General features: G+C 69.7%; 56 protein-coding genes and 1 tRNA gene (2 of these 57 cut by a window edge). 35 read left to right on the top strand and 22 right to left on the bottom strand.

All coding sequences use genetic code 11. The features are described 5' to 3' along the window. Positions 1–619 carry the 3' portion of a hypothetical protein gene (locus SK224_RS04270; RefSeq protein WP_320433544.1) on the top strand. The gene continues 203 nt to the left of window position 1, outside the view, so the window shows 619 of its 822 coding nt (coding positions 204–822); its start codon lies beyond the left edge, outside the window; the stop codon is at positions 617–619. 18 nt (positions 620–637) lie between these two features. Here the strand turns inward: SK224_RS04270 and map are convergent, their stop codons facing one another. Further along, on the bottom strand, positions 638–1,408 hold the full coding sequence (gene map, locus SK224_RS04275) for a type I methionyl aminopeptidase (RefSeq protein ID WP_320433545.1): 771 nt from the start codon (positions 1,406–1,408) through the stop codon (positions 638–640). A 155-nt stretch (positions 1,409–1,563) separates the two neighbouring features. On the opposite strand from map, the gene SK224_RS04280 reads away from it, so the two are divergent. Beyond that, positions 1,564–2,376, top strand: a complete 813-nt coding sequence (locus tag SK224_RS04280; protein WP_320433546.1) for a hypothetical protein — start codon at positions 1,564–1,566, stop codon at positions 2,374–2,376. An 83-nt stretch (positions 2,377–2,459) separates the two neighbouring features. Next, positions 2,460–3,092, top strand: coding sequence for a TetR/AcrR family transcriptional regulator (locus SK224_RS04285; protein ID WP_320433547.1), 633 nt, complete (start codon positions 2,460–2,462; stop codon positions 3,090–3,092). A 52-nt stretch (positions 3,093–3,144) separates the two neighbouring features. On the opposite strand, the gene SK224_RS04290 is transcribed toward SK224_RS04285, so the two are convergent. The 3 genes from SK224_RS04290 to SK224_RS04300 form a co-directional block, all read right to left on the bottom strand. Next, positions 3,145–4,050 carry a glycine betaine ABC transporter substrate-binding protein gene (locus SK224_RS04290; RefSeq protein WP_320433548.1) on the bottom strand — a complete coding sequence of 302 codons (906 nt, stop codon included), beginning with the start codon at positions 4,048–4,050 and terminating at the stop codon, positions 3,145–3,147. A gap of 113 nt (positions 4,051–4,163) precedes the next feature. Further along, positions 4,164–5,042 carry an ABC transporter permease gene (locus SK224_RS04295; RefSeq protein WP_320433549.1) on the bottom strand — a complete coding sequence of 293 codons (879 nt, stop codon included), beginning with the start codon at positions 5,040–5,042 and terminating at the stop codon, positions 4,164–4,166. Next, complete coding sequence (locus tag SK224_RS04300) at positions 5,039–6,337, bottom strand: glycine betaine/L-proline ABC transporter ATP-binding protein (RefSeq protein ID WP_320433550.1); 1,299 nt, start codon at positions 6,335–6,337, stop codon at positions 5,039–5,041. The genes SK224_RS04295 and SK224_RS04300 overlap by 4 nt, the downstream gene beginning before the upstream one ends. Before the next feature lie 404 nt (positions 6,338–6,741). On the opposite strand from SK224_RS04300, the gene SK224_RS04305 reads away from it, so the two are divergent. From SK224_RS04305 to SK224_RS04320, 4 genes are all read left to right on the top strand, one after another. Beyond that, complete coding sequence (locus SK224_RS04305) at positions 6,742–7,137, top strand: GntR family transcriptional regulator (RefSeq protein WP_320433551.1); 396 nt, start codon at positions 6,742–6,744, stop codon at positions 7,135–7,137. Beyond that, positions 7,134–8,036, top strand: coding sequence for an ABC transporter ATP-binding protein (locus tag SK224_RS04310; protein ID WP_320433552.1), 903 nt, complete (start codon positions 7,134–7,136; stop codon positions 8,034–8,036). The genes SK224_RS04305 and SK224_RS04310 overlap by 4 nt, the downstream gene beginning before the upstream one ends. Continuing rightward, complete coding sequence (locus SK224_RS04315; protein WP_320433553.1) at positions 8,033–8,728, top strand: hypothetical protein; 696 nt, start codon at positions 8,033–8,035, stop codon at positions 8,726–8,728. Before SK224_RS04310 ends, SK224_RS04315 begins: the two co-directional genes overlap by 4 nt. A gap of 68 nt (positions 8,729–8,796) precedes the next feature. Next, positions 8,797–9,975: a MalY/PatB family protein gene (locus SK224_RS04320; protein ID WP_320433554.1), complete on the top strand. Its 1,179-nt coding sequence runs from the start codon at positions 8,797–8,799 to the stop codon at positions 9,973–9,975. 33 nt (positions 9,976–10,008) lie between these two features. Here SK224_RS04320 and SK224_RS04325 read toward each other — a convergent pair whose 3' ends face one another. Beyond that, positions 10,009–10,311 (bottom strand): chorismate mutase, encoded by a 303-nt coding sequence (locus SK224_RS04325; RefSeq protein WP_320433555.1) that lies wholly within the window; start codon positions 10,309–10,311, stop codon positions 10,009–10,011. A gap of 54 nt (positions 10,312–10,365) precedes the next feature. Between SK224_RS04325 and SK224_RS04330 the strand changes: the two genes are divergently transcribed. Beyond that, a complete protein-coding gene (locus SK224_RS04330) occupies positions 10,366–11,490 on the top strand; it encodes an AI-2E family transporter (RefSeq protein WP_320433556.1) in 1,125 nt (374 codons plus the stop codon). Between the two features lie 17 nt (positions 11,491–11,507). Here SK224_RS04330 and SK224_RS04335 read toward each other — a convergent pair whose 3' ends face one another. Further along, positions 11,508–12,698 carry a lactonase family protein gene (locus SK224_RS04335; RefSeq protein ID WP_320433557.1) on the bottom strand — a complete coding sequence of 397 codons (1,191 nt, stop codon included), beginning with the start codon at positions 12,696–12,698 and terminating at the stop codon, positions 11,508–11,510. A 1-nt stretch (position 12,699) separates the two neighbouring features. Further along, complete coding sequence (locus SK224_RS04340; RefSeq protein ID WP_320433558.1) at positions 12,700–13,986, bottom strand: adenylosuccinate synthase; 1,287 nt, start codon at positions 13,984–13,986, stop codon at positions 12,700–12,702. Positions 13,987–14,187: 201 nt separating this feature from the next. On the opposite strand from SK224_RS04340, the gene SK224_RS04345 reads away from it, so the two are divergent. The 7 genes from SK224_RS04345 to SK224_RS04375 all read left to right on the top strand — a co-directional run bounded on the left by SK224_RS04345 (position 14,188) and on the right by SK224_RS04375 (position 20,658). Next, on the top strand, positions 14,188–14,886 hold the full coding sequence (locus SK224_RS04345; protein ID WP_320433559.1) for a DUF1684 domain-containing protein: 699 nt from the start codon (positions 14,188–14,190) through the stop codon (positions 14,884–14,886). Between the two features lie 54 nt (positions 14,887–14,940). Then, positions 14,941–16,434 (top strand): ABC transporter substrate-binding protein, encoded by a 1,494-nt coding sequence (locus tag SK224_RS04350; protein WP_320433560.1) that lies wholly within the window; start codon positions 14,941–14,943, stop codon positions 16,432–16,434. Between the two features lie 60 nt (positions 16,435–16,494). Beyond that, on the top strand, positions 16,495–17,457 hold the full coding sequence (locus SK224_RS04355; protein WP_320433793.1) for an ABC transporter permease: 963 nt from the start codon (positions 16,495–16,497) through the stop codon (positions 17,455–17,457). Further along, complete coding sequence (locus tag SK224_RS04360) at positions 17,454–18,326, top strand: ABC transporter permease (RefSeq protein WP_320433561.1); 873 nt, start codon at positions 17,454–17,456, stop codon at positions 18,324–18,326. Before SK224_RS04355 ends, SK224_RS04360 begins: the two co-directional genes overlap by 4 nt. Beyond that, entirely contained in the window at positions 18,323–19,132 is an 810-nt protein-coding gene (locus SK224_RS04365) for an ABC transporter ATP-binding protein (protein WP_320433562.1), read from the top strand. The genes SK224_RS04360 and SK224_RS04365 overlap by 4 nt, the downstream gene beginning before the upstream one ends. Beyond that, positions 19,129–19,884, top strand: a complete 756-nt coding sequence (locus SK224_RS04370) for an ABC transporter ATP-binding protein (protein ID WP_320433563.1) — start codon at positions 19,129–19,131, stop codon at positions 19,882–19,884. Before SK224_RS04365 ends, SK224_RS04370 begins: the two co-directional genes overlap by 4 nt. A 93-nt stretch (positions 19,885–19,977) precedes the next feature. Continuing rightward, on the top strand, positions 19,978–20,658 hold the full coding sequence (locus SK224_RS04375; RefSeq protein ID WP_320433564.1) for a peptidylprolyl isomerase: 681 nt from the start codon (positions 19,978–19,980) through the stop codon (positions 20,656–20,658). Between the two features lie 59 nt (positions 20,659–20,717). On the opposite strand, the gene SK224_RS04380 is transcribed toward SK224_RS04375, so the two are convergent. Next, positions 20,718–21,509, bottom strand: coding sequence for a hypothetical protein (locus SK224_RS04380; RefSeq protein WP_320433565.1), 792 nt, complete (start codon positions 21,507–21,509; stop codon positions 20,718–20,720). 112 nt (positions 21,510–21,621) lie between these two features. Between SK224_RS04380 and argG the strand changes: the two genes are divergently transcribed. The 5 genes from argG to SK224_RS04405 all read left to right on the top strand — a co-directional run bounded on the left by argG (position 21,622) and on the right by SK224_RS04405 (position 27,328). Beyond that, positions 21,622–23,064 carry an argininosuccinate synthase gene (argG, locus tag SK224_RS04385; RefSeq protein ID WP_320433566.1) on the top strand — a complete coding sequence of 481 codons (1,443 nt, stop codon included), beginning with the start codon at positions 21,622–21,624 and terminating at the stop codon, positions 23,062–23,064. A 48-nt stretch (positions 23,065–23,112) separates the two neighbouring features. Further along, on the top strand, positions 23,113–23,730 hold the full coding sequence (locus SK224_RS04390) for a TetR/AcrR family transcriptional regulator (RefSeq protein WP_320433567.1): 618 nt from the start codon (positions 23,113–23,115) through the stop codon (positions 23,728–23,730). Beyond that, positions 23,730–24,359, top strand: a complete 630-nt coding sequence (locus tag SK224_RS04395) for a hypothetical protein (RefSeq protein ID WP_320433568.1) — start codon at positions 23,730–23,732, stop codon at positions 24,357–24,359. The genes SK224_RS04390 and SK224_RS04395 overlap by 1 nt, the downstream gene beginning before the upstream one ends. Next, entirely contained in the window at positions 24,356–26,209 is a 1,854-nt protein-coding gene (locus SK224_RS04400) for a YhgE/Pip domain-containing protein (protein ID WP_320433569.1), read from the top strand. The genes SK224_RS04395 and SK224_RS04400 overlap by 4 nt, the downstream gene beginning before the upstream one ends. A gap of 384 nt (positions 26,210–26,593) precedes the next feature. Continuing rightward, the gene (locus tag SK224_RS04405) at positions 26,594–27,328 is read left to right on the top strand and encodes a hypothetical protein (RefSeq protein WP_320433570.1); all 735 of its coding nucleotides are present in this window, start codon (positions 26,594–26,596) and stop codon (positions 27,326–27,328) included. 58 nt (positions 27,329–27,386) lie between these two features. Here the strand turns inward: SK224_RS04405 and SK224_RS04410 are convergent, their stop codons facing one another. Then, positions 27,387–28,241, bottom strand: coding sequence for an SDR family oxidoreductase (locus tag SK224_RS04410; RefSeq protein WP_320433571.1), 855 nt, complete (start codon positions 28,239–28,241; stop codon positions 27,387–27,389). 98 nt (positions 28,242–28,339) lie between these two features. Between SK224_RS04410 and SK224_RS04415 the strand changes: the two genes are divergently transcribed. After that, positions 28,340–28,720 carry a helix-turn-helix domain-containing protein gene (locus SK224_RS04415; RefSeq protein WP_320433572.1) on the top strand — a complete coding sequence of 127 codons (381 nt, stop codon included), beginning with the start codon at positions 28,340–28,342 and terminating at the stop codon, positions 28,718–28,720. Between the two features lie 10 nt (positions 28,721–28,730). Here the strand turns inward: SK224_RS04415 and mnhG are convergent, their stop codons facing one another. The 7 genes from mnhG to SK224_RS04450 all read right to left on the bottom strand — a co-directional run bounded on the left by mnhG (position 28,731) and on the right by SK224_RS04450 (position 36,117). Continuing rightward, on the bottom strand, positions 28,731–29,111 hold the full coding sequence (mnhG, locus tag SK224_RS04420; RefSeq protein WP_320433573.1) for a monovalent cation/H(+) antiporter subunit G: 381 nt from the start codon (positions 29,109–29,111) through the stop codon (positions 28,731–28,733). Continuing rightward, the gene (locus SK224_RS04425) at positions 29,108–29,377 is read right to left on the bottom strand and encodes a monovalent cation/H+ antiporter complex subunit F (RefSeq protein WP_309734260.1); all 270 of its coding nucleotides are present in this window, start codon (positions 29,375–29,377) and stop codon (positions 29,108–29,110) included. Before SK224_RS04425 ends, mnhG begins: the two co-directional genes overlap by 4 nt. After that, positions 29,374–29,967 carry a Na+/H+ antiporter subunit E gene (locus tag SK224_RS04430; RefSeq protein WP_320433574.1) on the bottom strand — a complete coding sequence of 198 codons (594 nt, stop codon included), beginning with the start codon at positions 29,965–29,967 and terminating at the stop codon, positions 29,374–29,376. The genes SK224_RS04425 and SK224_RS04430 overlap by 4 nt, the downstream gene beginning before the upstream one ends. Beyond that, positions 29,964–31,529: a Na+/H+ antiporter subunit D gene (locus SK224_RS04435; protein WP_320433575.1), complete on the bottom strand. Its 1,566-nt coding sequence runs from the start codon at positions 31,527–31,529 to the stop codon at positions 29,964–29,966. Before SK224_RS04435 ends, SK224_RS04430 begins: the two co-directional genes overlap by 4 nt. Next, positions 31,526–32,065, bottom strand: coding sequence for a Na(+)/H(+) antiporter subunit C (locus tag SK224_RS04440; protein WP_320433576.1), 540 nt, complete (start codon positions 32,063–32,065; stop codon positions 31,526–31,528). Before SK224_RS04440 ends, SK224_RS04435 begins: the two co-directional genes overlap by 4 nt. Further along, complete coding sequence (locus SK224_RS04445) at positions 32,062–34,965, bottom strand: Na+/H+ antiporter subunit A (protein WP_320433577.1); 2,904 nt, start codon at positions 34,963–34,965, stop codon at positions 32,062–32,064. The genes SK224_RS04440 and SK224_RS04445 overlap by 4 nt, the downstream gene beginning before the upstream one ends. Positions 34,966–35,040: 75 nt before the next feature. Further along, positions 35,041–36,117 (bottom strand): LacI family DNA-binding transcriptional regulator, encoded by a 1,077-nt coding sequence (locus SK224_RS04450; protein WP_320433578.1) that lies wholly within the window; start codon positions 36,115–36,117, stop codon positions 35,041–35,043. A 63-nt stretch (positions 36,118–36,180) separates the two neighbouring features. Between SK224_RS04450 and SK224_RS04455 the strand changes: the two genes are divergently transcribed. Then, positions 36,181–37,416: an MFS transporter gene (locus tag SK224_RS04455; RefSeq protein WP_320433579.1), complete on the top strand. Its 1,236-nt coding sequence runs from the start codon at positions 36,181–36,183 to the stop codon at positions 37,414–37,416. Positions 37,417–37,455: 39 nt separating this feature from the next. On the opposite strand, the gene SK224_RS04460 is transcribed toward SK224_RS04455, so the two are convergent. The 3 genes from SK224_RS04460 to SK224_RS04470 all read right to left on the bottom strand — a co-directional run bounded on the left by SK224_RS04460 (position 37,456) and on the right by SK224_RS04470 (position 40,394). Continuing rightward, entirely contained in the window at positions 37,456–38,352 is an 897-nt protein-coding gene (locus tag SK224_RS04460) for a hypothetical protein (RefSeq protein ID WP_320433580.1), read from the bottom strand. Positions 38,353–38,571: 219 nt separating this feature from the next. Continuing rightward, the gene (locus SK224_RS04465; RefSeq protein WP_320433581.1) at positions 38,572–39,213 is read right to left on the bottom strand and encodes a response regulator transcription factor; all 642 of its coding nucleotides are present in this window, start codon (positions 39,211–39,213) and stop codon (positions 38,572–38,574) included. Beyond that, a complete protein-coding gene (locus SK224_RS04470; protein ID WP_320433582.1) occupies positions 39,210–40,394 on the bottom strand; it encodes a sensor histidine kinase in 1,185 nt (394 codons plus the stop codon). Before SK224_RS04470 ends, SK224_RS04465 begins: the two co-directional genes overlap by 4 nt. 116 nt (positions 40,395–40,510) lie before the next feature. Here SK224_RS04470 and SK224_RS04475 point away from each other — a divergent pair, with 116 nt between their 5' ends. The 4 genes from SK224_RS04475 to SK224_RS04490 are packed head-to-tail and all read left to right on the top strand — an operon-like array spanning position 40,511 to position 44,864. Continuing rightward, on the top strand, positions 40,511–41,245 hold the full coding sequence (locus SK224_RS04475) for a GAP family protein (RefSeq protein WP_320433583.1): 735 nt from the start codon (positions 40,511–40,513) through the stop codon (positions 41,243–41,245). A 38-nt stretch (positions 41,246–41,283) separates the two neighbouring features. After that, the gene (gene nucS, locus SK224_RS04480; RefSeq protein ID WP_234074123.1) at positions 41,284–42,018 is read left to right on the top strand and encodes an endonuclease NucS; all 735 of its coding nucleotides are present in this window, start codon (positions 41,284–41,286) and stop codon (positions 42,016–42,018) included. Positions 42,019–42,075: 57 nt separating this feature from the next. Further along, positions 42,076–42,756, top strand: coding sequence for an HAD hydrolase-like protein (locus SK224_RS04485; RefSeq protein ID WP_320433584.1), 681 nt, complete (start codon positions 42,076–42,078; stop codon positions 42,754–42,756). A gap of 26 nt (positions 42,757–42,782) precedes the next feature. Further along, complete coding sequence (locus SK224_RS04490; RefSeq protein WP_320433585.1) at positions 42,783–44,864, top strand: DUF2156 domain-containing protein; 2,082 nt, start codon at positions 42,783–42,785, stop codon at positions 44,862–44,864. 57 nt (positions 44,865–44,921) lie between these two features. Here SK224_RS04490 and SK224_RS04495 read toward each other — a convergent pair whose 3' ends face one another. Then, complete coding sequence (locus tag SK224_RS04495) at positions 44,922–45,128, bottom strand: cold-shock protein (protein ID WP_137418469.1); 207 nt, start codon at positions 45,126–45,128, stop codon at positions 44,922–44,924. A 312-nt stretch (positions 45,129–45,440) separates the two neighbouring features. Here SK224_RS04495 and SK224_RS04500 point away from each other — a divergent pair, with 312 nt between their 5' ends. After that, positions 45,441–46,082, top strand: coding sequence for a GntR family transcriptional regulator (locus tag SK224_RS04500; RefSeq protein WP_320433586.1), 642 nt, complete (start codon positions 45,441–45,443; stop codon positions 46,080–46,082). Between the two features lie 157 nt (positions 46,083–46,239). Here the strand turns inward: SK224_RS04500 and SK224_RS04505 are convergent, their stop codons facing one another. Further along, the gene (locus SK224_RS04505) at positions 46,240–47,181 is read right to left on the bottom strand and encodes an aldo/keto reductase (RefSeq protein ID WP_320433587.1); all 942 of its coding nucleotides are present in this window, start codon (positions 47,179–47,181) and stop codon (positions 46,240–46,242) included. 342 nt (positions 47,182–47,523) lie between these two features. Between SK224_RS04505 and SK224_RS04510 the strand changes: the two genes are divergently transcribed. The 3 genes from SK224_RS04510 (at position 47,524) to SK224_RS04520 (ending at position 49,913) form a co-directional block, all read left to right on the top strand. Continuing rightward, a complete protein-coding gene (locus SK224_RS04510) occupies positions 47,524–48,804 on the top strand; it encodes a sensor histidine kinase (RefSeq protein WP_320433588.1) in 1,281 nt (426 codons plus the stop codon). A 1-nt stretch (position 48,805) separates the two neighbouring features. Further along, positions 48,806–49,498, top strand: a complete 693-nt coding sequence (locus tag SK224_RS04515; protein ID WP_320433589.1) for a response regulator transcription factor — start codon at positions 48,806–48,808, stop codon at positions 49,496–49,498. Positions 49,499–49,631: 133 nt separating this feature from the next. Further along, the gene (locus SK224_RS04520) at positions 49,632–49,913 is read left to right on the top strand and encodes a hypothetical protein (protein ID WP_320433590.1); all 282 of its coding nucleotides are present in this window, start codon (positions 49,632–49,634) and stop codon (positions 49,911–49,913) included. Between the two features lie 306 nt (positions 49,914–50,219). Here SK224_RS04520 and SK224_RS04525 read toward each other — a convergent pair. After that, positions 50,220–50,303: transfer RNA gene (locus SK224_RS04525), tRNA-Leu, on the bottom strand. A 161-nt stretch (positions 50,304–50,464) separates the two neighbouring features. Between SK224_RS04525 and SK224_RS04530 the strand changes: the two genes are divergently transcribed. The 5 genes in view from SK224_RS04530 to SK224_RS04550 are tightly spaced (at most 9 nt apart) and all read left to right on the top strand, a layout consistent with a single transcriptional unit that may run on beyond the window. Beyond that, complete coding sequence (locus tag SK224_RS04530) at positions 50,465–51,211, top strand: DUF3662 and FHA domain-containing protein (RefSeq protein WP_320433591.1); 747 nt, start codon at positions 50,465–50,467, stop codon at positions 51,209–51,211. Then, complete coding sequence (locus SK224_RS04535; protein ID WP_320433592.1) at positions 51,211–51,732, top strand: FHA domain-containing protein; 522 nt, start codon at positions 51,211–51,213, stop codon at positions 51,730–51,732. The genes SK224_RS04530 and SK224_RS04535 overlap by 1 nt, the downstream gene beginning before the upstream one ends. Before the next feature lie 9 nt (positions 51,733–51,741). Continuing rightward, entirely contained in the window at positions 51,742–52,974 is a 1,233-nt protein-coding gene (locus SK224_RS04540; protein ID WP_137418484.1) for a PP2C family protein-serine/threonine phosphatase, read from the top strand. Next, on the top strand, positions 52,974–54,356 hold the full coding sequence (locus SK224_RS04545) for an FtsW/RodA/SpoVE family cell cycle protein (RefSeq protein ID WP_320433593.1): 1,383 nt from the start codon (positions 52,974–52,976) through the stop codon (positions 54,354–54,356). The genes SK224_RS04540 and SK224_RS04545 overlap by 1 nt, the downstream gene beginning before the upstream one ends. After that, positions 54,353–55,718 carry the 5' portion of a peptidoglycan D,D-transpeptidase FtsI family protein gene (locus tag SK224_RS04550; protein WP_320433594.1) on the top strand. It continues 95 nt past the right edge of the window, so the window shows 1,366 of its 1,461 coding nt (coding positions 1–1,366); it begins with the start codon at positions 54,353–54,355; its stop codon lies beyond the right edge, outside the window. Before SK224_RS04545 ends, SK224_RS04550 begins: the two co-directional genes overlap by 4 nt.

Below are 55,718 nucleotides of genomic sequence, written 5' to 3' on the forward strand. Positions count from 1 at the left end.
GGTACAGGCGGCTCGTGCCACCCGCAGCGCCTCGCACTCCGAGGCGCGCCGCGCGCTGAACCAGGCGCGCGAGGCGCAGCGCACCGCGACCCTGCTTCTGCGCGCCGCGCGCACGCGGGTGAAGGCGGAACGCGCGCAGCTGGCGGCCCGCGACGCCGAACTGCCGCTCGCGCGGATCGTGCGCGAGCACGACGCGATCGCCGCACGATGGCTCGAGTACGAGACCGACGTCGAGCTGGCGATCGCGGTGCCCCAGATGAGCGACCCCCACCATCCGACGACGGCCGCCTACCTGCAGGCGATGCAGCGGGCGCAATGGCTGCGCCCGCCGAGCGGTGCGACGCGGATGGATCCCGCGGATTTCGTGGCCTACGCCGCGGCGGTCCGCGAGCTGAACGAGGCGTTCGCCGCCGCGGAGGCCGCGGCCCTGCGGGCCTCCGCGGAACGGGGGCGTCGGCGACCGGAGGTTCCCCCGCGCGAGAGCGCGACCCGCGCCGACCCGCCTCGCATCATCCGCACCGAGCCCGCGCCGCCAGCGCCGCAGACATCGGGGCCGGCCGAGCGCGTGGTTCGTGCGGTGTGGCCCGTGCCGCGCCGCTCCAGGCACGACCCCCAGTGAGGGTCAGATCCGGCCTCGTCAGCGCGGAAGCGTCAGGATCTCCGCGCCGGTCTCCGTGATGGCGATCGTGTGCTCGGTGTGGGCCGTGCGGCATCCGGTGGCGCTGCGCAGCGTCCAGCCGTCCTCATCGGTCACCAGCTGATCCGTGTCGACCATGACCCACGGCTCGAGCGCGAGCAGCAGGCCCGGGCGCAGCACGAAGCCGCGCCCCGGGCGCCCGGCGTTGGGAACGTGCGGGTCCTGGTGCATCGTGGTCCCGATGCCGTGGCCGCCGAACTCGACGTTCACGGAGTAGCCGGCCTGCTTGAGCACGGTGCCGATCGCGCGGGACAGATCGCCCACCTTGGCGCCCGGCTTCGCGGCCGCGATACCCGCGGCGAGCGCACGCTCGGTCGCGTCGATCAGCGCGACGCTCTCGGCGGGGCGGGCCTCGCCGACGATGAAGCTCACCGCCGCATCCGCGGAGATGCCGTCGAGCGTGACGGCGAGGTCGAGAGTCAGCAGATCGCCGTCGGCGACGCGCTCGTCATGCGGCATGCCGTGCAGGACGGCGTCGTTGACGGCGGTGCAGATGTAGTGGCCGAACGGCCCACGACCGAAGGAGGGGGCGTAGTCGACGTAGCACGAGACCGCACCGGCGCCGAGGATCATCTCCTTCGCCCAGGCATCGATCTCGAGCAGGTTCGTTCCCGGCACGACGCGCGAACGGATCGTGTCGAGGATCCGGCCGACGAGGGCCCCTGTCCGGCGTGCGCGGTCGACCTCGGCGGGCGTGAAGATCTCGATCATGACAACAACCATTCTCCATGGTCATCGCGTGGCCTCGGTTCTCGCCCTTTCGCGCGACGAGCTCTGGACGGATGCGGCCGGCGCAGCGGCCGGGACACGGTGAACTCCGGCCTCGTGGCCCGCGATCGGCGCGCCGCGGCTCCTAACATGGAGAAGTGGATCAGCTGTTTGCGTTCCTCCAGCACAACTGGTGGCTCGCCTTCCCTCTCATCGGCGTCGCCGGTGGCGCCGCCCGGGCGTGGGAGCGAGGCGCGAAGCGGCGGCACGAGAGGCGACTGGAGCTGATCCGGGCGAAGAGCGGCGTGATCGCACCGGCGCCCGTCGAGCCGCGTCCGCAACCGACGGCATCCGCGCTCGAACGCACCCTCTCCGAACACGACGCGACCACGGCGCGCTGGCTCGAGTACGAGCTCGACGTCGCGAAGATGATCGCCTACCCCGCCATGAGCGACGGGCGCCAGGAGCTCACCGCCGCGTTCCTACGCGCCAAACGTGTCGCGGATCGGATGCGGCCGGCATCGGCGGATGCCAGGGTCACCGCGGCCGAGCTCACGGCGTACCAGAACGCCGTGACGGACTACGAGGTGGCCTTCGACGTCGCCGAACGCGAGGCGCGACGGGTACGGGATGCCGGGTTCACGCCGTCCGAGCGCAAGCGCCTGGACACCGCTCAGCAACTGCTCTCGGTCGCGATCGACGAGGCGGCCACTCCCGCCGAGCGACAGCTCGCGTACCGCCGGGTGCGCGAAGAGCTCGACGGATTGATCTCCCTCTCCGATGCGGCGATCGACGAGCTCGAGCGACGCGTCGCCCTCGAGCTGCCGGCGACCGTTGCCCCGAGCGAGCCAGACGCTTCGGAGGCCGGTCCGACGTCATCCGCGACCGGGTCGGATGAAGCGGGGCACCGACGCGAACCGCCGATGCCCCGGGGCCCCCGCGACGCCCCCCAGCAACATTCACGTCCGTAACGCAGGCCACGTCGTCTCAGGCAGAACGCCTAACGTGGACGCAGTCCAAAGATATACCACGTCCACCTTTCACTTCAGGATCCATGCCCGAGTCACTGCGCGCACGCAAGAAGCGCGATACCGAGAACGCGATCGAGATCGCGGCCGTCCAGCTCGCCCTCGAGCGCGGCCACGCGAATGTCACGGTCGCCGACATCTGTACGCGCGCCGACGTGTCGCGCAGCACGTTCTTCAACTACATGAGCTCCCGCGAGACCGCGCTCTTCGGTCGCTCGCTCCATCTGCTGCCGGCTGAACAGGCCGCGGTCATCATCGAGATGTCGGCGGACGTCCCGCTCACCACCGCGGTCTTCCGTCTCATCATCGCCTCGATCGGCCATGCGCGGATCAACGCGGTGGTGGCGGAGGGGCGCAATCGGATGCTGCTGGAACAGCCCGACACGCAAGCCGCGATCCTCGCGCCCTTCCTCTCGCTGACCACGGAGCTCACGGCTTTCCTCGCGACGTGGCTCGCCGCGCATCCGCAGCGCCGGAGGCTCGCCGACGCAGATACGTCGATCATGCGCGAGGCCTCACTGACGGTGCTCGTCGCCGTCAGTGCATTCCAGTCGCTCATCTCCGACATGACCGGAACGGGCGACGTGGAAGCCACCGAGGCGGCATTCCGCGATTCCGTCCGCAAGCTCGCTCTGCTCGCCGAGGCGAGCGCGCACTGAACGCCAGAACGCGCCGCATCCCGGAGGATGCGGCGCGTTCTGCGAGGGGGCGTCAGGACGTCAGTGCGTCCACCCACGCCTGGTTCTCGGCGATCCAGTCGGCGACCGCCGGCGCGTAGTCGTTGCCGCTGCCGCCGGAGTTGAACATCGCATCCTCGAGCGAGTACAGGGTGTCGTTGTCCATCTTGAACGACGAGAGCCAGTCGTTCACCTCCGGGAAGTCCTCCTTGAAGTTCGACGACGTCACCGTGTGGATGCCCTCGGCGTCGCCGAGCAGACCGTCCGGGTCGTCGAGGTCCTTGAGCGGGAAGGCGTTGTAGGCCCAGTGCGGACGCCACAGGGTCACGGCGATGTCCTTGCCCGCATCCGTCGCCGCCTGAAGCTCCGTGAGCATCGCCGGCGTCGAGGACGTCACGAAGTCGAGTCCTTCCAGGCCGTAGCCGGGGATGACTTCGTCCTGCGTCACGGTCACGAGACCCGATCCCGCCTCGATGCCGACGAGACGGTTGCCGAAGACATCGGCGTTGTCGGCGAGCTCGGTGAGCGAGTCGATGGGAGCGTCCTCGTTGACGGCGATCGTCAGCTTGGCCTCGTCGTTCCAGGCGCCGAGATCGACGAGGTCGTCGCCGTAGGTCTCCATGTACTGGGCGTGGGTCAGCGGCAGCCAGGTGTCCAGCGTCAGGTCGTAGTCGCCGTTCGCGATGCCGGTGTAGACCGCTGCGGGGTCCGCGTACTCCAGCTCGACCTCGTAGCCCTGCTCCTCGAGCACGTTCTTCCACAGCTCGGATGCGGCGATGCCCTCGTCCCAGCCGTTGAACACGGCGATCGTGATGGGCCGGTCGCCAGATCCTTCGCCCGCTTCGCCCGCATCGCCGGCAGCCGAGCAGCCGGTCAGGGCGAGGGCGGCGACGCCCGCGAGGGCGATGCCCACGGTCAGGTTCTTCTTGGTGACAGTCATCTGCAGTCCTCTCCGTCCGCGTGCTGTCGCGGACAAGGTCGGTACGGCACGTCGAGTGTCGACGGCCGCTCGCGAGTGATGAGCTCGCAAGTTTCGGGTGGGCCGGCGCGCGCTCAGGCCGCGCGGGCCAGCTCGCGGCGTCGTCCGAGGAGCGCGCGCTTCGGGCGGGGGCCCGCGAAGCTCGAGGTGACACGGTCGAGGATCATCGCGATGATGACGACGGCGAGACCCGCCTCCACGCCCAGCGCGATGTCGATCCGGCTCAGCGCCTGTACGATCTGTCCGCCGAGGCCGCCTGCTCCGACCATGCCGGCGATGACGACCATCGACAGGCTGAGCATGATGACCTGGTTCACGCCGGCCATGATGCTCGGAAGAGCGAGGGGCAGCTGGATCTGGCGAAGGATGCGGCCGGGCGACGCGCCGAAGGCGTGGCCGGCCTCCACGACCTCGGTGTCCACACCGCGGATGCCGAGCTCCGTCAGTCGCACACCCGGAGACATCGCGAAGACGATGGTGGCGACGATGCCCGGCACGGGTCCCACGCTGAACATGATGAGGGCGGGGATCAGGTAGACGAAGGCGGGCATCGTCTGCAGGAAGTCGAGCACGGGCCGCACGACGGCGGAGACGCGGTCACTGCGAGCGGCCCAGATCCCCAGAGGAAGGGCGATCGCGACCGCGATGACCGCGGCGATGATCACGAGCGCGAGGGTGTCCATGGCCGCATCCCACTGGTCGATCGTGACGATCAGCAGGAGCCCGATCGCCGTGCCCAGGGCGAGCTTCCACCCCTTCGCGAAGAAGGCGAGCGCGACGAAAACGGCGATGATCACCCAGAACGGCGGGCTGGACAGCACCGTGTCGAGCCCGTCGTAGAGGGCACGGAAGGCGACGCTGATCCCGTCGAAGAGCCAGGAGAACGTCTTGATGATCCAGCGGACGGCGCTCTCGACGACGTCGCCGAGGGGGAGGCGGAAGAGATCGTTCATCGGGCACCTCCCGTGCTCGTGGCGGCGGGTTGGTCGACGACGGCCAGCGTCTCGGTGAGCACGCTCGCCGGCACGGATGCGGGCACCTCGATGATCGGGTTCTCCCGCGTGACGGCGGGGACGTTACCGAGCGCGGCGAGGAGGGTGACGCGGGGGATCACCCCGACGAGGCGCTGACGCTCGTCGACCACGGCGACGGGGTAGGGCGACTCGACCGAGTGCTCGACGACGTCCGTCAGCGGGTCGTCGGGTCCGACGACCTGCTGCGCGCGCTGCACGATGCGGCGGAGGTCGGTCTCGCCCGCCTTGACCGCGCGGATCACGGCGCGGTCGGTCACGGCGCCGATGTAACGGCGGTTCTCGACGACCGCCACGGCTCCCGCCTGCAGATCGCGCATGACGCGCAGGGCGCCCCGCATCCCGGCAGACACGGGCGTCGTCGCCTGCGGCGGGGCCATCACGGACGATGCGGTCAGTACGCGGGCCCGGTCGACGTCCTGCACGAACTGGGCGACGTAGTCGTTCGCCGGGTCGGTGAGGATCTCCTCCGGGGTGCCGTTCTGCACGATGCGCCCGTCGCGCATGACGGCGATGCGGTCGCCGAGGAACATGGCCTCGTTGAGGTCGTGGGTGATGAAGACGATCGTGCGGCCGAGCTCCTGCTGCAGTTCGATGAGCTGCTCCTGCATCTCGCGGCGGATGAGGGGGTCGAGGGCCGAGAACGCCTCGTCCATGAGCAGGATGTCGGTGCCGGAAGTGAGGGCGCGGGCGAGGCCGACGCGCTGACGCATTCCGCCGGAGAGCTCCCCGGGCATGGCGTCGACGCGGTCGCCGAGGCCGACCTTGTCGAGGATCTCGCGGGCGCGCTCACGTCGCTCCTGCGTGCCGACGCCCTGGATCTCCAGCGCGTACGCGGCGTTGTCGAGCACCGTGCGGTGCGGCAGGAGCGCGAAGTGCTGGAACACCATCGAGATCGACGAGCGTCGGATGCGGCGCAGCTGCGCGGCCGAGGCTGTCGTCACGTTCTGGCCCTGCACGAGCACCTCGCCGGCGCTCGGGGGCAGCAGACCGTTGAGCATCCGGATGATGGTGGACTTGCCTGAGCCGGAGAGGCCCATGATCACGAAGATCTCGCCCGGGTCGACGGTGAAGCTCGCGTCGATCACCGCGGCCGTACCGCGGTCCGACACCTCGGCACGGGTCTTGCCCGCGCGCAGCTGCTCGATGACGGACTTGGGGTTCTTGCCGAAGACCTTGAACAGGTTCCGCGCCTCAATGGCATGTTCGACACTCACGTGGATTGCACCTCGGCAGTCCGGTGCACAGACTGCATCGGTCACGCCCGGGTGGACGACCACGGGCGGTCGCGTCGGGAGGCGCAACACGCACGGGCTCCGGGCATAGGGCCCGGGCACGGTCGCCGACCGTACGCTCGCCGACGCGCTCCCGAAGGGGCATCAGGCGACCGCGGACTGGTCGTGGGGCCCGGCGACGGGCCTCTTCCAACGTGTCATGCGTTCTCGGGGTTCGCAAGTCGGCCTCGACGGTTGCCGCATCCGGCCGATCGCGCTACCGCGCCCGCGTGATATCAAACGTCGCGCGCGGGCGCACGCGCGGTGCCGGATCTCTCGCTTGACATCACGGTATCCACCGTTGCATGGTTAGTTAGTCAAGTAATGAACCACCGAACGGGGATCCAGTGATCGAAGAGGGCAGACCGCTCTTCCTGCAGATCGCAGAGAGCGTCGAGGACGCGATCGTCGACGGCAGCCTCCGCGAGGAGGACCAGGCGCCGTCGACGAACGAGCTCGCCGCGTTCCACCGCATCAACCCCGCCACCGCGGCAAAAGGAGTCAACATGCTCGTCGACAAGGGAGTGCTCTACAAGCGCCGCGGCGTGGGCATGTTCGTCGCCCCCGGCGCCCGTGAGGTGCTGCTGAGCGAGCGCCGCACAGCGTTCGCCGACCGCTTCGTCGAGCCGCTGCTGGCCGAGGCCCGCAGGCTCGGACTCGCTCCAGAAGACATCACTCATCTCATCGAGGACCGCGCCGCCGCCGACACCGACACCAACACCAACGAAGGAGCGAACAAGTGACCGCCGTGATCGAGGTCAGCGCACTGACCAAGCGATACCGCGACACCGTCGCGATCGACGACGTCAGCTTCCGCATCGAGAAGGACGCCATCTACGGCCTCCTCGGACGCAACGGAGCCGGCAAGACGACGATCATGTCGATCCTCACCGCGCAGAACTTCGCCACCTCCGGACAGGTGCGCGTGTTCGGCGAGGACCCCTACGAGAACGCCCGTGTGCTCTCGCGCGTCTGCTTCGTCCGCGAGAGCCAGCGCTACCCCGACGACGCCCTGCCCGTTCACGCGTTCCGCATCGCCCGGCTCTTCTTCCCGAACTGGGACCAGGATCTCGCCGAACGGCTCATCGCCGACTTCCGCCTGCCGATGAAGACGCGCATCAAGAAGCTCTCCCGCGGACAGCTCTCCGCGGTCGGCGTCATCATCGGCATCGCCTCGCGCGCCGAGATCACCTTCTTCGACGAGCCGTACCTCGGACTGGATGCGGTCGCCCGTCAGATCTTCTACGACCGCCTCCTCGAGGACTACGCCGAGCACCCCCGCACCATCATCCTGTCGAGCCACCTGATCGACGAGGTGTCGAACCTCCTCGAGAAGGTGATCGTCGTCGAGGGCGGACGCGTGCTGCTGGACGAGGACACCGAGGCGCTGCGCGAGCGCGCGACGAGCGTGGTCGGCGACGCCGACGCGGTCGACGCCTTCGTCGTCGGGCGCGAGGTGCTGCACCGCGAGAGCCTCGGCCGCGTCGCATCCGTCACCGTCCTCGGCGCGCTCACCCCCGACGAGCGCGCGCGCATGCGGGATGCGGGCCTGGAACTCGCTCCCGTCTCCCTCCAACAGCTCGTCGTGCGCCTCACGCAGCGCGTCGAATCCCCCGCTCTCGAGAACGGAGTCGTGCGATGAACCGCATCCAGAAGGTCGTGCGCATGCAGCTGACCAACAGGCAGACCTTCCTCTGGGTTCCGCTGATCGTCCTGGGCGGCGCCTTCGGCCTCAGCCTCGCGGTCTACGGCATCCTCTACAGCGCCGGGGTGACCGGTGCCTTCTACGGCGGTGGGGCCCAGGCGCCCCTCTGGTACTTCGCGGTCATCGGCGCCCAGGCATTGACCATGACGTTCCCGTTCTCGCAGGCCATGAGCGTGACGCGACGCGAGTTCTTCCTCGGCACGATGCTCACGGCCGTGCTCACCGCCGCCATGCTCGCCGTGATCTTCGTCATCGGCGGGCTCATCGAGACAGCGACCGGAGGCTGGGGTCTCCACGGCTACTTCTTCGCCGTCGGGGTCATCTGGGAGTCCGGACCGGTGTTGGCGGGACTCTTCTACTTCGTGCTCGCCATGCTGTTCTTCGTCTCCGGCTTCTGGGGCGCGACGATCTTCAAGCGCTTCGGCACGCTGTGGCTGGTCGTCACCCTCGTTGGGATCGCTGCGGTCATCGTGCTCGCCCTGTTCGCCGTCACGCGCATGGACGCCTGGCCGTCGGTCATCGACTGGTTCGCATCGATCGGATTCGGCGGCATCACGCTCCTGGTCGCGGGGATCGCAGCGGTGCTCGCCGCCATCGCCTTCCCGACGCTGCGCCGCACCACCCCCTGACGACGGATGATGGAGGGGGGCGCAATCTCGGACCGATACCGGATCGCGCCGTCGACAAGGAGCACAGCATGAGCGATTTCGCACGACGCATCGATGCCATCACCGTCGATCAGCTGCGATCCACCGGGGCCACCAAGTGGTCGGCGGAGGACGGCACCCTGGGCGCGTTCGTCGCGGAGATGGACTTCGGCATCGACCGGAGGATCACCGAGGCGCTCCACCGCGCCGTCGACGCAGGGGCGTTCGGCTACATGCCCCGGGGGATGGCCGCCGACCTCTCCGCGGCGACGGCGGAGTTCGTCGGTCGCCGCTACGGGTGGCAGGTTGCGGCATCGGATGTCTGGGGCGTCCCAGATGTCATCGTGGGCCTGGAGCTCGCGATGGAGCACTGCTCGGCGCCGGGTTCCAAGATCATCGTGCCGACGCCGTCGTACATGCCGTTCCTCTTCGTCCCGCCGATGCGTGGACGCGAGGTCATCGAAGTGCCGCTCGCCGTGCGTGACGGCCGTTACGAGTTCGACCTCGACGCCCTGCAGCGCGCGTTCGACGACGGCGGCAACCTGTTGCTGTTGTGCAATCCGTACAACCCGGTGGGCCGCGTGTTCAGCCGCGAAGAGCTCGTCGCCGTCTCGGAGGTCGTGCAGCGCAACGGGGGACGCGTGTTCTCCGACGAAATCTGGGCTCCGCTCGTCTTCACCGGGTCGACCCACATCCCGTACGCGTCGATCTCCGACGCGGCCGCTCAGCACACGATCACGGCAATGAGCGCGTCCAAGGCCTGGAACCTGCCCGGACTCAAGTGCGCGCAGCTCGTGCTCACGAGCGACGCCGACCGGGAGAGGTGGGCGAAGATCGGCCCGTTCGCCGGGCACGGCACCAGCAACCTCGGCGCCGTCGCCAACGCGGTGGCCTACCGCGACGGTGACAGCTGGCTCGCCGAGCTCGTGCCCTACCTCGAACACAATCGGGACGTCCTGCGAGACCTCATCGCCGAGGAGATCCCCGGGGCTTGGATGCCGAGACCCGAAGGAACCTACGTCGGGTGGATCGACTTCCGAGACGCCGGCCTCGGAGACACGCCCGCCGAGTTCTTCCACCGGGAGGCGTCTGTCCAGCTCACGGAGGGGACCATGTGCGGTGTCGCCGGCACCGGGTTCGCACGACTCATCTTCGCGACCCCGACACCGGTCCTCGAAGAGGTCGTCCGCCGCCTCGGCGCCTCGCTCCGAACGCTTCCGACGGCGTGAGGGTCGGGGCTGACCGCCCCTCACCGAGCGGGATCAGTCGGTGGCGGATGCGGCGGCCTCGTGGTGACGGATCACCTCGGCCACGACGAAGTTGAACCACTTCTCGGCGAACGCGGGGTCGAGATCCGCCTGCTCGGCGAGACTCCGCAGCCGCGCGAGCTGTCGTTCTTCGCGAGCAGGGTCGGAGGGAGGCAGGCCGTGCTCCGCCTTCAGCGCTCCGACGGCCTTCGTGCAGCGGAAACGCTCCGCCAGCATGAAGGTCAGCGCCGCATCGATGTTGTCGATGCTGGCGCGCAGCCCCTGGAGGGTGGAGATCGGGTCGATGGGCTCGGTCATGGCGTCCTCCTCGCGCTCGACACTACCGCGCGGGCCGCGCCCTAGAGTGTGGTCATGACCGATGAATCGGCTGGGTCCGTCGATCCCGCATCCGCCCCGCCCACCGCTACGGGCCTTCGCTGGCGCGCCGTGCACCACCCGTTCGCCCTCGGGTTCTTCGTGACCCTCGGCGGTCTGCTCGCACTGGTGCTGGGACTCGCGGTCTCGAACCTGTCCACAGTGCTCATCTACGTCGCTTTCGCGCTGTTCGCCGCCCTCGGCCTCGACCCCCTCGTGCGCTTCTTCGAGAAGCGCGGCGTCGCACGCGTCTGGGGCATCGTGATCGTCTTCGTCGGGTTCGCGATCGTGCTCGTCGGGGTGCTGCTGCTGATCATCCCGACGGTGGTCCAGCAGATCGCGGAGTTCTTCAACAGCGTGCCCCAGCTGTTCACGACGTTCCAGCAGAGCGACCTCTATCGCACGCTCCACGACACCTTCGGCAGCGCGCTGCCCGACATCCTCTCGCACGTGCAGGACTTCCTCACCAACCCGACGAACATCGCCTCCATCAGCGGCGGCGTGCTCAAGGTCGGCGTCTCGATCGTCACGGGGATCTCCGGGGGGATCATCATTCTGGTTCTGAGTCTCTACTTCACGGCCTCGCTGCCGACGATGAAGAAGTCGCTCCTCTCGCTCGCTCCGGCGTACGCGCGTACGAAGGTCGCCTCCCTCACCGAGGAGATCGCAGATTCCATCGGCGGATACCTGCGCGGCATGGTCGTGCTGGCCCTGTGCAACGCCGTGTTCGTGCTGATCATGTTCCTCGTGCTCGGACTGCCATTCCCGCAGCTGTTCGCCGTCGTCGCCTTCTGCGTCACCCTCATCCCTCTCGTCGGAACGGTGCTGTTCTGGGTGATCGGCTCCGTCTTCGCCCTGTTCGCGAGCCCGATGGGCGCTCTGGTGTTCGCGATCGCCTATCTCGTCTACATGCAACTCGAGGCATACCTGCTGACGCCTCGCGTCATGAACCGCACGATCTCGATCCCGGGATCACTCGTCGTGATCGGCGCGCTCGTCGGCGGCACGCTGCTCGGGCTGCTGGGAGCGCTCGTCGCGATCCCCGTCACTGCCTCGGTGCTGCTCATCGTGAAGCAGGTCATCATCCCGAAACAGGACGCGAAACTGCATCCCGACGCCTGAGGCCGGCAATTCCGTCGTCAGCGGATGGGCATCAGGCAGGTCGGTGACGGCACGGCCACGCGCGAGCGCACACGCTCCGCGATGCCGGTGCGAAGATCCAGCGACACGGCCGCGACCTCGTCCGATCGCTGACCGGCCACCAGCACCGTGTCGCGGGAGACGACGTGATGGCGGGGCCAGTCCACGCCGCTGTCGGCCAGCGCGACGAACTGCAGTTGCTCCCCCGCGCCCGCGACCCGCACGGTGGCGAGGGTGTTGCTGCCGCGCACGCCGGCAACGAGGAACGAGCCGTCGGAGGATGCCGCGAGCTCCGCCGCGGTATCGCCGTCGAGGGTTCCCGCCAACTGCACGCCGCCGATCAGGCGCCACGCGCCCGACGCGTCCGGCGCCAGCACGAACACCTCACGCGAGAGCTCCGCCACGACATACAGATGACCGCTCGGATGCCATACGCCGTGGCGCGGGCCGCTGCCGCGGGGCAGCACGACCTGGCCCGCCGCGCGCAGCCCGTCGCCGGACGGGCGCCAGAACCGCACGAGATCGAAGCCCATGTCGGTCGTGGCGACGGCGCCGCCGGGAAGAAGGATGCTCTGGTGGGCGTGGGGGGTGCGCTCCAACACGGGGGGCTCGAGCTCCGGAGCGAGAGGCGCCTGGGCGTCCCCCAGGTGCGGGATGAGGTGCGCGTACTCCTCGCCCGCCGCGTCCCGTAGTGCGCGGGCGGCCGCTTCGAGGCTGACGTCGGCCGCCTCGGCGACGGCAGTGGACACCGACATTCCCGAACCGGCATACGGATCGACAGGAGCCGGCGCGAGTGAAGGCCGCGACGGACGCCCGGCGGCGTCCAGCGTCATCCGCACGACGCGGCCGTCTCCCCAGCACGTCGCCATGAGCCAGGCGCCGTCGGGTGCGACGGCGATGTGGCAGACCGCCTCGCCCGCAGGGATCGCCGGGCCGAGGCGCTCGTAGCGTGACTCGCCCGTGCGGCGGAAGGCCTGTACCGCGCCCGCCGACTCGAGAGCCGCGTAGATCACGTCGAGGGTGGGATGGCGCGCGACCCATGAGGGCGAGCCGTCGACGGGGGCGACCACGCCGGAGAAGGCGAGAGCAGATCCCGCGAGCGACTGGTCGGCGGCACCGGCGTGCAGCTCGCCGATGCCCTCGCCGATGCCGTCCATCTCGGCGCCGTAGCCGCCGGTGAGCAGCCGCACGTCAGTCGACGAGGTCGTGGCGCACGATGACGGCGTCGCGGGCGGCGCCCACGCCGATCACCGAGATGCGGGTGCCGCTCAGGCGCTCGAGTGCCAGCACGTAGTCCTGCGCCGTCTGGGGAAGCTCGTCGAACGTACGCGCGGTCGAGATGTCCTCCGACCAGCCCGGCAAGTACTCGAGGATCGGCTTGGCGTGATGGAACTCGGTCTGGTTCACCGGGACCTCGTCGAACCGCACACCGTCGACGTCGTAGGCGACGCACACCGGGATCTGCTCGAGCCCGGTCAGGATGTCGAGCTTGGTGAGCACGAGGTCGGTGATGCCGTTGATGCGCGTGGCGTAGCGGGTGATGGGAGCGTCGTACCAGCCGACGCGGCGCGGACGGCCCGTCGTGGTGCCGAACTCGAATCCGCGCGAACGCAGCCACTCGCCCTGCTCGTCGAACAGCTCGGTCGGGAAGGGCCCGGAGCCGACGCGCGTCGTGTACGCCTTGACGATGCCGACGATCCGGTCGAGGCGGTTGGGGCCGACCCCCGAGCCGGTCGCGGCGCCGCCGGCGGTCGCCGATGAGGAGGTGACGAACGGGTAGGTGCCGTGGTCGACGTCGAGCATCGTGGCCTGGCCGCCCTCGAAGACGACGACATCTCCGGCATCCAGCGCGTCGTTCAGCAGCAGCCCGGTGTCGCAGACCATCGGGCGCAGCCGCTCCGCGTACGAGAGGAGGTCCTCCACGATCTCGTCGACCGTGATGGCGCGGCGGTTGAAGACCTTTACGAGCAGGTGGTTCTTCTGATCGAGGGCGCCCTCGACCTTCTGGCGCAGGATGTTCTCGTCGAACAGGTCCTGGATGCGGATGCCGACGCGGTTGATCTTGTCGGCGTAGGCGGGGCCGATCCCGCGGCCGGTGGTGCCGATCTGACGCTTGCCGAGGAAGCGCTCGGTGACCTTGTCGAGCGTGCGGTGGTACTGCGTGATCACGTGCGCGTTGGCGCTGACCCGCAGGCGCGAGGTGTCGACGCCGCGGGCCTGGAGCGCCTCGAGCTCGTAGAAGAGCACCTCGAGGTCGACGACGACCCCGTTGCCGATGACGGCGTTCACACCGGGCGAGAGGATGCCGGAGGGCAGCAGGTGCAGGGCGTACTTCTCGTCGCCGATCACCACCGTGTGCCCGGCGTTGTTGCCGCCGTTGAACTTGACGACCCAGTCGGTGCGCGAGCCGAGCAGATCGGTGGCCTTGCCCTTGCCCTCGTCGCCCCACTGGACGCCGACGATCACGATGCCTGGCATGGGTGGCTCCCTCGAGTCGGGTGGCTGATGGCGGCGCCTGACGGCACCGGAAGACGTGAACCCGTCGAGCGGGAGGTCTTCGGGCAGTCTATCGAGCCGGTCTCGCGCGAGCGCGCGGGGAATATCCCGATCGCCCGGCGCATTGCCTTCCGTGACGCCCGATTGGGCACCACGCCCCCGAGTTCCGAGAATGGACGCATCATGTCCGCCCGTGAAGACCACGCCCGCTGGCACGCCGCGCGCGAACGCGCCGTCGCCTCCCCCACCGGCAACCTCGCCCTCGTCGAGACGCGCTGGACCGGCGCCCGCGCCGATCTCGGCGCCGCGCAGGCCTCGGCCGCACCCACGGTGCAGGTCACCGAGATCGAGCGCACCGACATCGACTCGGGCGAGCCGCAGCACGGCCTGCGCTTCTGGGATGCGGCCTCGCCCGCGATCGGCGCGTTCGAGCGGATCGATACCTACGACTACGACCCCGCCTGGGTCATCGACGGCACGTTCCGCCCCGTCCAGGCCTCGCGCACCGTGCCGTTCGAGCACATCCGCGACAACGGCGGCACCCGCGATCTCATCGTTCCCGGCGACATCACCGCGACGATCGGCGGGGTGGAGCGCACCCTCGCCGCCTTCGACGACGGCGGGAAGCTGCTGCTCGTGTTCGGCGACACCACCAACGGCGTCGAGACCTACGGGCCCGGCCGGTTCCTTTTCGTGCAGCACGTCGAGGGCGACCCGCACCGGGTCGTGCTCGACTTCAACCGCGCCTTCGTGCCGCCGTGCGCATTCTCCGCACAGTACAACTGCCCGCTTCCTCCCGCATCCAACCGTTTCGAGGTTCCGGTGCGCGCGGGCGAGAAGTCCGTCGTCTTCCGCGACGGCTTCGACATCTACGCCGCCTGACGCGGCGACGCACAGCATCCCGACCCCACCCACAGCACCCTGGAGTATCCCCGCATGAGAAGACCTCTGCTCGCCGTGACGGCCGCCGCTGCCGCAGCCCTGCTGCTGGCCGGCTGCGCCGCCGGCTCCGGCACGGCCCAGAACGCCGACGACGCCACGATCGTGATCGGCTCGCTGTACGAGCCGCAGAACCTGAGCAACACGCAGGGCGGCGGTCAGGGCGTGACCGAGGCCTTCAACGGCAACGTCTACGAGGGCCTCTACAAGCTCACCGATGACGGCGAGGTCGAGCCGCTGCTCGCCCAGTCCGAACAGGTCAGCGACGACGGCCTGACCTACACGATCACGCTGCGCGACGGCGTCGAGTTCCACTCCGGCAAGAAGCTGACCTCCGCCGACGTCAAGGCGAGCGTCGAGGCGGTCCTCGCCGACGATTCGAAGTCGGCCCGCAAGTCGAGCTTCGGCCCGATCGCGGACATCGCGACCCCCGACGAGAACACGGTCGTGTTCACCCTCTCGCAGCGCTCGATCTCGTTCCTCTACAACCTCAGCTACGTGTGGATCGTGAACACCGAGGCGGGCGATCTGACCACGACAGAGGACGGCACCGGCCCGTACACGCTCGACGAGTGGAAGCAGGGCAGCACGCTGACCCTGAAGCGCTTCGACGGCTACTGGGGCAGCCCCGCCAAGAACGCCGAGGTCGTCTTCACGTACTTCACCGACGCGACGGCCGAGAACAACGCGCTGCTGACAGGTGAGATCGACCTCATCACCAGCATCCAGGGCCCCGACCAGCTGGCGCAGTTCGACGGCAACAGCGACTATGTCGTGAGCGAGGGCACCTCGACCACGAAGGAGCTGCTCGCCTTCAACGACCGCGTCGCCCCGTTCGACAACGTCGACGTGCGCAAGGCCGTCTACTCGGCGATCGACACGAAGAAGCTGCTGAGCTCGATCTGGGGCGACTACGGCACCCTCATCGGTTCGATGGTGCCGCCCACCGACCCCTGGTACGAGGACCTCACCGGGGTGAACCCCTACGACCCGGCGCTCTCTATGCAGCTGCTGGCACAGGCCGGCTACGCCGACGGGTTCACGTTCACCCTCGACACCCCGAGCTACGACCCGCATCCCGCCGTGGCGGAGTTCCTGCAGTCGCAGCTGGCCGAGGTCGGGATCACGGTCGAGATCAACACGATCAGCGCGGACGAGTGGTACACGAAGGTCTTCAAGGACCGCGACTTCACCGCCACCCTGCAGGAGCACGTGAACGACCGCGACGTGGTCTGGTACGGCAACCCCGACTTCTACTGGGGCTACAACAACCCGCAGGTGACCCAGTGGGTGTCCGAGGCCGAGCAGGCCACGACCGTCGACGAGCAGACCTCGCTGCTCAAGCAGGTCAACGAGCAGATCGCGGCCGATGCGGCTAGCGTGTGGCTGTACCTCTACCCGCAGATCGTCGTCGCCTCCAGCGACGTCAGCGGGTACCCGGTCAACGGCTTGAACTCGCAGTTCTTCGCCTACGACATCGTCAAGTCCTGATCGACGGATGATGCCGCCGACCGACCGGGTCGGCGGCATCATCCATTCCCGGTGAACCCCATGGTCGTCTATCTGCTGCGTCGGGCCGCGTTCCTCGCGGTCTCCCTCGTCGTCGCCATGGTCGTCATCTTCGTCCTGCTGCGGCTGCTGCCGGGCGATCCCGCCAACGCCCTGCTCTCGGTGGATGCGACGCCGGAGCAGATCGCGGCGGCCCGCGCCCAGGTCGGGTCCGACCAGCCGCTGGTCCAGCAGTTCGCGGCCTGGGCCGCGCAGCTGCTGCGCTTCGACCTCGGAGAGTCATACATCTCCTCCCGGTCGGTCGGCGACGAGGTCGCGGCGCGTCTGGCGATCACGCTTCCGCTCACCCTGCTCGCGTTCGGCCTCGCGCTCGTCGTCTCGCTCATCGTGGGGATCACCGCCGCGGTGAAGGCTGACCGCTGGTACGGCATCCTGCTGTCGGGGTTCGCGCAGCTCGGGGTGGCGGTTCCGGTGTTCTGGGTCGGCGTCATCCTGGTGTGGATCTTCGCGCTCCAACTGGGCCTGCTGCCCTCGGGCGGGTTCCCTCGGCACGACTGGGAGGATCCCGCCGACGCTCTTCGTTCGCTGACCCTGCCCGTCATCACGATCGCGATCGTGATGAGCGCGTCGCTCAGTCGCTATGTGCGCGCCGCGACCCTCGACGTCCTCGGCAGCGACTACCTCCGTACCGCCCGCGCCGGCGGCGCCTCCCGCGCCGAGGCGCTGCTGCGTCACGGGGTGCGAAACGGCGCCGTACCGGTCGTCGCCGTCCTCGGCATCGAGCTGTCGACGACGCTGCTGGGCGCCGTCGTCGTGGAGAGCGTGTTCACGCTGCCGGGGCTCGGCAGCATGCTGCTCACCGGCATCGAGCAGCACGACTTCGCCAACATCCAGGGCGTCCTCGTGGTCAGCACCCTGTTCGTGCTGCTCGTCGGTTTCGCCGCCGACGTGGTGCAGCGTCTGATCGACCCGCGCCTGCGCACGAGCGTCTCGGGCAACCGATGAGCGGCGCGGCGCTGAAGGCGCAGACGGATGCGGTCGCCACCGCATCCGTCGGGCGGCGCCGACCGCACGCCACCCTGATCATCGGGAGCGTGCTGGTGGGACTCGTCGTGCTCACCGCGATCGTCTCGCTCGTCTGGCTGCCGTATCCGCTGAGCGACATCAGCGGCGACCGGCTCGAACCGCCGGGCCCCGCGCACCTGCTCGGCACGGACCGCCTGGGGCGTGACCTGCTGAGTCAGCTCATGGTGGGCGCGCGGATCGCTCTGACGGTCGGGGCGGGCGCGGTGCTGATCGCGGCCGTGATCGGGATCTCGCTGGGGTTGGTGGCCGCCTTCGCACGGCCCTGGCTCGACGACACGCTCTCGGCCGCGCTCGACGTGCTGATCGCCTTCCCCGTGCTCCTGCTGGCGATGCTCGTGGTCGCCGTGCAGGGTCCGTCGCTGTTCTCGGCGATCCTCGCGATCGGGCTGGCGATGTCGGCCGTGGTCGCACGGCTCACCCGCATCCTGGCGCGCCGCGTTCTCGGCGAGCAGTACGTGATCGCCGCGCGCACCAGCGGGACGCGCCTGGGCGGCATCATCCGGCAGCACGTGCTGCCCAACATCGCCCCGACGCTTCTCGTGAGCCTCGCGCTGCAGTTCGGCATCGCGGTGCTCGCGGAGGCGAGCCTGTCGTACCTCGGGCTGGGCGCACCGCCGCCCAACGCGTCGTGGGGGCGCATGCTGCAGGAGGCGCAGGGAACCGTGCTGACCGCACCCGTGGGCGCCATCGCCCCCGGCATCGCGATCGTTGCTCTCGTGCTGGGCATCAACTTCCTCGCCGACGGACTGCGCGAGTGGACAGACCCGACCCGTCGGAGGTCGCGATGAGCCTTCTCTCGGTGACCGGCCTCTCGGTGCGCGCCGGCGGTGCGACGCCCGTACGCGACATCTCGTTCGAGGTCGCGCCCGGCGAGCGCGTCGGGGTGATCGGCGAGTCCGGATCCGGCAAGTCGCTGACCGCCCTCGCGGTGCTGGGTCTGCTGCCGCAGGCGCTGTCCGCATCCGGTTCGATCCGGCTCGACGACCGGGAGGTCGTGGGCACGCGGGATGCGGACCTTCGCGCCCTGCGGGGGCCCGTCGCGCAGATCGTGTTCCAGGAGCCGCTGACGGCCCTCGACCCGCTGATGCGGGTGGGCAATCAGATCGCCGAGCCGCTGCGGCGCTGGCGCGGGCTGCGCGGCACGCCGCTGCGCGAAGCCGTCGCCGCAGCGCTGGCGGAGGTCGCCCTGCCCGACCCCCGGATCGCCCGGGCCTATCCGCACGAGCTGTCCGGCGGACAGCGCCAGCGCATCGCCATCGCCATCGCGCTGGCGGCCCAGCCGCGTCTGCTGATCGCGGACGAGCCGACCACGGCGCTGGACGTCACGGTGCAGGACGGCGTGCTCGCGCTGCTCGAGCGTCTGGTCGCCGAACGCGGGATGGCTCTGCTGTTCATCAGCCACGACCTCGCGGTGATCTCCCGCATGGCCGAGCGCGTGATCGTGCTGCGCCAGGGCTCGATGATCGAGCAGGGCACGGTGGCCTCGGTGCTCACCGCGCCCGCGCACCCGTACACGGCGCAGCTGATCGGCAGCGCACGGATCCTCGACGCTGCCCTCGACGCGGGTGCGCAGGACGGAGGGGGTGCGCGATGAGCGTGCTGGAGCTTCGCGCGGCGGGGTTCGCGTACGGGTCGCAGACGGTTCTCGAGGACGTGTCGCTCACGGTCGGGGCCGGTGAGTCCGTCGGCCTGGTGGGCGAGTCGGGTGCGGGCAAGTCCACGATCCTGCGCCTGCTGCTGGGGCTGTCACGTCCGCGCGACGGCGAGGTGCGCTTCGACGGCGCACCCCTGGCCCTGCGCGATCGCGCGCTCATGCGGCGGTTCCGCGCCAGCGTGCAGCCCGTCTTCCAGGATCCGTACTCCTCGCTCGATCCGCGTCAGCGCATCGATCGCATCGTCAGCGAACCGCTGCGCTCGCTGGGCCTCGCGTCGGGAGCGGATGCGGCGGCCCGCGTCGCCGAGGCGGTCACCGCCGTGGGGCTGGCGCCGGACACCCTCGAGCGGTACCCGCACGAATTCTCGGGCGGTCAGCGCCAGCGCATCGCGATCGCGCGAGCGATCGTGTCGCGCCCGCGCGTGCTCCTCGCCGACGAGCCCGTGAGCGCGCTGGATGTGACCACGCGCGTGCAGGTCATCGAGCTGCTCGCACGCCTGCGCGACGAGACGGGCCTCGCGCTGGTGATGGTCTCGCACGATCTCGGTGCCGTCGCCGCCCTGTGCGAGCGGACGGTGGTGCTGCAGCACGGCCGCGTCGTGGAGGAAGCGCCGACCGCCCGCATCCTCAGCGCCGCCGAGACCCCCTACGCGCGCGAACTGGTCGCCGCGGTGCCCCGCCTCCCCCGCTGACGCGCCCCGAGCCCGCATCCGCTCCGTGCTCTTGCCCGAGTCGCGGAGCCGGAGCCACACCGCGAATCCCATGCACACGGATACGCTGACTGCATGCGTGCCCGACTCCTCGCTCTCCCCCTCGCCGTCGCCGCCCTCGCCCTCCTTGCCGGGTGCGCGAGCGCGGCTCCCGCCCCCGCCCGCACCGCTCAGAGCACGGCCCCGGCCGCTGCGACAGCGACGGCCGGTACCTGCACCTACTCCTCCGGTGGCGCTGCTGCGCGCGACGTGACCGCTCCGCCCACCGAGCCCGCGGTCACCGGCACCGTCGCGGTGACGCTGCAGACCTCGGCCGGCGACATCCCGATCAGCATGGATGCGGACCGCACCCCCTGCACGGTGAACAGCTTCGTCTCCCTCGCCACCCAGGGCTACTACACCGACACGAACTGCCACCGGCTCACGACCTCCGGCATCTTCGTGCTGCAGTGCGGCGACCCCACCGCGACCGGAATGGGCGGACCCGGCTACCGCTATGCGGACGAGCTCGACGGATCCGAGACGTACCCCGCCGGAACCGTCGCGATGGCCAATGCCGGCCCCGGCACGAACGGCTCGCAGTTCTTCCTCGTCTACCAGGACACCCAGCTGAATCCGGACTACACGGTGTTCGGTCACATGGATGCGGCGGGCATCGCCGTCGTGCAGCAGATCGCCGCGGCCGGGACCGACAGCGGCGGTGGCGACGGAAAACCCAAGACGCCGGTCACCATCACGGGCGTGACCGTCGGCTGAGCCCGGCCGCATTCATCACCGGCGGACCGCGCAATCCGTCACCGGAGTGACGCGCGCGATCAGCGCTTCGTGAACGTGTCGGTGATGTCGTGCCAGGCGTACACGGCAGTGGGCTGCTCGCCGTGCGCGAAGTCGATGAGGATGCGGCGGGCGTCATCGACGCCGAGCAGCTCGTTCGCGAGGATCGTCTGGCTCGCCCGGAACCGCGCCAGCTGCACATCGGGTCCCGACATGTCGGGATCCGTCGCCGCCACGCCGTGCCAGAAGCCGCGGATGCGGGCCAGGCCCCGCCGACGACGCCGCCACTCGACCGTCAGCCCGGCGCGGCCGCCGGCCGTCTGCGCGTAGTCGTCGGACGACGACTCGAGGATGACGTAGCCGGGGCCGTTGACGTCGTCGATCCAGCTCACGGCGGCGGCGATGAGCGCGTCCGACGGCTCCTCGTGCGTGCCGAGCGTCTCGGTGCGCAGAGCGAGTCCTGGATGCGGCGCGTCCTCGAAGCTCTCGGTCGGCGGCCACCAGACCCGGTCGGCCGCGGTGCTGTACGCCCAGACGGCCAGCGAGTGGCGTGCCGCACTCGCCCAGACGAGCGGTTCGAACTGATCGGCGGCATCCCAGGCGCAGTGCACGATCGCCGTCTGCCCTGCCGATCCGTAGTCGGCGTAGCGGCCGCCGGGAGGCAGCTCCTCCGGTGCTTCCTCGTAACCGCGGAAGCTCTGTCGCATCTCCCGTTCCCAGGCGGCGATCGATGCGCTGGGGACCGCACCGATCTGCGCGTCGAACCACTCCTGCAACCGGTAGACATCCCGCGGCGCACCCGCCGGATCGAACACGGCGATATCGAACGACATGGGCTCCCCCTCATCCTCGCCGCCCAGTCTTCCCCTCGCCGCAGCGCCGGACGAGTTGTCCACAGCACCGGGCGGCACGGGCCGCATCCGTCGGCTCAGTAGAATCGAGAGCATGTCCAAGGTCCTGCAGTCCCTGCCCGTCGGCGAGCGTGTCGGCATCGCGTTCTCCGGGGGCCTCGACACCTCCGTCGCCGTCGCGTGGATGCGCGACAAGGGCGCCGTGCCCTGCACCTACACGGGAGACCTCGGCCAGCCCGACGAAGACGACATCGCCTCGATCCCCGGCCGTGCGCTGCAGTACGGCGCGGAGGTCTCGCGTCTGGTCGACTGCAAGACCGCGCTGGTCGAAGAGGGCTTCGTCGCCCTCGCCTGCGGTGCCTTCCACATCCGCAGCGGCGGACGCACCTACTTCAACACGACGCCCCTCGGCCGCGCGGTGACGGGGACGCTCCTCGTGCGCGCCATGAAGGAGGACGGCGTCGACATCTGGGGAGACGGCTCCACCTACAAGGGCAACGACATCGAGCGGTTCTACCGCTACGGTCTGCTCGCCAACCCCGCACTGCGCATCTACAAGCCCTGGCTGGATGCGGACTTCGTGACCGAGCTCGGTGGTCGCAAGGAGATGAGCGAGTGGCTCGTCGCGCATGACTTTCCGTACCGCGACAGCGCCGAGAAGGCCTACTCGACCGACGCGAACATCTGGGGCGCGACCCACGAGGCCAAGACGCTCGAGCACCTCGACGTGTCGCTGGAGACCGTGGAGCCCATCATGGGCGTGCGGTTCTGGGACCCGGCTGTCGAGATCGCCACGGAGGACGTGACGGTCACCTTCGAGCGTGGCCGCCCCGTCGCCCTCAACGGCGTCGAGTACACGGACCCGGTCCAGCTCGTGTTCGAGGCGAACCGTATCGGCGGACGTCACGGTCTGGGCATGAGCGACCAGATCGAGAACCGCATCATCGAGGCCAAGTCCCGCGGCATCTACGAGGCGCCCGGCATGGCGCTGCTGTTCATCGCCTACGAGCGCCTCGTCAACGCGATCCTCAACGAGGACACCCTTGCGACCTATCACGAGCAGGGGCGCCGGCTCGGCCGCCTCATGTACGAGGGGCGCTGGCTGGAGCCGCAGTCGCTCATGCTGCGCGAATCGATCCAGAAGTGGGTCGGCTCCTCCATCACGGGCGAGGTGACCCTGCGTCTGCGTCGCGGCGAGGACTACTCGGTGCTCGACACGACCGCTCCCCACATGTCCTACGGCCCGGAGAAGCTGTCGATGGAGCGCGTGGGCGACGCGGCGTTCGGGCCGACCGACCGCATCGGCCAGCTCACGATGCGCAACCTCGACATCCAGGACTCGCGCGCACGTCTCGAGCAGTATGCGGGTCTGGGACTCATCGGCGGCGCGACCGGCGCACTCATGGGCGAGCTGCGACGCGGCGCCTCTGAGGAGATCGTCGAGCACGCCGAGCCGTACGACGCCGAGCGCGAGGATCTCGCCGAGGCGACGGATGCGGTCAACGAGGCCTCGGCTTTCGACTCTGGAACCGACTGAGCGAAAAACTGCACATGAGTGTGCAGTTTTAGGCGTAGACTTCCCGTCATGCCCACCGCTGTTTCGTCGCGCCCTGACGCCCTGCGCAACCGCGCGGCGCTCGTCGAGGCCGCCACTTCTCTGATCGCGCGCGACCCGCACGCATCCATCGCCTCGATCGCCGAGGCCGCGGGCGTCAGCCGCCGCGCGGTGTACGGCCACTTCCCCGACCGGGGCGCCCTGGTTGCCGAACTCGTCCGTTCCGGGGCCGAGCGCTTCAACGCCCTCGCCGCCGAGACGACCACCGACGAGCCGGCACCTCTCGCCCTCGCTCGGCTGACGGCTCGCCTGTGGGATGAGGCCGCGCAGGTGCAGGTCGCCGCATCCCTCGCGCTCGACGACGCGCACATCGAGCAGACCGCCTACATCCTCGCTCCCGTCCGGCGCCGCCTGATGACGATCGTCCGCGAGGGACAGGATGCCGGGACGCTGCGCACCGACCTGACCGCGGCGACGCTCGCGCGACTCATCGAGGAGGCGGCGCGCATGGTGATCACCCGTATCGACGCGGCGAGTTCGCACGCCCGCGGGCTCGCGGTGCGTACCGTGCTCAGTATCGCCGGACTCTCCTGGCGCGAGACGGACGCCCTGCTCGAGGCCCACCCCGAGCTGGCGGAGGAGGACTGATGCGCGTCGAGGCGATCACCGTCAGCAAGGGGCGCGGCGGCCAGGCACTGGCGCCGGTGTCGCTCGCCTACGAGAGCGGGACCGCGAGGCTCGCGACCGCGGAGACCGAACAGCGCCCGACGGTTCTCGGACTCATCGCGAGCGGGCGGATGCGGCCCGACACCGGTGTGGTCCTGATCGGCGGCGCGGAGGACAACTCCGCGGTGCGTCGCAAGGTCGCGCTCGTCGATGCGCCCGACGTGTCCGATCCCGCCCCCAACGTCACGGTGTTCACGGTCGTCTCCGAGGAGCTCATGTTCGCGGGGCGTCCCTCGAACCCGATCGCCACCAAGGCGTGGCTCACCGAGGCGGGCCTGCTGGAGATCTCGCGCACGCCCATCGCCGACGTCGCTCCGGCGGATCGGTTGCGCATCCTGCTCGAGCTCAGCGTGCTGCGTCCGGATGTCGAGGCCCTCGTGCTGGTCTCCCCCGACAGACACGGCGGCGACCCGCACGTGTGGTGGGAGCTGGCGGAGGAGTTCGCCGGCCGCGGGCTCGCGGTGCTGGTGATCGCCGGACAGGCGGCCGGTGCGGTCCTCGCGGGCCGTGCCGAGAGGGCCGAGATGGATGAGGCGGAGGTGGCGCGATGAAGGTTCCCGCGATGATCACGGCGGAGCTGCGCCGACTGACGTCCACGAAGATGTCGGTCATCGCCCTGATCGCCCTCATGTGCGTGCCGGTGCTCTACGGCGGGCTGTACCTGTGGGCCAATCAGGATCCGTACGGCCGCCTCGACCAGGTGCCGGTCGGCCTCGTCGTGCTGGATGCGGGCGTGACCGAGAACGGCGAGACCACGAACTACGGTGACCAGGTCGCCGACAACCTCGTGAAGGACGGCACGTTCGACTGGCAGCGGATGAGTGCCGACGGCGCCCAGGACGCCCTGAAGCACGGCGCAGTGGACTTCACCGTCACGATCCCCGCCGACTTCTCCGACGCCCTTCAGTCGGCTGCCGGGACCTCGCCGCGCCAGGCGGGACTGGAGCTGTCGACCAACGACGCGAACAACTACCTGGCCTCCACGATCGGCTCCCAGGCGATCGAGAAGATCCGCGCCTCGGTGGCCAAGCTGGTCGGCACCCAAGCCGCGAACCGCCTGCTGACGGCGATCAGCGACATCCGTGGCAATCTCGTCACCGCGGCCGACGGCGCCTCCCAGCTCGCCGACGGCGCAGCATCCGCTCTGGCAGGATCCCAGAAGCTCCGCGACGGCGCCTCCCAGCTCGCCGACGGGACGGCCCAGCTCTCCTCCGGCGCCTCCCAGCTCGCCGGCGGCGCGTCGCAGCTCGCCGACGGCGCGAGCCAGGTGGCGGCGGGCACGGCCACGCTCGACGGATACGCCGACCGTGCGGCCACGGCAGCGCAGGGCGTGGTGAACGATCTGCCCGCCATCCGTTCCGCGATCGCCGACGAGCTCGCCGCGCGCGGGCTCACTCCCGACGAGATCAACGCCGTGCTCGCGCGCCTCGACACCCTCGGCGGCGACGTGCGCACTGTGAACGATCGCGTGCAGTCCGCGGTCGGCCAAGTCGACCGGCTCAACGCCGGCGCAGCCCAGGTGTCGCAGGGAGCAGCGAGTCTCGCGAGCGGTTCGGCGCAGCTGGCCGACGGCGCCGCATCCGCGGCCACCGGCGCGGCGGCGCTCCGCGACGGCACCGGCACGCTCACCTCGGGTCTGTCCCAGCTGGACGACGGCGCGAAGCAGCTCTCGAGCGGACTCGCCGACGGCGTGGCGCAGATCCCCGACTCCGACGCGGCGCTGCGGGAGCAGCAGGCCGACACGATCGCCGATCCGGTGGATGTGGAATCGAGCAAGGTCGCCTCCGCGGCGGACTACGGCGCGGGTCTCGCTCCCTTCTTCGCCTCGCTCGCGGGCTGGATCGGCATCTACGCGCTGTTCCTGATCGTGAAGCCCATCTCGCGCCGCGCGATCACGGCGCTGCACTCGCCCGTCCGCATCACCCTGGCGGGGTGGCTGACGCCGGGGCTTCTGGGGGGCATCCAGATGATCGCGTTGTTCGGCGTCCTTTCGCTCGCGCTCGGCTTCACGTTCGCGAATCCGCTCTCGACGCTCGGCATCATGGTGCTCGCGTCGCTGACGTACGCGGCGATCATCCTCGCGCTGAACGTGTGGTTCGGATCGGTCGGTCAGTTCCTGGGTCTCGTGCTCATGGTCCTGCAGCTCGTGACAGCGGGCGGGACGTTCCCGTGGCAGACGCTCCCGGCACCGCTGACGGGGCTGCATCACGTGCTGCCGATGGGCTTCGTCGTCGATGCGATGAGACAGCTCATGTACGGCGGCGATATCGCCCGGATCGGCAGCGACATCACGGTGCTCGTCACCTGGATGCTGGGCGCCCTGGTGCTCGCCGCGCTGGGCGTCACACGGATGACGCACAAGCGCACCCTCCGCGACCTGGCCCCCTCCCTCATCGGCTAGTCCCGCGGCCCCGCCCTCAGGGCCGCGAGACTGCATTTCGATCACGAGATCACTGTCATTACCCGTGATCTCGTGCTCAGAATGCAGTCTCGTGGGATGTGGGATGTGGGATGTCGTGGATGCCGCAGAGCGCCACCACAGCGCGCCCCGCGACGCGGGAGGGATGCGGGTGCATACACCGCACGCCCAGGGTCCTGCCACGGTTCGTCCAGAAAGCCCCCCTACCGTGTGCAGGTCGCCCGCGAGCCCGAACTCGTACGGCGGCAGCCCCGACGACGGGGCCTGTCCACCCTGCTGGCGCAGCGCGTGATCGTCCCCGACGTCCCTCGCGCCCGCGCGTTCTCCGTGCCCCGCGTCAGGCAGGCCGCTTGACCCTGGAGCCCTATGCCCCGCCTTCGTCGCGCCCTGTTGAGCGCTGCCGCCCTCGTGGTGGCCGTCCCCCTCCTCCTTCCCACGGCAGCGTTCGCAGCCTCCGACGACGCGGCTCCCACGCCGACCCCGTCGGTCTCCACGCCTCCCGCCGACCCCGCACCCCGCACGATCGACCTCGACGCGTCGCTGTACCTCACACTGGCGCGATCCGTCTCCGCTTCCGCGGCCGGGAAGGCCGACACCACGACGCTCGACAAGGAGATCGCCCGATTGAGCTCGTCCACCGAGCTCTCGGATGCGGTGGCCGAAGCGTCCATCACCGTGCTGCGCGATGCGACGTCTCGCGTCACCGCCGAGAGGGACGCGTACGACGCCCGCGTGGCCGCGGAGCAGCAGGCGGCGGCCGAAGCGGCAGCAGCCGCGATCGCGCAGGCCAACACGCCCGACGGCGCTCGTGCTGCGGCCCGCACGATGGCAGCCGAGAACTACGGCTGGGGTGACGATCAGTTCTCGTGCCTCGAGTCGCTGTGGCAGCGCGAGTCGAGCTGGAACTACCAGGCGTACAACGACGGCAGTGGTGCGACCGGCATCCCGCAGGCGCTGCCCGGATCGAAGATGGCCTCGGCCGGCGACGACTGGCAGACCAATGCGATCACCCAGATCCGCTGGGGCTTGGACTACATCGACCGCGCCTACGGCACGCCGTGCGCGGCATGGGGGCACTCGCAGGCCACTAGCTGGTACTGAGAACGCTCATGACGAAGGGGCACCCGCATGATGCTGGTGCCCCTTCGTCGTTCCGCCGTCAGAGCGCGGCGCGCAGCGCGTCGATGAGCGACGTGGTCGGACGGCCGATGAGCTGCGACAGCGTGTGGTCCTCGGAATCCAGGGCGCCGGCGGCGATCCCCGCATCCAGCGCGGCGACGAAGCCGGCCGTGCCCTCATCCAGCCCCGCACCCCGCAGGGCCTCGAGCAGGTGCTCCTCGGACAGCGCCACGTACGTCACGTCGCGTCCCTGGATCTCGGCTGCGACAGCGGCGAGATCGGCGTAGCCGAACGCCGCATCACCGGCGAGCTCGAGCACGCGCCCGAGGTACGCATCGTCGGTCGCGACGACCGCGGCCGCCTCGGCGAAGTCCGCGCGGGCGGCAGCCGCGACCTTCCCGTCTGCGACGGCGGCGGCGATCACGCCGGATTCGGCGGCGCGGGCCACATCCTGCGCGTAGTTCTCGATATACCAGTTGTTGCGAAGGATCGTGTGGGGCAGGCCGGATGCGGCGAGCGCCTCCTCCGTCGCGACGTGCTCGGCGGCCAGGGGCAGTGGGCTCGTGGTGGCGTGGTAGAGGCTCGTGTAGACCAGTCCCCCGACGTTCGCGGCCACGGCCGCGTCGATGACCGCCTGGTGCTGGGCCAGACGCTTGCCGACCTCGGAGCCCGAGACGAGCACGACGCGGTCGATCCCGGCGAAGGCGGCGTCGAGGGTTTCGGGCGCGTCGTAGTCGACGACGGCCGTGCGCACGCCACGCTCGGCGAGGTCGGCGACCTTGTCGAGGCTGCGGGCGCCTGCGACGACGTCGGATGCGGCGACGCCGCGGGCGAGCAGGCTTTCGACGATGAGGCGGCCGAGGTGTCCGCTGGCGGCGGTGACGAGAACGGTCATGGGGATGTCCTTTCGATCCGGTACGTGGGGGTAAGCCCACCTTCCGCCTGCGACATTCCCTTTGTCAGGTACCCACTTTGGAGTAAGGTACCCACGTCATGGTGAGTTTTGTGAAATTGCAGGCCCTGCCCGAGGGATTGTTCACCCACGCCTGCCCCACGAGAACGGTTCTCGACCACGTGATGAGTCGCTGGGGTGTTCTCGTGCTCTCGGCGCTCGTGCGCGGAACGCTCCGCTGGAGCGAGCTTCGCCGTGCCGTGGACGGCATCAGCGAGAAGATGCTCGCATCGACGCTGCGGCAGCTCACCGCGGACGGCTTCGTCGAGAGGGAGTCGTTTCCCACGGTGCCGCCCCACGTGGAGTACCGGCTGACCGACCGGGGTCGTGACCTCATGGCGCGCATGCTGCCGCTATTGGAGTGGATCGCGACGAACGCCGACGACATCGTCGCGGGGGAGTCGGGGCCGGCCACGGCGTAGCCCGCAACGATCAACGCGGGTCGGGGTCCTTGTCGCGCAGCTCGTCGACGTACATGGCCTCTTCGTCCAGCGTGCGGTTGCGGTAGGCCTGCCGCCCCACCATGTGCGCCGACAGGGGTGCCGTCGCGAGCTGGATGAGAGCGATCGGGACGAGGAAGGCCACTGCGGCCCAGCTGCGAACCGACAACGCGATCGCCAGGCAGATGAGCAGGAAGCCGAGCACCTGCGGCTTGGTCGCGGCGTGCAGGCGCGTGGGGACGTCGTGGAAGCGCAGGAGGCCGATCGCCGCCGTCAGGCACAGCAGCGCGCCGATGAGGATCAACACGAGAGCCGTGGTGTCGAGGACGGCATCGATCGGGAATCCCGCATCCGCCTGGACGTGAGCGATCATCGCTGGTTCGCGTCCTTCCTCGCGACGAACCGCGCGATCGAGATGGATCCGAAAACGCCGATCGCGGCGATCACGAGCAGCACGGGCAGCGTGCGGGTGTGGTGGTTGATCGCCATCTCGGCGCCCAGCACGCACATGACCTCGGTCAGCAGCACGTCACTCGCGACGGCCCGGTCGAGGATCGAGGGCCCCTTGATGACGCGCCAGAGCGTGAGCAGGGCGGCCACGGCGAAGACGAGGTAGATCGCCACGAGCAGCGGATTCATCGGCTGGCCTCCTTCGCCTGGGCGCCGCGCGTGCGGGTGGGCGCGACCTGCGCAAGCTGCGCGCGCGAGCCGACCGCGCGCACGATCCGCCGCTCCCACCGCTGCACCTGGCGCCGCTGCGCCTCGACGTCCGCGTCCGAGTTCACGCCGATGACGTGCAGGTACAGCACGCTCTCGTCACGGTCGATGTCGATCACGAGCGACCCGGGGATGAGGGATGCGGTGACGGCGGTGTGCGCCAGGATCAGCTCGTCGTTCGTGGCGAGGGGCACGGCGATCACCGCGACACCCGGATAGCGCCGGGGGTTCACGACCTGCCAGGCGACGAGAAGCGAACCCTTGACGAGCGCGCCGAGGAAGGCGAGCACGAAGACGAGGCCGTACCAGAGGTTGACGCGCCCGGAGAGTTCCACCGGCGGCAGTCGGAAGACCCGCGTGACGAGGACCGCCGCCACGAGTCCGGTCAGGAACGCGACGACCGTGAACTGACCCCACAGCAGCATCCACAGGGCGACAAGCCACAGGAAGAACGGCAACTGCCGCCACGTCTGGGCGATGAGTCCTTTGGGGCCGCGGAGGTGTCGGATCACTGATCGACCTCCCCGGACTGCGTCTCCAACTGCACGAGCTGGACCGGCTGCAGCAGCGCGTCACCGATGCGGGTGCACATGTCGTAGAGGGGTCCGGCGAACACGGTGAGGGCCACGGTGATGGCGACCATGCCCGCGGTCGCCGCGGTCATGACGCGGGGGATGACGCGGCGTTCGGTCTGGATACCGGCGGCCGGGGCGTTGCCGAGGTACTCGACGCGTGCCTCGACTTCGGGCTCCTCCGCGTCGTCCTCGCGCCAGAAGCCGAGGTTCCAGGCGCGCATGAGCGCGTAGAGCGTGAGCAACGAGGTGACGATACCGGCCACGATCAGGACCATCATGAGCGGTGTGCCGACCTGGGCTGCGGCGTCGAAGAGCCCGTACTTGCCGATGAAGCCCGAGAACGGGGGCAGGCCGCCGAGATTCACCGCGGGGATGAAGTACAGCACCGCGATCACGGGAGCGGCGCGCATGAGTCCCTTGAGCTTGAGGATCGAGGTGCTGCCGGCGCGACGCTCGATGAGCCCGACGGCGAGGAACAGGGTGGTCTGCACCACGATGTGGTGGACCATGTAGTAGATCGTCGCGCCGATCGCCGCGGGGGTCGCGATCGCGAGCCCGAACACCATGTAGCCCACGTGGCTCACGAGCGTGAACGAGAGGATTCTCTTGAGCTCCGCCTGGGCGACGGCGCCGAGCACGCCGACGATCATCGTGGCGAGGGCGACGATCAGCAGGAGGACGTTGACGTTGCTGTCGGGGAACAGCTGCGTCTCGGTGCGGATGAGCGCGTAGACGCCGACTTTGGTCAGCAACCCCGCGAACACCGCCGTCACCGGTGCGGGGGCGGTGGGGTAGGAGTCGGGCAGCCAGAACGACAGCGGGAAAACGGCAGCCTTGATGCTGAAGGCCAGCAGCAGCATGAGGTGCAGCGTGAGCTGGACGTGTTGCGGCAGCTCCCCCATCCGCTCGGCGATCTGCGCCATGTTCACGGTACCGAGGGCACCGTAGATCATGGCGATCGAGGCGAGGAAGAGGATCGAGGAGACGAGCGAGACGACGATGTAGACGATGCCGGCGCGGATGCGGGACTCGGTGCCGCCGAGGGTGATCAGCACATAGGACGCGACGAGCAGGATCTCGAAACCCACGTACAGGTTGAAGAGGTCGCCCGCGATGAACGCGTTGAAGATGCCCGCCGCGAGGATGAGGTAGGACGGGTGGAAGATCGAGACGGGGGTCTCGTCGTCTCCGTCGGCAGCGCCCTGGCCGACCGAGAAGAGCAGGACCGCGAGCAGCACGACGCTCGAGACCACCACGAGCAGCGCGGCCAGGCGGTCGACGTACAGCACGATCCCGAACGGGATGGGCCAGCCGCCCACCGCGACCGCGAGCGGCTGCCCCGAGTCGACGACCACGAGAAGCACGGCCGCGATGGCGAGCACGGCCGTGAGGGTCGTGATCGAGACCGCGACCTGCACGCGCCGGCGCCGGCCGAACACGAGGGCGACGGCCGCGCCGATGAGCGGCAGGGTGACCAGGAGAGGAACCAATGCGTTCATCGCTCGCCCTCCTCGTTCTCATCGCGCCTGCTGGTCGGTCGGTCGGTCGGCGCATCGTCTCGAATACCGGGCAGGTCGAGGCTGCCGAGCACCGTGATGGGCACGCTCGCCGCATCCACGAAGTCCGTCGTCGCATCGTCGGCGGTGAACTCGTCCTCCATCGCCTCCTCGTCTTCCGCGGCGCGACCGCGAAGGGCGATGTCCTCGATGTCGTCCTCGACCGTGTCGGCCTGGCCCAGCTGCCAGGAGCGGTAGATGAGCGCGAGCAGGAACGCCGAGACCGCGAACGTGATCACGATCGCCGTCAGCGTGAGCGCCTGGGGGAGCGGATCGGAGAACTGGGCCGAGTCGGCCCCTTCCACGAAGAAGGGCGCCGTTCCGGGGAAGCCCATCACGATGAGAAGGAGCAGGTTCGCGGCGTTGCCCAGCAGCAGGAAGCCGATCAGCACCCGCGTGAGACTCCGCTCGAGCATCGCGTAGACGCCGCACGCGAAGAGCACGGCCATCACGGCGATCAGGACGACGGAGACACTCACCGGGCACCCGCCCCCTGCTGCTCCAGCTGGAGCTTCTGGCGATCGACCTCGGCGCCGAGGCTGCGGAGCACGTCGAGGACGAGTCCGATGACGACGAGGTACACACCGATGTCGAAGATCGTCGACGTCACGAACTCCACGTGTCCGAGCACCGGGAGCTCGGCGTTGAACCAGGTGCTCGTGAGGGGGTCGACGCCGAAGAACAGCGGCACCACGGCGGTGCCGACGGCGAGGAGCATGCCCACGCCGAGCAGGCGCCCCGCATCCGTCGGGGCCGCGGCGCCGAGCTCGTAACGGCCGCCGGCGACGTAGCGCATGACGAGCGCCATGCCCGCGATGAGACCGCCCGCGAACCCGCCGCCGGGAAGGTTGTGGCCGGCGAACAGCACGTACAGCGACACGATGATGATCGAGTGGAACAGGATCCGCACGACCACCTCGAGCAGGATCGAGCGGTTCTCCGGCTTGACCTTGGCTCCGCCCACGAGCCAGGCACGACGGCCGCTCTCGCCCGCGCCCTGCGGGCGCAGACCCTCCGACGTCTCGAGCAGCGGACGACGGCGGGGGATGCGGGGAAGCGGCTTGGTGAAGTCGGAGAGCGTGTCGGAGCGGTGGGTGACGAAGACGAGTGAAGCGACACCGGTGGCCGCGAGGATGAGCACCGACAGCTCGCCCATCGTGTCCCAGCCGCGGAGATCGACCAGGGCGACGTTGACGACGTTGCGCCCGTGGCCCTTGTCATAGGCGAGTTCCGGGAAGGCGAGCGAGATGGGCGACTCCACGCGCGCGGAGGTCGCGACGACCGCGACGAAAGCCATCGTGAGACCGACGGCGCCGGCGAGCACCGCGCGCGCGAGCGGTGCGACGGAGGCGTTGTGGTCGCCCATTCGGGCAGGGATCCGTCGCAGCACGAGCGCGAAGGCGACGAGCGTGACGGTCTCGATGAGGATCTGCGTCAGCGCCAGATCGGGGGCGCCGCTCGTGGCGAAGAGCACCACCATGCCCAGTCCCGTGACCGAGACGAGCACGACGCCCGTGTAGCGCTTGCGGGCTCGCACCGCGATGATGCCCGCGACGATCATGATGGGGGCGACGAAGACCTGGGTGGGGGACTGCCAGGCATCCAGCTGCGCGCGCCACTCGGGAGCGGCGAACAGGGTGACGCCCTGAGACACGACGAAGACGACGAAGATCGTGCCGACGTAGACGGGCAGCGAACCGCGCTGGGTGAGCGTCGTCGTCCACACCGAGATGCGTGCGATCAGACGCAGGACGGCGTTGTACGCGTCGGCGGCGGTGAACGGGAGCACACGGCGACGCTCGGACCAGCGCACCTTCAGAGCGAACCAGAACAGGAGAGCGCCCACCGCCAGCGTGCCGAGCGAGAGGAACAGCGCCGGCTCGAACCCGTGCCACAGCGCCAGGTGCGTGGCCTTTTCTCCTGCGGGCGGGGCGAGCTCGGCGTATCTCGCGAACGCGGTGTCGACCCAGGGTGCGGCGAGCCCCGACACGAGCGTGAGGCCGGAGAGGATGACGGGTGCCGCGAGGAAGCCGACCGGCGGGTCGGGCCATTCGGTGCGCTCTCGCGCGGTGCCGTCCGCATCCTTCTTGGTCCAGAAGGCACCCCAGATGAAGCGGATGCCGTACGCGGCCGTCAGCGCCGAACCGATGAGGATGCCGATGAGTGAGACCGTCGCCCACACCGATCCATCGTCGAGGAACGCCGCGAGCGCGGACTCCTTCGCGACGAACCCGATGGTGGGGATCACACCGGCCATGGAGGCGACCGCGATGATCGAGAAGGTCGCGAGTGTCGGCGCCTGCCGGCCCACGCCGGAGAGCTCGTTGATGTCACGGGTGGAAAGCTGGCGGTCGATGACGCCCACGACGAGGAACAGCGAGGACTTGAAGAGAGCGTGGCTCAGCAGGAGCGCGAGGCCCGCGAGGGCTGCCTCCCTCGTGCCGAAGCCGAGGACGACCGTCAGGAACCCGAGCTGGCTCACCGTGCCGAAGGCGAGGATGCGCTTGAGGTCGGACTCGCGCAGGGCCTGCACACCGCCGAGCAGCATCGTGAACACACCGAGGCACACGATGATCGGACGCCACGGATCGGCCTCCGCGTAGACGGGCGCGAAGCGGGCGATCAGATAAATCCCGGCCTTGACCATCGCCGCAGCGTGGAGGTAAGCGCTGACGGGTGTGGGCGCGGCCATGGCGCCGGGGAGCCAGAAGTGGAACGGGAAGATCGCCGATTTGCTGAGCGCTCCGACCAGGAGCAGGACGAGGGCGGCGTTGACGACGGGGCCGGTGGGAGCCTCGGCGAGGATCGTGGAGATGCTGGTCGTTCCGGCCTCCACGACGAACAGGACGACGCCGATCAGCATGACCAGCCCGCCGAGCGTCGTGACGAGCAGCGCCTGCAGTGCTGCACGGCGGCTGACGCCACGCGCGTGGTAGTAGCCGATGAGCAGGTAGGAGAGAACGCTCGTGATCTCCCACAGCATGACCAGCACGACGATGTCGTCGGTGAGAACGAGCCCGTACATGGCTCCGGCGAAGGCGAGGAGCACGGCGGAGAACTGACCGAGGCCCTCTCGTTTGCCCGCGAAGTACCACCGGCAGTAGAGCATCACCAGGGCGCCGACGCCGGTCACAACGAGCGTCAGCACCCAGCTGAGGATGTCCATGCGCATCGAGAGCTGGATACCGAGCGAGGGCATCCATTCGTATGTCTCGAAAGGAATGCTCCCCGTCAGCACCTGCGGCGCGAGCCACAGGGTGTGCCCGAAGGCGATGATCGGCAGGAGGGCCGCAACCACGAACGCACGAGCCCCGAGACGGGAGACCAGCCAGGGCAGCAGCAGAGGGACGAGTGCAAACGCAGCGAGGAGTACCAGCAAACGCGGCCTCCTCGTGGTCGTCGGGGCTCCGTGGCAGGCGGAACCACCCAGGCGATCGGGGTGTCGCTCTCTATTCTACGGGCCGGATGAGGCACCTGGCACCACGGACGCCGAAACAGGGCCCGTCGTATTACCCGGGCGGAACACAGAGGTCAGCAGGATGTCGGGGGGAACGACGCCCTCGAGCATCGCCGAGACGGCGATCCCCGCGGCGCGCCCCTTCTCGGCCGCCGGCTGCACCATCGTGGTCAGGGTGAGGGGCGCGACACCGTCGACCGAGACGCCGTCGAACCCGGTGACGCTCACGTCTTCGGGCACGCGCAGCCCGGCATCGTGGACGGCACGGATGATGCCCGCCGCCAACACGTCGCTCTGGGCGAGGATCGCCGTGGGTCGCTCACCCGGTGCCGTCAGGATGGCGCGGCCGGCGGAGTAACCCTCGTCGATGAGGCTCGCCCCCGCCGCGTACACGCGGGCATCCTGGAACACATCGAGGGCGCCTTCGAGACGCTCGCGGGTGACGTCGACGGCGATCTGCGACACGGATTCCGGATCGAACCATCCCGTGCCGCGCCCCCCGCCGACGGGAAGAGCGACCACCACGACGTGTCGGTGGCCGAGCTCTCGCACGTGGCGGGCGATGACGGCCTGCGCGTCGCGATTGTCCAGGCGGATGCGGGGGATCCCCTCGCCCGCATCCCCTTCCATGACGACGACGGGGACACCGCGCCGCTGCAGCACCTCCAGGTCGGCACGCAACCGCGTGCTGCAGCCGATGAGCACGAAGGCGTCCGCAGGTGCGGCGGGGAGGGCGGCGCCTCCCGACTCGTCATCGCGGAGCAGCAGCAGGCCGCTCCCGCGCTCGGCGACACCCTCGGCGAGGCCGTCGAGCATGATCGTCGTGACGGGGTCGCGGAAGGCCGCGCGCAGCCGGTCGCCGATGACGACGCCCACGACGCCGGAGCGTCCGAGACGGAGCGACGCAGCCCTCGGGTCGGGCCCGGAGTAGCCGAGTTCGGCGGCAGCGGCGAGCACGCGCGAGCGGGTCGCGTCGGAGACCGCGGTCTTGCCGCTGAACACCACCGACGCGGTCGAGGCGGCGACTCCCGCCTGACGGGCGACGTCGGCGATGGTGGCACGGCGTGCGTTCATGGTCCCTCGATGCTAACCCCCCGCGCCGCGACAAGGATCGAATCGATTCGGTAGGGTGAGCGCATGGAAACAGTGCTGTCTCGCTCCCAGGTCGTGCGGTGGCGCACAGCCGTCTTCGCGATCTTCCTCGCGAGCGGTCTGAGCATCGCCACCTGGGCCTCCCGCGTGCCGGCGATCAAGGTGGCGCTGGGCATCGACAACATCCAGGTCGGCATGCTGCTGCTGGGTATGGGAGTCGCCTCCATCCTCGGGCTGACCGCGAGCTCCGCGATCCTGGCGCGCTTCGGTGCGCGAAAGGGCATGCTCGGGGCACTCTTCTTCGTCGTGCTCGGCCTCGTGCTCATCGGCGTCGGCACCGACTACCTGCACACGTACGGCGTCGTGCTCGCGGGGCTCGCGCTCTTCGGCTTCGGCAACGGCTCGCTCGACGTGATGATGAACGTCGAGGGTGCCGCGATCGAGAAGCAGACCGGCAAGACGATCCTGCCGCTGTTCCACGCCTTCTTTAGTTTCGGCACGGTGATCGGCGCGGGCCTCGGTACCGCGGCGGCCGCCATAGCGTTCAGCGTCGTGGGGCACACGGCCATCGTCGCCGTCGTCATCGCCGTGCTGGCCGTCGTGGCGGCCTCCAACGTGCCGGTGCGCGACGTCGCGATGGACGTCGACGCGGAGGATGCCCCGAAGGGATGGGGCGAACGCATCCGTCTCGCGCTGAGCGCGTGGAAGGAGCCCCGCACCTACACGCTGGGCGTCATCATTCTGGGCATGGCCTTCGCCGAGGGCGGCGCGAACGACTGGCTCTCCCTCGCGGTCGTCGACGATCACGGAGCCGACCCGGCGCTCGGACCCGCGGCGCTGACGGTGTTCTCGGTGGCCATGACCGTGGTGCGCGTCTTCGGCGGACCGCTCGTCGATCGTTTCGGCCGCGTCGTCGTGCTGCGCTCGCTCGCCGTGACGGCGGCGGTCGGACTCGTGCTGTTCATCTTCGCGCCGAACATGCCGCTCGTGTTCGTCGGCGCGGCGCTGTGGGGGATGGGTGCATCCCTCGGCTTCCCGCTGGGCATGTCGGCCGCGGCCGACGACCCGCAGCACGCGGCGGCGCGGGTGAGCGCGGCGGCGACGATCGGCTACGTCGCGTTCCTCTGCGGGCCGCCGATCCTCGGCTTCATCAGCGAGCACATCGGCCTGCTGAACACGCTGCTGATCATCGTGGGGCTGATCGTGGCGTCGGGCTTCTTCTCCGGCGCCGCGCGCCCGCTGGTCACCTCCTCCGACGAGAAGGCGCCGCGCGGTCACTGAGCGGATGCGGCGGGCTCATCCGGCCTGCCGTTCTCCGGATCACCGCAGCGAGAACCAGATGATCACGCCGATGACTCCGCCGATCACGGACGCTCCCGCGAGGATCTGGCCCCACACCGTCAGGGGCCGACGGGGATCAACGGGTGTGAGGTGCGCCCACGCGGTGTTGGCGAGAGTGAATGCGAGCGCGCCGAGCGCGATCGACAGCGGCGGGAAGAAGAACACGAGCCCCAGGCCCACGACCGCGCACACGATCGCGATGATGCGACCCGGCCCGACAGCCCAGGGCTGCACGACGGGACGCCCGTCAAGACCGGTGGCAGGCTTCTCTCCCCGCACCGCCCGGGCGATGTCCTGAGCCAACGTCAGGGTGTGGGTTCCCTTGTCCGGGTACCGGGCTCCGGATCGAGGCGGGGGTTCGGTAAGGACGAGATTGTGCCCGTCGCCAGCGCTCCCACTGTCGATCACGTGATCCATGTCGAGCGCCACACGTCGGACCTCGGCCGTGATCGCCGCATCAAACTCAGATCGTCGCTCCGGCGCTTCATCCCAGTCGTCGGCGAGCGAAACGAAAGCGCTCAGCCGCGCGGTCAGGAGGGGCACCCTCATCCTGAGATCGCACAGGCGCCGTGCCGCAGCCCGTGGCGCTATCGTCCCAGCGCTGAGGGAATCAGCCGTGGCGCTGACGACGCGGGCCGCTGCTCGGATCTCGGCCAGTTCGGGTAACCCTTCTTGCTCGGCGATCCGTGCGAGATACTCGTCCACATCAGCCGCCGAGGGCGGTGCTAGCTCTGATAGTTCGAACATCGCCGGGGTGAACTCGCCGGTCTCCGTCTGCTCACGTGCCCACTCCACCACCTCCGCCGGTGCGACGAAGTCGAAGTGGCGAAGCGAACGGAATTCGTCGAGCCGGTTGCGCACGTTGTTGTTCGCCATCAGAGCGTGGCGAAAACGGCAACGACGGCCGAACGGCTCAAGCGGATCAACCCTGCTCCGGTTCTGAGGTCGCCAAAGCGATCCCCACATCGATCCAACGCGCGACGGAACCCTGCGCGGGCATCCCGCGCGCCGGAGTCGAACGCACCATTCCCCCAGGTAGGCGGCGTGATCAGAACCTATACCTGTGCATCAGCTGAGAGCAAGTGTCAGCGCGAATCAGCGCCCGGCGTCACCCCGGGCGATCGCCACGGCGTGCGAACGGCTCTCCGCACCCAGCTTCGTCAACACACTCGACACGTGCGTCTTCACCGTCGGCACGGAGATCTCCAGCAGCGCGGCGATCTGATGGTTGGAGCGCCCTTCCGAGAGGGCGGCGAGCACCTCGCGCTCGCGCGGCGTCAGCGCGTCGAGCACCGGGGGAGCGGGGGAGCGCTCCGCAGGCCCCGTGCGTCGCGCCAGCACCCGGCGGGTGACCCGCGGGTCGAGGACCCCGTCGCCGCGGGCGACGCTGTGCACCGCATCCACGAGGGCCGCCGCCGACACCGTCTTCAGAAGGAATCCGACGGCCCCGGCGTCGAGCGCCGCGTCCACCAGCTCGTCCTCGTCGAAGCTCGTCAGCACGAGCACGTCGCTCGTGTCGTCCTCGCGGATGCGACGGGTCGCCTCCACGCCGTCCATGCCCGGCATCCGCAGGTCCATCAGCACGACGTCCGGCCGCAGGGCCCGCGCGTTGCGCACCGCCACCGTGCCGTCCGCGGCCTCGCCGACCACCTCGACGCCGTGGGCGACGAGCAGGATGCGCAGTCCCTCACGGATGGCGGCGTGGTCGTCTGCCAGGAGCACCCGTGGCGCGCTCATGCCGGCACCGCCGCGGGGATGCGAGCCTCGACGCGCCATCCATCGGCACGGGGGCCGGCATCCAGCCGCCCGCCCAGGGCCTTCGCGCGTTCACGGAGCAGCTCGAGGCCCCACCCGTTGCCCACGAGCTGAGCGGGTGGCGCGGATGCTCCGCGGGAGTCCACCCGCACGGACACCTCCCCGGACTCCTCGACGAGCCGGATGCGCACCTCGGCCCCGGGTGCGTGACGGACGCAGTTCGCCAGCGACTCCTGCACGATGCGGGCGACCGCCTGGTCCACGGGCGTGCTGAGGTCGGCGGCGAGGTCGTTCTCCAGCGACACCTCCAGTCCGGAGCGGCGCGCGGCCTCGGCGAGGTCGTCGATCGACGCGACGCCCGCGGGCGCCGCGATCTGCGTGCCGCCGTCGCGGAGCACCGCGATCATCGTGCGCAGCGTGTCGTGCGCCTCTCGCGACGAGTCGCGCACCGCCCGGAGTGCGGCCCGATCGGCATCCGGATCCGGCGGCATCGACAGCACCGCCTCGGAACGGATCGCCATCGCCGCAACGTGACCGGCGACGACGTCGTGCAGCTCTCGCGCCATCGCGTCGCGTTCGCGCTGCACCGCCGCATCCCGCTGCCGCGCACCCTCGTGTCGCGCGTCCTCCGCCTGCTGCCGATGCAGCGCGACGAGCTCCCGCGACTGTGCCACCGCGGTGCCGTACCAGTACCCCAACCCTCCCAAGGCCCCCAGCTGCAGGGCGACGAGGAATGCCGCGCGCGCGTCACCGGTGATCCACCCCGCCGCGATCGCCATGACCGCGACGACGGCGATCATGCCGAGGAGGATGCGGCGGCGGTGCTCGGTCTCGCGGGCGGCCACGTACAACACGTCCACGGCGACGATCAGGGGCACGAGTCCGCCGAAGGCGAAGACGTCGACGGCCATGACCGTCGCCGCGGCGATCAGGGCGGGGATCGGCCACCGGTCGCGCACGAGAACGAGTGCCACGGCGGCGAGCGCGGGGATCAACGCCCACCACGGGGACGCGGCGGCGAACACACTCGGCACGATGGCACCCGACACCGTGAGCCCCAGCGCGCCGGCGGCGAGCGCGATCAGCAGATAGATGAGCGCGTCGGCGGGCCCCCGGTGCCGGCGCACCCAGTCACGCAGCCGGGAGACCTCTGCTTCGCCCATGCGTTCATGCAAGCACAGGCATGCGTCTGCGGCATCCGTCGAAGGACGGAGGCGCCGGGGAGAGGGTGCGTCCTTCGCCCGATGTGCGCAAGCCGTCCGCATCGAAGACTCGGAGCGTGGACCTCATTCCCGGCGCCGCACTGCCGCTCACCCTGTTCGTGCTCGCCCTCGTCGACGGACTGAGCGTCGGCACCCTCGTCATCCCGCTTCTGCTCATGATCGTGCCGGGCAAGGTGCGCGTCGGGCGCCACCTGCTCTACCTCTCGACGATCTCGCTCTTCTACCTCGCGGTCGGCGTGCTGTTCCTGCTCGGGCTCATGAACGTCATCGACGTGGTCGGCGACTTCTTCTCCTCCACCGCCGGGGCCGTCGTGCGCCTGATCGTCGGCGCCGCACTGCTGATCGCCGCCTTCGCGATCCCGACGCACGAGAAACGGATGCGGGAGCGCCCCGACGCCGGCCCAGGGCGCATCGTCCGGTGGCGCGACCGGCTGGTCGCCGACGGCGTGCCGGCGCGCACCGTCATCGCCGTCGCGATCGCGGCGGGGATCGTCGAGCTGGCGACCATGCTCCCGTACCTGATCGGCATGACGCTGCTCGCGGAGTCGCCGCTCACACTCCCGGTGCAGGTGGGGGCACTGGCCGCCTACTGCCTCGTCATGATCCTGCCGACGCTCGTGCTGCTGGGTCTACGGATCGTCGCGGCGCGCCTGATCGAGCGCCCCCTCGAGCGTCTCGCGGGATGGCTCTCGCGCACGGCCGGCGAGACCACGTCGTGGATCCTCGGCATCATCGGCTTCCTGCTCGCGCGTGCGGCGGCGACCGAGCTCGGCCTGTTCGATCTGCTGTGAGCGTCGAAGACGGCCTCCGCGGCAACTAGGCTCTTCGGGTGCGTCTCGTCATCGCCCGCTGCTCCGTGGACTACACCGGCCGCCTCAACGCCCATCTGCCCCTCGCGACCCGCCTCCTCGTCCACAAGGGCGACGGCAGTCTCCTCGTGCACTCCGACGGCGGCTCCTACAAGCCCCTCAACTGGATGAGCCCGCCATGCTCGCTTGCCGTCGAAGAGCCCGACGAGGATGCGGCGAGCGCCGGCGTCATCGAGCAGTGGCGGGTCACTCACGCCAAGACCGGTGACGCGCTGCTCGTGCGCCTCTACGAGGTGATCCACGACTCCAGCCACGAGCTCGGCGTCGACCCCGGTCTGCAGAAGGACGGCGTCGAGGCCGACCTGCAGCGCCTGCTGGCCGAGCAGGTGGGGGTCATCGGCGAGCACCTCACCCTCGTGCGCCGCGAGTTCCCCACTGCCATCGGGCCGGTGGATCTCATGCTGCGCGATCCGGATGCGGCCACGGTCGTCGCCCTGGAAGACGAGACGCCGCGCGCGCTCCACGTGGCCGTCGAGGTGAAGCGCCGAGCGGGGATCGACGCGGTCGAGCAGCTCACGCGCTACCTTGACCTCCTCAACCGGGATTCGCACCTGCGCCCGGTACGCGGGGTGCTGGCCGCCCAGGCGTTTGCGCCGCAGGCACGCACCCTCGCCACCGACCGCGGCATCGATTGCGTCGTGCTCGATTACGAGGCCATGAAGGGCATCGACAGCGGCCTGCCGACACTCTTCTGAGTCGGAGCGCCCGCTGCGGCGACGACCCGCCGCCCGGCGCACGATAGCGTGGGAACCATGTCCGTCGGATCCCCTTTCTCCTGCATCCTCTGGGACGTCGACGGCACGCTCGTCGACGCGTCCGACGGGATCCTGCGCCGCCTGACGATCACCCTCGAGCACTTCGGTCTGCCGGCGCCGACGCGCGCCGAGCTGGTGCACTGGATCGGTCCTCCCCTGTACGAGTCCTTCCAGCACCACGCCGGGATGACGCCGGAGGGCGCCACGGACGCGGTCACCTTCTATCGCGAGCTCGGCAAGGCCGACGGCTACACGACCGACGTGAAGCTGTACCCGGGGGTCAAACAGATCGTCGACGACCTCGCCGCCGCGGGAGTGCCCCAGGGCACGGCCAGCTCCAAGCCCGAGAACCAGGTGCAGGCACTGATGCTGCACTTCGACCTCGCGGAGCACATGACGGCCATCACGGGGGCGACCCCCGACGAGAAGACGCTCGCGACGAAGGCAGACATCGTCGCCGAGGCCCTGCGGCGGATGCGGGCGGCCGGGGTCGACACCTCGCGTCCCGTGCTGATCGGCGACCGGCACCATGACGTGGACGGCGCGACGGCCAACGGCGTACCGGTGATCTTCGTGCGGTGGGGCTTCAGCTGGCCGCACGAGGCCGAGGGCGCCCAAGCCGTCGTCGACAATGCCGCCGAACTCCACGCACTGCTGCTGGTCGACTCCGACGCCTGAGCCCTGCGCGTCGCTATCGTGAGCGCATGACGACGCACGACGCCGCCAGCCGGCCGAGGCCCCGCGCGGCGATGCGGGTCGCGCAGCGCGTGCCCGCGACTCTCGTCCTGGTCGCCGCGCTTCTGGTGACCGGGATCGCCACCGGTGCGCTCTGGCATCCCTTCCACCGCAACCCCGGCATGGAGCTGTGGGCCTACGGCTGGCCCGCCCTCGAGGCCGGCCGCTGGTGGACGCCGGTCACCGGGACGTTCCTCATCGGCCACCCGGGCCTGTACCTGTTCGCGGTGGCAAGCTTCGCGGGGATGGCGTACCTCGAGTTCCGCCGCGGCACCCGCGTGGCGCTCGCCTACTTCACCGTCGGGCAGCTGTTCTCGGTGCTGGCGGCGGCCCTGCTCGTCTGGGCCCTTTCGCTCACCGGCTGGCCCTGGGCCATGACGCAGGCGGGTGCGCTGGATGTCGGACCCTCCGGCGGCGCCTTCGCCGCCATCGCCGCGGCCGTGGGGCTGCTTCGCGCACCGTGGCGTATGCGCATCTGGCTGCTGCTTCTCGGCTACGTCTTCGTCACGATGCTGTTCTGGGGCAATCTCGACGACATCGAGCACCTGCTGGCGGTGGTCCTGGTGCTCTTCGTGGACCGCTCACTGCGCCCGCAGCGCACGACCGTGCGGGAGCAGCGGCTCGTCGCCTTCCTCGCACTGGCCATCCTCGCGGTCCTCGAGATCATCGTCTTCGTGGTTCCGACCAGCGGCCCCTTCGGGTCGACCACGCCCGGGTCCGGGTCGGTCTGGGATGTGGTGGTCGACGTGGCGGTCGTCGCGCTGATCGCCGACGGGCTGCGGCGCGGTCGCCGATGGGCGTGGGTCCTGGGGCTGATCATCACCGCGATCAATCTGCTGCTGTTCGTCGCCCTCGCCCTGCTCATCGCTCTGGCGGGGTGGGCCGAGGCCGCCGACGTCCTCTCGGGCGATCCCTCGCTGTCACTCGCGACCGGCGTGCTCTGGCTGCTCGTTCTCATCTATCTCGTCTGGGTGCGCGGCGCCTTCCGCGCCCGCCGGCGCACCCGCATCGGGCAGCCACCCGCGCCGGACCCGGCAGCGTTGCGCGAGCAGTTGCACCGCTTCGGCGGGGGGACGCTGTCGTGGATGACGACGTGGGAGGGCAACCACTACGCCCGGGTGTCGGAGAGCATCGTCGCATTCCAGAGCCGCGCTTCCGTCGCGCTGGTGCTGGCCGACCCGATCGGCCCGGAGGCCGACACGCGCTCCGCCGTGTCGACCTTCATCGACTCGGCGGAGCGCGCCGGTCTCGTTCCCTGTTTCTTCAGCGCGAGCGAACGAACCCGTGACGCGGTGCCCGAGAGCTGGCGCAGCCTCGTGGTGGCCGACGACACGATCGTGGACCTTCCCGGATTGGAGTTCACCGGCAAGGCCTGGAACGCCGTTCGCACCGCCTTCAACCGCGCCGGGCGCGAGGACATGACGTTCCGACTCACGCGGCTCGCCGACGAACCGTGGGGTATCCGCGCGCAACTGCGAGCGATCTCCGAGAGTTGGGTAGGCGACAAAGGCCTCCCCGAGATGAGCTTCACCCTCGGCACCCTGACCGAGGCCGCCGACCCGGAGGTGCGTCTCGCGCTCGCGATCTCACCCGCGGGCGATGTGGACGGGTTCCTGTCGTGGCTGCCCGTCTACGCTCCGGGCGGCGGTATCCACGGCTGGACGCTGGATCTCATGCGTCGACGCGAGGGAGGCTTCGGCCCCGTCATGGAGTTCCTCATCGGCTCGTCCGCCAAGGCCTTCTCCGAGGAGGGCGCGCAGATCATGTCGCTGTCGGGAGCGCCGCTCGCCCACGACTACCCGCCGGACGCCGGACTGATCGCCGAGTTGAGCGGCAAGCTCGCCGAGGCGCTGGAGCCCGTCTACGGGTTCCAGTCGCTGCACCGCTTCAAGGAGAAGTTCCACCCGCGGTACGAGACCATGTACCTGCTCTATCGCGACGAGAGCGACCTCACCCGCATCGGCCTCGGGCTCACGAGAGCCTTCCTGCCGACGGCGACCCTGCGTCAGTTCGCCGGTGCGGGTCTCGAGCTCGCCCGCGGTACGTCCTGACGCGAACGCAAGAGGGACGGGATGCCTGGCATCCCGTCCCTCTTGTCGATTCGCGCCTCAGAGAGCGCGGATCTTCGCTGCCTGCAGACCCTTGGGGCCCTGCTCGACCTCGAACTCGACCCGCTGGTTCTCCTCGAGCGAGCGGTATCCGTTGCCGTCGATCGCGCTGAAGTGAGCGAAGACGTCCGCGCCCCCCTCATCGGGAGCGATGAACCCGAAACCCTTCTCGGAGTTGAACCACTTGACCGTACCCGTCGTGCTCATGCCTTGCCTTCTTGTGCGTCCGGCACCCTCTGCGCCAGTGACCTCCCACCGTAGCGGCGCGGAGTGGTCAGTGGGGAAGAGTTGCAGATGGTGACGAAATCGTTGCACGGGCGACGCGGGCCGTTAACCATTCGACGCCCGGGCCGAGCTGCGCTCATAGGCCCGGGCGTCGACGGATCCCCCCGGATACGTCGCGCGGAGCGCGACAGCGATCACTCTACTGTGTCGCCGCCGAATCACCACAGAGATTCCCCGGCGACAGGGCAAAACTCCGCGGTCGCTCGGCGGCCCGCGCCGTAGACTGGTCGCGCCATGGCCGACCACCCGACATCGCGGCCGCCGCGCCGTCGCCGGATGCTCGGAGACGAGGTCTTCGAGCTGCTCGGTCGCGCCATCCGCGACGGAAAGCTCGCCCCCGGACAGTCCTTGCGCGACGTGGAGCTGGCCGAACGCTTCGGCATCTCGCGCACACCGGTGCGCGAGGCGCTGCAACGGCTGGAGCGCATCGGTCTCGTGGAGATCTCCGCGAACCGATTCACCCGCGTCACCGTGCCCACCGAGCGCCTCATCGCGGACACCCGCGCCTTCATCGTCGGCTTCACGGCGGAGGCGCTGCGGGCCGCACTGCCGACGTGCTCGGACGAACAGCTGACCCTCCTCGTCGCCGCTTACGACCGCATGCTCGCCACTCCCGCCGGAACAGGCGGGCACACCGAGGCGTCGACGGCCTTCTTCCGGGCGCTCTCGATGGCGACCGGCAACGTCGTGCTGGGCCGTTTCATCCGTGAGACGTCGCTCACACTCGAGCGGAATCTCCAGGGCTGGGCGTTCATCGACGTCGCGTCCGACACGGGTCACCGAGCCGGTGAAGCTCTGCGCGGCGCGCTTGTCACCCGCAATGCCGCGCGTGGCGACGCGATCCTGCGCGCCTACCACCGCGAACGCGGCCAATGAGAAAGGCCCCCTCCTGCTGGGGGGAGCGGAGGGGGCCGTGGAGCCCTTCGATTGGGGGAGGTGAAGGGCTCGTGCAACCAGAGTACCCCTGTCCCCCATATGGGGGACAAATCGGTGTCATCGCATAAGCAACACTCAGCTTCTCCTGCAGGAGCCATCACGCCCAGTCGAGCGCGGACCGCCTGTGCCAGTAGCTCTCCGGATCGACGGCGAACAACGGCATCGGCACGTCGTCGGCGGGCGCACTGCGCTCGGCGCCGCGACGCAGCTGGTCGTCGGTGGCGGCGCCGCTGAGCACGATGTCGGCCCACTCCTGACGACGGGCCACCGCGAATGCGTACTCGTCGACGGTGAGGGATGCGGTGCGCGCCGCATCCCGGACCACTGTCGGCGCGTGGGCGTCGCTCAGCCAGCCGTTGGCCAGCACTTCCTTCAGCACGACGGTCCACCCCGCCTCGTGCGCCCGCGCGAGAGCGGGGCCTGCCGACGCCTCGAACACGTTCCACGTGGACTGCACCACGGAGAAGAGGTCGCCGTGCTCCGCTCTCGCCCGGTCGATGACCTCGGCCTGACGGGGCCCGCTCGTGGAGATCCCCACTCGCACGCCCGCGTCGCGGATCTCGCCGATCCGCTCGAGCAGCGCCGTGTCGGCGAGCGCGGGGGAGTCGGGGGTGACTGAGTGGATGAGGTAGAAGTCCGGTGGTCCGCCGAGGGCGGCGAGCGTCTCGGGCCACTGCCGGTCGAGCATCGCGAGCGTGTGCTCCTTGCGCTCATGGATCGCCGCCGCCGGATCCCAGCCGCCGACGTACTCGTAACCCCACTTGGAGCCGATCGTCAGCGAGGATCGGCGATCGGGGTTCGCGGCGAGCCAGGAGCCGAGGAACTCCTCGGCTCGACCATAGGAGCGCGCCGCATCCAGGTAGCGGACGCCGAGCGCCCAGGCGGTGTCCAGCAGCGCATGGACCCGGCTCTGAAGCGCGGCGACAGAGCGGGCCGCGGGGGATCCGAGATCGTGTTCGCGATCGCTCGTGATGTAGGCGGGTCGCCCCACGGCCGCGAGACCGAAACCGAGTTCCGCCGTGTGCGCTGACTCCTGCATGTGCCCCTCCTCCGCGTCACTGTCTCCAGTATCGGATGCGGCGCGAGAGGTGTGGTGGGCGCCGCCACCCGAGCGGCGCCCACCGAGGCCGCGGGCAGCGGTGTCAGCGATCCCGTCACGACCGCCCGACGCGGCCTGATGACGGGCTCTCCCCCCAAGGGACACCACCGCATACGCGGCAACGATTCCAGACAACCCGATCGGAGGCGGGCCGTCATCATCCGTATGGATGAAATGCCGTCGTCCTGCGGTCGGATCCTGCCGCCGCGTGCCGGCGACGGTCCACCATAGGATCGGCGGCGGAGAAGCCCCATCCCGACGAGACGAGAAGGCCGGCAACGGATGCGACCAGTCCCCCCATCCGCCGCCGCGTCGGTCGCGTCGTCCGGACCATTCGGCCTTCTCGACCGCTGGCGCACGGGAGTGATCTTTGCGGCCATCATGTGCGTCGCGACGCTGGCGCAGGTGCTGGTCACGCCCATCTCCGCTCTCGTCGACGCCGGCATGACCTGGACCCTTCCGCTGAGCCCCGCAGTCATGATCACGGCGCTCACGGCCGGGTGCCTGCTCCAATCGGCCAGCCTCGCGCTCAGCGCTCGGCATCCGGTCCTGGCACTCACGGCGACGATGGCCGCCTACGTGGCACTGCTCTTCGTCACCGATGCCCCGACGTGGCTCGCCGCCATGCAACTGGTGATCGTGCTGGCTCTCTTCCTGGTGACCGCGCGTGCAACGCCGGTCATCGCTCTCGGGTGGGCGGCGCTGGTCACCTCAGCGATCGCGCTCGTCTGGGTCGGATGGACGTCGACACTCGGCGAGAACCCCGGGCACATCGTCGCCTTCCTGATCGCGGAGATCACCCGCTTCGCCCTCCTCGCCTTCTCGGCCGCCGCCCTCGGCATCTGGTGGCACGTCGTCGTCTCACGCGCAGAGCGGGCTCGACGAAGTGCCGAAGCCGTCGAGCGCGAGCACGAGGAGCGCGTCGAGCAGGCGCGGGCGGCCGAACGCGCGCGCATCGCCCAGGAGCTCCACGATGTGGCCGGACAGCACCTCGCGGGACTCATCACCCTCGCCGATGCTGCGCTGAAGATGGCGCCTGCCCATCCTGCCGATGCGCTCGAACTCGTGGAAGAGGTGCGTGCCGAGGGCAGGTTCGCGGCTGCCAGCCTCTCCAGCGCGCTGCAGGATCTGCGGGCGGTGGACTCCGAGCCGGCCGAAGTCACCCGGGACCTGCGCCAGACTGCGGAGCTCGTCGAGTTCTGGCGGGCGCGCGGTGCGGATGTTCGGCTCGTGAGCGCGGCGGCGCCGGACGATCTGCCGGCCGTCGTCTCCACGACGGCGTACCGCGTGATCGCGGAGTCCCTGACGAACGCAGCCAAGTACGCGCCCGGCGCGCGCGTGGACGTGGCGGTGGGGCTTTCCGAGGGTGCACTCGAGGTCAGCGTCGCGAACGCCCCCGGGCAGCACGACGCCGAGCGCCATCCGGGTATCGGGCTCGGATGGGGGCTCACCGCACTGGGCGACCGCGCCGAGCTGCTCGGCGGCTCGCTCACGGCGACGGCGACTCCGGACGGAGGTTGGCGCGTGCACACCCGCCTGCCCGTCGCGATGGCAGAGGCCTGACGTGGACACGCACCGGCACCCCATCCGCGTCCTCATCGCGGACGACAACCGCGCGGTCCGCCGGGGCCTCCGGCTGCAGCTCGAGCAGACCGCCCAGATCCACGTCGTCGGCGAGGTGGCGACGGGAGAGGATGCGGTCGCCCTCGCCCGTTCGGAGCGCGCGGACGTCGTGCTGATGGACCTGCAGATGCCCGCGATGAACGGCTTGGAGGCCACCCGCATCCTGCGCCGCGAAGCGCACGAGGCGACGCCGGCGATCATCGTCATGACGAGCTTCGCGGTCGATCAGCTCGTCCTGGAGGCGCTGGACTCCGGTGCGGTCGGATACCTCCTGAAGAGCCACGACTCGGATCAGCTCGTGCCGGCCATCCTCGCCGCCGCACGCGGCGAGGCGCTCGTGTCCTCGCGCGTGACCGCATCCATCCTCAAGGAGCTCGTGCGCCGCCGTCCCGCCGCCGCGGATGCGGATGCGCTCCAGTCCCTGTCACCCGCCGAAAGGCGGGTCGTCGCGGCTCTGGCGGTGGGTGTCACGGGCAGCGACGCCATCGCCGCGCACCTGCATCTTTCGGTGCACACAGTGCGCTCGCACCTCCAGTCCGCCATGCGCAAGACCGGCACGCAGGATCGTACTCAGCTCGCCCTCTGGGGTGTGCGCAACCGTCTCGACGCCTCGGCGCCGCCGTCGATCCGTTGAACGGACAGAGTGGGATGAGCCGGCACGACATGACCGGACACCCAGCGCACTGCCAGCTACCGCCGCTGCTGCGCGAAACGTCGGCAGTGTAGGAAAGAGGAGCAACGCACTCTCACGACATCAGGGGGACATCGTGGAGGAAACCGGCTACATCCGTGCGCGCCTGAGCGCACCATCTGGCGCGGGAGCCGCCTGGCGGGCGACGCTCCGCTTCATCAACGGCGACGGCGACGCCGTCGCCCGCCGCGAGGTGGAACTCGAGGCGACCCGAGCCGAGGACGTACCCGCCGCACTCCACGCCGCGATCGCCGCGCTGGTCGGCGACGAGATCGAGATGGCCGAAGGCCTCCCGCCGCTGACCGGCGACGTCGTCGAGCTCGAGGTACCGCTGCGCTGCCGCCAGAACGCATCCTGACGGGACGTGGCTGCCTGGCGAAGCGCGGGATGTGCCGCCGCCGGCCCATCGACCCGTCACTCCCGGCGGAGACACTGTTCGAGAGACCTGAGCTTCGGCTTCGAGCCTTCACGGCAGCGATGGGCGTCCCTCGAGCAGCAACGCGCCGCATCCACCCGAATGCGACGCGCGAGATTCCTCGAGCCGCGCCGACGGAATGCGAACGATCCCACAGAACCCACGAACCGGCGGCGTGCGCGGCACGGCGACAGAACGCGCCCGTGAACGCAAGAACCGGCCGGGATGATTCCCGGCCGGTTCTGTCTGTGCGCGAGGGGGGAGTTGAACCCCCACGCCCTTTCGGGCACTGGCACCTGAAGCCAGCGCGTCTGCCTATTCCGCCACTCGCGCGAGTCGCTCATCACAGATGTGCGAACTCAACCTGCCGATCGTATCACGCCCGATGGCGCCCCAAGAAGTCGGCCGCGGAGGCCTCCTGCGGAAGTCCTGCATGGCCTGTTCAGCGGGTACAACTACGATGGTGCCACCCGTCCAGCCGCCTGAGGAGTCGCGTGGGACTACTTGACAGCTTCGAGAGAGGTCTCGAGCGCGCCGTGAACGGCGCGTTCGCCAAGACCTTCCGCAGCGGCGTCCAGCCGGTCGACATCGCCTCGGCCCTGCGCAGCGAGCTCGACACGAAGGCCGCCGTCGTCTCGCGCGAGCGCATCCTGGCACCCAACACCCTCACGGTGCAGCTGGCGCCCGCGGACTACGAGCGGATGCGGGCCCTCGGCGCCTCGCTGACCGACGAGCTCGACGCGCTCGTGAACAAGCACGCCCGCGCTCAGGGCTACACCTTCGCCGGCCCCCTCTCGATCTCGCTGTCGAGCAGCGCGAGCCTGTCGACCGGTCAGGTGCGCGTCGAGTCCTCGACCGCCGCGGGCCGTGTCGCCTGGAGCGCCGTGCTCGACATCGCCGGCAAGCGGCATCCACTCACGGCATCCCGCACCGTCATCGGCCGCGGCAGCGATGCCGACATCACGATCGCCGACTCCGGCACGAGCCGCAAGCACGTCGAGATCCTCTGGGACGGCGAGCGGGCGATGGTGCGCGACCTCGGCTCGACGAACGGCACGAAGCTCAACGGTCGGAAGATCGACGAGGCCCCTCTGCCCCCCGACGCGACCGTCTCCATCGGGCGAACGGACATCGTCTTCCGCATCGTCGCCCAGGCCACGGGGGGCCGCGCGGCGCCCGTCGACGACGACGCGACACGTGCCTTCTCGCTCGACGACATCGACCGCTGGGGGAAGGCCTGATGAACGAGCTTCCGCTTCTGTTGCTGCAGATCGGCTTCCTGCTGCTGCTGTGGTTCTTCGTCTTCGCGGTCGTGTACTCGCTGCGCGCCGACCTCTTCGGCGTGCGCGTGCGCAAGATGCCCGAGCAGGCCGCCGCCGCCGCTGCGGCGCCCGCTGCGGCCGCCACCGCGCCGGCTGCTCCGAAGGCCTCGCCGCGCAAGTCCTCGAAGGGTCAGAAGGCGACGACGGAGGCGGTCTCCCGCATCGTCATCACGAGCGGACCGAAGGCGGGCCTCGAACTCCCGCTCGGCACGGAGCCCCTGACGATCGGCCGCTCGAGCGAGTCGGGTCTCGTCATCCGCGACGACTACACCTCGAGCCACCACGCGCGCCTCATGCTCTGGGGCGATCAGTGGATGATCCAGGACCTCGACTCCACGAACGGCACCTGGCACGACGGCGAACGCGTCGCGAGCCCCGTGCCGGTTCTGGTGGGCGCCCCGATCAAGGTCGGCGCCACGACCTTCGAGCTCCAGGGCTGATCCGTCGAGATGGTCTTCCAGGGCTCGAGCGCCGCACTCTCGCACACCGGAAAGGTGCGCTCGAACAATCAGGACTCCGGGTACTCGGGTTCCAACCTGTTCGTGGTGGCGGACGGCATGGGCGGCCACGCCGGCGGTGACGTCGCCTCCAGCCTGGCCATCGCACGCATCGCCCAGCTCGATCGCCCCTTCGCCTCGACCGTCGACGCCGAGCGCGCCCTGCAGCAGGCCGTGACCGACACCGCCGGCGACATCATCGACACTGTGCGCGTGCGCCCTGCCCTCGCCGGTATGGGCACGACCGTCAGCGCGCTGCTGATGGTCGACGACTACGCCGTCATCGCCCACATCGGCGACTCCCGCATCTACCTGTTCCGTGACGGCGCGATGACGCAGATCACGACGGACCACACGTTCGTCCAGCGCCTCGTCGACTCCGGCCGCATCACGCCGGAAGAGGCCCGTTACCACCCCCGACGCTCGGTGCTCATGCGAGTGCTCGGCGACATGGATCCCGATCCCGAAATCGACACGTTCATCATGCCGACGCGTCCGGGTGACCGGTGGCTGCTGTGCTCGGACGGGCTGTCGGGCGTCGTCGACGACGCGCACACGCAGAAGGCCCTCGCCGCAGGGCAGGCGCCCGCCCGCACCGCGGATCTGCTGCTGAAGCAGGCTCTGGATGCGGGGGCTCCCGACAACGTGACGGTCGTCATCGTCGACATCGGGGGCCACCATCCGGTCTTCTCGGGAACGCCCACCATCGTCGGCTCCGCCTCGAACCCCACCGGCGTCGTCGTGCCGGCCGCCCGCCCGGGCCGCTCGTCGTGGCTGCATCCGGGGCGCCAGGCGGCGAACGAGCCCACCCACTTCGAGCCGGCGCCGGAGTTCCTCGAGGAGCTCATCGAGGAGGACCGCCGCCGCGCACGTCGCCGCCGCATCGGCTGGCTCGTCGGGCTGCTGCTCGTGCTCGCCGCCCTCGCCGGCGCCGCGTTCGCGGGCTACAGCTGGACGCAGACGCGCTACTACGTCGGCGCCGACGACGACTCTGTCGTGATCTACCAGGGCGTGCAGCAGGGCATCGGACCCATCTCGCTGTCCAGCGTCTACGAGGACACCGACATCGCTCTGGCGGATCTCAGCCCATTCGACCGTCAGAGCGTGGAATCCACCATCTCGGCGCGTTCCCTGGCCGACGCCCAGTTGATCGTCGACCGACTCCGACCGGCAGAGGGGCAGTGATGACAGCCGAGGCCCCCGCAACCGACACGTCCGTGATGCGGGCTCTCCGCCGCATCCGGATGCCGCAGAAGCAGCGCAACCGCGAGCTCGGACTGCTGCTGTTCGCGCTGGCGATCAACGGCGGTGCCGTGGCACTCGTGCAGCTGGGGGCGAAGGGGGCGATCGACCCGAGCTTCCTCTACTACTCCGGCGGGCTCGGCGTGCTCGCCCTCGCCCTGCACATCGTGCTGCGCTTCGTCGCTCACGACGCCGATCCGTTCGTGGTCCCCATCGCGACCGTGTTGACGGGGCTCGGTCTCGCGATGATCTACCGCATCGACATCGAGATCGACAGCGAAGGATGGGCCGCCGCCTCCACGCGGCAGATCGTCTGGGCGGCGATCGCGATCGCCGCGGCCATCGCCGTCGTCCTCTTTCTGCGGAACTATCGCGTGCTGTTCCGCTACACCTACGTGTCCGGCTTCATCGGTGTCGCCCTCCTGCTTCTGCCGTTCGTTCCGGGCCTGGGCACCAACCAGAACGCCGATGTCTGGGTCCGACTCGGTTTCTTCTCGTTCCAACCGGGTGAGCTGGCCAAGCTCGCACTGGCCATCTTCTTCGCCGGGTATCTGGTGCGCACGCGCGAGAGCCTCACGTCCGTGGGCAGGAAGTTCCTCGGGATCACCTGGCCGCGAGCCCGCGACCTGGGCCCCATCCTGGTGGTCTGGCTGATCTCGCTCGGCATCATCGTGCTCCAGCGCGACCTCGGCACCGGCCTGCTGATCTTCGGCATGTTCGTCGCGATGCTCTACGTCGCCACCGGCAAGACAGGGTGGGTGCTGCTGGGGGTGGGGCTCGCCGTCGCGGGCGCCGTCGCGGCATCCCAGGTACTGACGTACGTGGGATGGCGCTTCGCCAACTGGCTCGATGCCTTCAACCCCGACATCATCGACCGCACGGGCGGCAGCTACCAGCTCGTGCAGGGGATCTTCGGTCTCGCGCACGGCGGTCTTCTCGGCACGGGGCTGGGGCAGGGCCGCCCCTCGATCACGCCGCTCGCGCAGAGCGACTACATCTTCCCGAGCCTCGGCGAAGAGATCGGACTCATCGGCGTCTTCGCGATCCTCTGTCTCTACATGGTCTTCACGAGCCGCGGGCTCCGCGTCGGCGTCGCCGGGCAGGACGACTTCGGCAAGCTCCTCGCGACGGGGCTGTCGTTCACGATCGCCCTGCAGGTGTTCATCATGGTCGGCGGTGTGACGCGCGTCATCCCGCTCACCGGCCTGACGACGCCCTTCCTCGCCGCCGGCGGTTCCTCGCTCGTGGCGAACTGGATCATCGTCGCGCTCATCCTGCGCATCTCGGATGCGGTGCGCAATCAGCCCCGGGTGGTGATCGGATGACCCGCGAAGTCCGCCGGCTCAGCTTCGTGATGCTGGCCATGTTCCTGGTGCTGTTCGGTTCGACCAGCGTCATCCAGGTGTTCCAGGCGTCGACGCTCGCCGAGAACGGCGAGAACCGGCGAGCGCTCTACGACTCCTACGAGATCCAGCGCGGCTCGATCATCGCCAGCGGTGCGGCGATCGCCTCCTCGAGCCCGAGCGATGACGTGTACAGCTGGCAGCGCAGCTACGCCGATGCCGACATGTGGTCGCCCGTGACGGGATACATCAACGCGGCGCTGGGATCGGCGACCGGCATCGAGCAGGCCATGAACCGGGAGCTCTCCGGAACCGGCGGCGGGCAGTTCTTCTCCCGCGTCGAGCAGATCTTCACCGGGCAGCCCCCGCAGGGCTCCAACGTGGTGCTCTCGGTCGACGCGAACGTGCAGAAGGTCGCCTACGACGCGCTCGGCGACCTGCAGGGCGCCGTCGTGGCCATCGAGCCGAAGACCGGCCGCATCCTCGCCATGGTGTCCAAGCCGGGTTACGACACCAACCTGCTCGCCTCGCACGACCTCGCCGCGGTGCAGGCGTCGTACAACGACCTCATCAACAACGCCCTGCAGCCGATGTCGAACCGCGCCATCGCAGGCAAGATGAATCCCCCGGGATCCACGTTCAAGCTCGTCGTCGCCTCCGCGGCTCTCGCCTCGGGCGACTGGACCCTCCAATCGACGCTGCCGAATGTCGCCAGCTACACGCTCCCCGGCACCTCGACCTCGATCAGCAACGCCGGCGGCGGCGCGTGCGGCCCGGGCGAGACGGTGACCCTCGCCGACGCCCTGCGGCTCAGCTGCAACATCCCCATGGCGGAGCTCGCCGTTCAGCTCGGTGACGACGCCATCCGTGCCGAGGCGGAGAAGTACGGCTTCAACACCTCGTTCGCGACGCCCGTGGACTCCGCACCGTCGGTCTACCCCACCGCCGCACTCAGCGACGACAGGACCGCCCTCACCGGTTTCGGTCAGGGAGATGTCCGGGCGACCCCGCTGCAGATGGCCATGGTCTCGGCCGGCATCGTGAACGGCGGGATGGTCATGAATCCTCAGATGGTGGACCAGGTCATCGGACCGGATCTGTCGGTCCAGCAGCAGTTCGAGCCGACCGAGTTCGGGCGTGCGCTGAATGAGGATCTCGCCAATCAGCTGGCGAGCGCGATGGTCGCCAATGTCAGTGACGGCGTGGCGTCGAATGCAAGAATAGACGGAGTCGACGTGGGCGGTAAGACGGGGACGGCGGAGAACGGCGGGTCCAACCCGTACACGCTCTGGTTCACCGGATTCGCGCCCGCAGAAGACCCCGAGGTCGCGGTCGCAGTGGTCG

The sequence above is a fragment of the Microbacterium sp. BG28 genome (genome assembly GCF_034044005.1).
Lineage (GTDB): Bacteria > Actinomycetota > Actinomycetes > Actinomycetales > Microbacteriaceae > Microbacterium.

Excerpts from the sequence above, each read along its gene's own strand:
- map (WP_320433545.1), bottom strand. The coding sequence starts at position 1,408 with ATGATCGAGATCTTCACGCCCGCCGAGGTCGACCGCGCACGCCGGACA.
- SK224_RS04285 (WP_320433547.1), top strand. The coding sequence starts at position 2,460 with ATGCCCGAGTCACTGCGCGCACGCAAGAAGCGCGATACCGAGAACGCG.
- SK224_RS04290 (WP_320433548.1), bottom strand. The coding sequence starts at position 4,050 with ATGACTGTCACCAAGAAGAACCTGACCGTGGGCATCGCCCTCGCGGGC.
- SK224_RS04295 (WP_320433549.1), bottom strand. The coding sequence starts at position 5,042 with ATGAACGATCTCTTCCGCCTCCCCCTCGGCGACGTCGTCGAGAGCGCC.
- SK224_RS04315 (WP_320433553.1), top strand. The coding sequence starts at position 8,033 with ATGAACCGCATCCAGAAGGTCGTGCGCATGCAGCTGACCAACAGGCAG.
- SK224_RS04320 (WP_320433554.1), top strand. The coding sequence starts at position 8,797 with ATGAGCGATTTCGCACGACGCATCGATGCCATCACCGTCGATCAGCTG.
- SK224_RS04325 (WP_320433555.1), bottom strand. The coding sequence starts at position 10,311 with ATGACCGAGCCCATCGACCCGATCTCCACCCTCCAGGGGCTGCGCGCC.
- SK224_RS04330 (WP_320433556.1), top strand. The coding sequence starts at position 10,366 with ATGACCGATGAATCGGCTGGGTCCGTCGATCCCGCATCCGCCCCGCCC.
- SK224_RS04340 (WP_320433558.1), bottom strand. The coding sequence starts at position 13,986 with ATGCCAGGCATCGTGATCGTCGGCGTCCAGTGGGGCGACGAGGGCAAG.
- SK224_RS04345 (WP_320433559.1), top strand. The coding sequence starts at position 14,188 with ATGTCCGCCCGTGAAGACCACGCCCGCTGGCACGCCGCGCGCGAACGC.
- SK224_RS04350 (WP_320433560.1), top strand. The coding sequence starts at position 14,941 with ATGAGAAGACCTCTGCTCGCCGTGACGGCCGCCGCTGCCGCAGCCCTG.
- SK224_RS04355 (WP_320433793.1), top strand. The coding sequence starts at position 16,495 with ATGGTCGTCTATCTGCTGCGTCGGGCCGCGTTCCTCGCGGTCTCCCTC.
- SK224_RS04360 (WP_320433561.1), top strand. The coding sequence starts at position 17,454 with ATGAGCGGCGCGGCGCTGAAGGCGCAGACGGATGCGGTCGCCACCGCA.
- SK224_RS04365 (WP_320433562.1), top strand. The coding sequence starts at position 18,323 with ATGAGCCTTCTCTCGGTGACCGGCCTCTCGGTGCGCGCCGGCGGTGCG.
- SK224_RS04370 (WP_320433563.1), top strand. The coding sequence starts at position 19,129 with ATGAGCGTGCTGGAGCTTCGCGCGGCGGGGTTCGCGTACGGGTCGCAG.
- SK224_RS04375 (WP_320433564.1), top strand. The coding sequence starts at position 19,978 with ATGCGTGCCCGACTCCTCGCTCTCCCCCTCGCCGTCGCCGCCCTCGCC.
- SK224_RS04380 (WP_320433565.1), bottom strand. The coding sequence starts at position 21,509 with ATGTCGTTCGATATCGCCGTGTTCGATCCGGCGGGTGCGCCGCGGGAT.
- argG (WP_320433566.1), top strand. The coding sequence starts at position 21,622 with ATGTCCAAGGTCCTGCAGTCCCTGCCCGTCGGCGAGCGTGTCGGCATC.
- SK224_RS04390 (WP_320433567.1), top strand. The coding sequence starts at position 23,113 with ATGCCCACCGCTGTTTCGTCGCGCCCTGACGCCCTGCGCAACCGCGCG.
- SK224_RS04395 (WP_320433568.1), top strand. The coding sequence starts at position 23,730 with ATGCGCGTCGAGGCGATCACCGTCAGCAAGGGGCGCGGCGGCCAGGCA.
- SK224_RS04400 (WP_320433569.1), top strand. The coding sequence starts at position 24,356 with ATGAAGGTTCCCGCGATGATCACGGCGGAGCTGCGCCGACTGACGTCC.
- SK224_RS04405 (WP_320433570.1), top strand. The coding sequence starts at position 26,594 with ATGCCCCGCCTTCGTCGCGCCCTGTTGAGCGCTGCCGCCCTCGTGGTG.
- SK224_RS04410 (WP_320433571.1), bottom strand. The coding sequence starts at position 28,241 with ATGACCGTTCTCGTCACCGCCGCCAGCGGACACCTCGGCCGCCTCATC.
- SK224_RS04415 (WP_320433572.1), top strand. The coding sequence starts at position 28,340 with ATGGTGAGTTTTGTGAAATTGCAGGCCCTGCCCGAGGGATTGTTCACC.
- mnhG (WP_320433573.1), bottom strand. The coding sequence starts at position 29,111 with ATGATCGCTCACGTCCAGGCGGATGCGGGATTCCCGATCGATGCCGTC.
- SK224_RS04425 (WP_309734260.1), bottom strand. The coding sequence starts at position 29,377 with ATGAATCCGCTGCTCGTGGCGATCTACCTCGTCTTCGCCGTGGCCGCC.
- SK224_RS04435 (WP_320433575.1), bottom strand. The coding sequence starts at position 31,529 with ATGAACGCATTGGTTCCTCTCCTGGTCACCCTGCCGCTCATCGGCGCG.
- SK224_RS04450 (WP_320433578.1), bottom strand. The coding sequence starts at position 36,117 with ATGAACGCACGCCGTGCCACCATCGCCGACGTCGCCCGTCAGGCGGGA.
- SK224_RS04455 (WP_320433579.1), top strand. The coding sequence starts at position 36,181 with ATGGAAACAGTGCTGTCTCGCTCCCAGGTCGTGCGGTGGCGCACAGCC.
- SK224_RS04460 (WP_320433580.1), bottom strand. The coding sequence starts at position 38,352 with ATGGCGAACAACAACGTGCGCAACCGGCTCGACGAATTCCGTTCGCTT.
- SK224_RS04465 (WP_320433581.1), bottom strand. The coding sequence starts at position 39,213 with ATGAGCGCGCCACGGGTGCTCCTGGCAGACGACCACGCCGCCATCCGT.
- SK224_RS04470 (WP_320433582.1), bottom strand. The coding sequence starts at position 40,394 with ATGGGCGAAGCAGAGGTCTCCCGGCTGCGTGACTGGGTGCGCCGGCAC.
- SK224_RS04485 (WP_320433584.1), top strand. The coding sequence starts at position 42,076 with ATGTCCGTCGGATCCCCTTTCTCCTGCATCCTCTGGGACGTCGACGGC.
- SK224_RS04490 (WP_320433585.1), top strand. The coding sequence starts at position 42,783 with ATGACGACGCACGACGCCGCCAGCCGGCCGAGGCCCCGCGCGGCGATG.
- SK224_RS04495 (WP_137418469.1), bottom strand. The coding sequence starts at position 45,128 with ATGAGCACGACGGGTACGGTCAAGTGGTTCAACTCCGAGAAGGGTTTC.
- SK224_RS04500 (WP_320433586.1), top strand. The coding sequence starts at position 45,441 with ATGGCCGACCACCCGACATCGCGGCCGCCGCGCCGTCGCCGGATGCTC.
- SK224_RS04505 (WP_320433587.1), bottom strand. The coding sequence starts at position 47,181 with ATGCAGGAGTCAGCGCACACGGCGGAACTCGGTTTCGGTCTCGCGGCC.
- SK224_RS04510 (WP_320433588.1), top strand. The coding sequence starts at position 47,524 with ATGCGACCAGTCCCCCCATCCGCCGCCGCGTCGGTCGCGTCGTCCGGA.
- SK224_RS04535 (WP_320433592.1), top strand. The coding sequence starts at position 51,211 with ATGAACGAGCTTCCGCTTCTGTTGCTGCAGATCGGCTTCCTGCTGCTG.
- SK224_RS04540 (WP_137418484.1), top strand. The coding sequence starts at position 51,742 with ATGGTCTTCCAGGGCTCGAGCGCCGCACTCTCGCACACCGGAAAGGTG.
- SK224_RS04545 (WP_320433593.1), top strand. The coding sequence starts at position 52,974 with ATGACAGCCGAGGCCCCCGCAACCGACACGTCCGTGATGCGGGCTCTC.